The 57671-nt window shown below is 72.1% G+C and carries 51 protein-coding genes, 2 tRNA genes and 1 pseudogene (1 of these 54 running past the window's edge); 45 read left to right on the plus strand and 9 right to left on the minus strand.

The features are described from left to right. The first annotated feature begins 325 nt into the window (after nt 1-325). The 5 genes from rplU (at nt 326) to galE (ending at nt 5286) form a co-directional block, all read left to right on the plus strand. On the plus strand, nt 326-646 hold the full coding sequence (gene rplU / locus ACZ45T_RS04890) for a 50S ribosomal protein L21 (protein ID WP_056558958.1): 321 nt from the start codon (nt 326-328) through the stop codon (nt 644-646). A 13-nt stretch (nt 647-659) separates the two neighbouring features. Further along, nucleotides 660-914 (plus strand): 50S ribosomal protein L27, encoded by a 255-nt coding sequence (gene rpmA / locus ACZ45T_RS04895; protein WP_030027134.1) that lies wholly within the window; start codon nt 660-662, stop codon nt 912-914. 177 nt (nt 915-1091) lie between these two features. Continuing rightward, a complete protein-coding gene (obgE, locus tag ACZ45T_RS04900; protein WP_468437532.1) occupies nt 1092-2537 on the plus strand; it encodes a GTPase ObgE in 1446 nt (481 codons plus the stop codon). Nucleotides 2538-2607: 70 nt separating this feature from the next. Beyond that, a complete protein-coding gene (locus ACZ45T_RS04905; protein WP_468437534.1) occupies nt 2608-4224 on the plus strand; it encodes a glycosyltransferase family 2 protein in 1617 nt (538 codons plus the stop codon). A 48-nt stretch (nt 4225-4272) separates the two neighbouring features. Continuing rightward, entirely contained in the window at nt 4273-5286 is a 1014-nt protein-coding gene (gene galE / locus ACZ45T_RS04910) for a UDP-glucose 4-epimerase GalE (RefSeq protein ID WP_468437536.1), read from the plus strand. Nucleotides 5287-5404: 118 nt separating this feature from the next. Here the strand turns inward: galE and ACZ45T_RS04915 are convergent, their stop codons facing one another. Together ACZ45T_RS04915 and ACZ45T_RS04920 are read right to left on the minus strand one after the other, a co-directional pair. Further along, nucleotides 5405-6577 (minus strand): glycosyltransferase, encoded by a 1173-nt coding sequence (locus ACZ45T_RS04915; protein ID WP_468437538.1) that lies wholly within the window; start codon nt 6575-6577, stop codon nt 5405-5407. After that, nucleotides 6574-9453 (minus strand): bifunctional glycosyltransferase/CDP-glycerol:glycerophosphate glycerophosphotransferase, encoded by a 2880-nt coding sequence (locus ACZ45T_RS04920; protein ID WP_468437540.1) that lies wholly within the window; start codon nt 9451-9453, stop codon nt 6574-6576. The genes ACZ45T_RS04915 and ACZ45T_RS04920 overlap by 4 nt, the downstream gene beginning before the upstream one ends. A gap of 189 nt (nt 9454-9642) precedes the next feature. Here ACZ45T_RS04920 and ACZ45T_RS04925 point away from each other — a divergent pair, with 189 nt between their 5' ends. The 7 genes from ACZ45T_RS04925 (at nt 9643) to ACZ45T_RS04955 (ending at nt 16113) form a co-directional block, all read left to right on the plus strand. Then, nucleotides 9643-10671: a glycosyltransferase family 2 protein gene (locus tag ACZ45T_RS04925; protein ID WP_468437542.1), complete on the plus strand. Its 1029-nt coding sequence runs from the start codon at nt 9643-9645 to the stop codon at nt 10669-10671. Next, nucleotides 10671-11102 carry a GtrA family protein gene (locus ACZ45T_RS04930; RefSeq protein ID WP_468438009.1) on the plus strand — a complete coding sequence of 144 codons (432 nt, stop codon included), beginning with the start codon at nt 10671-10673 and terminating at the stop codon, nt 11100-11102. Before ACZ45T_RS04925 ends, ACZ45T_RS04930 begins: the two co-directional genes overlap by 1 nt. A gap of 74 nt (nt 11103-11176) precedes the next feature. Further along, a complete protein-coding gene (gene proB, locus ACZ45T_RS04935; protein ID WP_468437544.1) occupies nt 11177-12304 on the plus strand; it encodes a glutamate 5-kinase in 1128 nt (375 codons plus the stop codon). Nucleotides 12305-12388: 84 nt separating this feature from the next. Then, nucleotides 12389-12805, plus strand: a complete 417-nt coding sequence (locus ACZ45T_RS04940; protein ID WP_468438011.1) for a hypothetical protein — start codon at nt 12389-12391, stop codon at nt 12803-12805. 174 nt (nt 12806-12979) lie between these two features. Continuing rightward, nucleotides 12980-14263 (plus strand): glutamate-5-semialdehyde dehydrogenase, encoded by a 1284-nt coding sequence (locus ACZ45T_RS04945; RefSeq protein ID WP_468437546.1) that lies wholly within the window; start codon nt 12980-12982, stop codon nt 14261-14263. Nucleotides 14264-14340: 77 nt separating this feature from the next. Further along, complete coding sequence (locus ACZ45T_RS04950; protein ID WP_468437548.1) at nt 14341-14895, plus strand: SCO2584 family spore wall biosynthesis protein; 555 nt, start codon at nt 14341-14343, stop codon at nt 14893-14895. Nucleotides 14896-14967: 72 nt separating this feature from the next. Next, nucleotides 14968-16113: an SCO2583 family membrane protein gene (locus tag ACZ45T_RS04955; protein WP_468437550.1), complete on the plus strand. Its 1146-nt coding sequence runs from the start codon at nt 14968-14970 to the stop codon at nt 16111-16113. Here ACZ45T_RS04955 and ACZ45T_RS04960 read toward each other — a convergent pair. Then, complete coding sequence (locus ACZ45T_RS04960) at nt 16097-17179, minus strand: M48 family metallopeptidase (protein ID WP_468437552.1); 1083 nt, start codon at nt 17177-17179, stop codon at nt 16097-16099. The genes ACZ45T_RS04955 and ACZ45T_RS04960 overlap by 17 nt on opposite strands. Nucleotides 17180-17319: 140 nt before the next feature. Between ACZ45T_RS04960 and ACZ45T_RS04965 the strand changes: the two genes are divergently transcribed. The 14 genes and pseudogenes from ACZ45T_RS04965 (at nt 17320) to ACZ45T_RS05030 (ending at nt 31258) form a co-directional block, all read left to right on the plus strand. After that, nucleotides 17320-17487 carry a hypothetical protein gene (locus ACZ45T_RS04965; RefSeq protein ID WP_468437554.1) on the plus strand — a complete coding sequence of 56 codons (168 nt, stop codon included), beginning with the start codon at nt 17320-17322 and terminating at the stop codon, nt 17485-17487. 46 nt (nt 17488-17533) lie between these two features. After that, the gene (gene nadD, locus ACZ45T_RS04970; RefSeq protein ID WP_360892938.1) at nt 17534-18151 is read left to right on the plus strand and encodes a nicotinate-nucleotide adenylyltransferase; all 618 of its coding nucleotides are present in this window, start codon (nt 17534-17536) and stop codon (nt 18149-18151) included. Between the two features lie 24 nt (nt 18152-18175). Continuing rightward, nucleotides 18176-19861: a LytR C-terminal domain-containing protein gene (locus ACZ45T_RS04975; RefSeq protein ID WP_468437557.1), complete on the plus strand. Its 1686-nt coding sequence runs from the start codon at nt 18176-18178 to the stop codon at nt 19859-19861. A gap of 107 nt (nt 19862-19968) precedes the next feature. Further along, entirely contained in the window at nt 19969-20415 is a 447-nt protein-coding gene (gene rsfS / locus ACZ45T_RS04980) for a ribosome silencing factor (protein ID WP_468437559.1), read from the plus strand. Further along, on the plus strand, nt 20412-21068 hold the full coding sequence (locus tag ACZ45T_RS04985; protein ID WP_468438013.1) for a histidine phosphatase family protein: 657 nt from the start codon (nt 20412-20414) through the stop codon (nt 21066-21068). The genes rsfS and ACZ45T_RS04985 overlap by 4 nt, the downstream gene beginning before the upstream one ends. 133 nt (nt 21069-21201) lie before the next feature. Continuing rightward, nucleotides 21202-21274 (plus strand) — tRNA-Ala (locus tag ACZ45T_RS04990). 144 nt (nt 21275-21418) lie between these two features. Then, nucleotides 21419-21652, plus strand: a complete 234-nt coding sequence (locus ACZ45T_RS04995) for a hypothetical protein (RefSeq protein ID WP_008738908.1) — start codon at nt 21419-21421, stop codon at nt 21650-21652. Nucleotides 21653-21783: 131 nt separating this feature from the next. Then, a tRNA-Ala gene (locus tag ACZ45T_RS05000) sits at nt 21784-21856 on the plus strand. 247 nt (nt 21857-22103) lie between these two features. Next, the gene (gene leuS / locus ACZ45T_RS05005; protein WP_468437561.1) at nt 22104-24974 is read left to right on the plus strand and encodes a leucine--tRNA ligase; all 2871 of its coding nucleotides are present in this window, start codon (nt 22104-22106) and stop codon (nt 24972-24974) included. A gap of 130 nt (nt 24975-25104) precedes the next feature. Then, nucleotides 25105-25899 carry a hypothetical protein gene (locus ACZ45T_RS05010; RefSeq protein WP_468437563.1) on the plus strand — a complete coding sequence of 265 codons (795 nt, stop codon included), beginning with the start codon at nt 25105-25107 and terminating at the stop codon, nt 25897-25899. Nucleotides 25900-25982: 83 nt separating this feature from the next. Continuing rightward, on the plus strand, nt 25983-26828 hold the full coding sequence (locus ACZ45T_RS05015; protein WP_468437565.1) for a DegV family protein: 846 nt from the start codon (nt 25983-25985) through the stop codon (nt 26826-26828). 98 nt (nt 26829-26926) lie between these two features. After that, nucleotides 26927-27868 carry a ComEA family DNA-binding protein gene (locus ACZ45T_RS05020; protein WP_468437567.1) on the plus strand — a complete coding sequence of 314 codons (942 nt, stop codon included), beginning with the start codon at nt 26927-26929 and terminating at the stop codon, nt 27866-27868. A gap of 146 nt (nt 27869-28014) precedes the next feature. Beyond that, nucleotides 28015-30240 (plus strand): annotated as a pseudogene (locus ACZ45T_RS05025) (ComEC/Rec2 family competence protein); the annotation flags it as partial. A 136-nt stretch (nt 30241-30376) separates the two neighbouring features. Then, a complete protein-coding gene (locus ACZ45T_RS05030) occupies nt 30377-31258 on the plus strand; it encodes a YceI family protein (RefSeq protein WP_468437569.1) in 882 nt (293 codons plus the stop codon). 23 nt (nt 31259-31281) lie between these two features. Here the strand turns inward: ACZ45T_RS05030 and ACZ45T_RS05035 are convergent, their stop codons facing one another. Next, nucleotides 31282-31524 carry a hypothetical protein gene (locus tag ACZ45T_RS05035; RefSeq protein ID WP_468437571.1) on the minus strand — a complete coding sequence of 81 codons (243 nt, stop codon included), beginning with the start codon at nt 31522-31524 and terminating at the stop codon, nt 31282-31284. Nucleotides 31525-31600: 76 nt separating this feature from the next. On the opposite strand from ACZ45T_RS05035, the gene holA reads away from it, so the two are divergent. After that, nucleotides 31601-32593: a DNA polymerase III subunit delta gene (holA, locus tag ACZ45T_RS05040; protein ID WP_468437573.1), complete on the plus strand. Its 993-nt coding sequence runs from the start codon at nt 31601-31603 to the stop codon at nt 32591-32593. 170 nt (nt 32594-32763) lie between these two features. Here holA and rpsT read toward each other — a convergent pair whose 3' ends face one another. After that, a complete protein-coding gene (rpsT, locus tag ACZ45T_RS05045) occupies nt 32764-33030 on the minus strand; it encodes a 30S ribosomal protein S20 (RefSeq protein WP_030384651.1) in 267 nt (88 codons plus the stop codon). Nucleotides 33031-33227: 197 nt separating this feature from the next. Between rpsT and lepA the strand changes: the two genes are divergently transcribed. The 3 genes from lepA (at nt 33228) to hemW (ending at nt 38722) form a co-directional block, all read left to right on the plus strand. Then, complete coding sequence (gene lepA, locus ACZ45T_RS05050; protein WP_468437575.1) at nt 33228-35093, plus strand: translation elongation factor 4; 1866 nt, start codon at nt 33228-33230, stop codon at nt 35091-35093. 235 nt (nt 35094-35328) lie between these two features. Next, a complete protein-coding gene (locus ACZ45T_RS05055; RefSeq protein WP_468437577.1) occupies nt 35329-37221 on the plus strand; it encodes an AMP-dependent synthetase/ligase in 1893 nt (630 codons plus the stop codon). A 268-nt stretch (nt 37222-37489) separates the two neighbouring features. After that, nucleotides 37490-38722 carry a radical SAM family heme chaperone HemW gene (gene hemW, locus ACZ45T_RS05060; RefSeq protein WP_468437579.1) on the plus strand — a complete coding sequence of 411 codons (1233 nt, stop codon included), beginning with the start codon at nt 37490-37492 and terminating at the stop codon, nt 38720-38722. Between the two features lie 68 nt (nt 38723-38790). Here hemW and ACZ45T_RS05065 read toward each other — a convergent pair whose 3' ends face one another. Both ACZ45T_RS05065 and ACZ45T_RS05070 read right to left on the minus strand, forming a co-directional pair. Further along, the gene (locus tag ACZ45T_RS05065; RefSeq protein WP_468437581.1) at nt 38791-39600 is read right to left on the minus strand and encodes a DUF3097 domain-containing protein; all 810 of its coding nucleotides are present in this window, start codon (nt 39598-39600) and stop codon (nt 38791-38793) included. 28 nt (nt 39601-39628) lie between these two features. Continuing rightward, nucleotides 39629-40354 carry an MBL fold metallo-hydrolase gene (locus ACZ45T_RS05070; RefSeq protein ID WP_468437583.1) on the minus strand — a complete coding sequence of 242 codons (726 nt, stop codon included), beginning with the start codon at nt 40352-40354 and terminating at the stop codon, nt 39629-39631. A 156-nt stretch (nt 40355-40510) separates the two neighbouring features. Here ACZ45T_RS05070 and hrcA point away from each other — a divergent pair, with 156 nt between their 5' ends. The 12 genes from hrcA to ACZ45T_RS05130 all read left to right on the plus strand — a co-directional run bounded on the left by hrcA (nt 40511) and on the right by ACZ45T_RS05130 (nt 51102). Continuing rightward, the gene (hrcA, locus tag ACZ45T_RS05075) at nt 40511-41527 is read left to right on the plus strand and encodes a heat-inducible transcriptional repressor HrcA (protein ID WP_468437585.1); all 1017 of its coding nucleotides are present in this window, start codon (nt 40511-40513) and stop codon (nt 41525-41527) included. Beyond that, entirely contained in the window at nt 41528-42667 is a 1140-nt protein-coding gene (gene dnaJ, locus ACZ45T_RS05080) for a molecular chaperone DnaJ (RefSeq protein WP_360892983.1), read from the plus strand. Nucleotides 42668-42904: 237 nt separating this feature from the next. After that, complete coding sequence (locus tag ACZ45T_RS05085) at nt 42905-43996, plus strand: nitronate monooxygenase (protein WP_468437588.1); 1092 nt, start codon at nt 42905-42907, stop codon at nt 43994-43996. Further along, nucleotides 43993-44736 (plus strand): 16S rRNA (uracil(1498)-N(3))-methyltransferase, encoded by a 744-nt coding sequence (locus tag ACZ45T_RS05090; RefSeq protein WP_468437590.1) that lies wholly within the window; start codon nt 43993-43995, stop codon nt 44734-44736. Before ACZ45T_RS05085 ends, ACZ45T_RS05090 begins: the two co-directional genes overlap by 4 nt. Nucleotides 44737-44868: 132 nt before the next feature. Then, complete coding sequence (locus tag ACZ45T_RS05095; protein ID WP_468438015.1) at nt 44869-45228, plus strand: histidine triad nucleotide-binding protein; 360 nt, start codon at nt 44869-44871, stop codon at nt 45226-45228. 3 nt (nt 45229-45231) lie between these two features. Continuing rightward, nucleotides 45232-46137: a ribonuclease Z gene (locus tag ACZ45T_RS05100; protein WP_468437592.1), complete on the plus strand. Its 906-nt coding sequence runs from the start codon at nt 45232-45234 to the stop codon at nt 46135-46137. Between the two features lie 165 nt (nt 46138-46302). After that, complete coding sequence (locus ACZ45T_RS05105; protein ID WP_468437594.1) at nt 46303-47397, plus strand: carbohydrate kinase family protein; 1095 nt, start codon at nt 46303-46305, stop codon at nt 47395-47397. A 127-nt stretch (nt 47398-47524) separates the two neighbouring features. Next, nucleotides 47525-48562 (plus strand): PhoH family protein, encoded by a 1038-nt coding sequence (locus tag ACZ45T_RS05110; protein WP_468437596.1) that lies wholly within the window; start codon nt 47525-47527, stop codon nt 48560-48562. Between the two features lie 13 nt (nt 48563-48575). Further along, nucleotides 48576-49073 (plus strand): rRNA maturation RNase YbeY, encoded by a 498-nt coding sequence (ybeY, locus tag ACZ45T_RS05115; RefSeq protein WP_468437598.1) that lies wholly within the window; start codon nt 48576-48578, stop codon nt 49071-49073. After that, nucleotides 49070-50374, plus strand: coding sequence for a hemolysin family protein (locus ACZ45T_RS05120; RefSeq protein WP_468437601.1), 1305 nt, complete (start codon nt 49070-49072; stop codon nt 50372-50374). Before ybeY ends, ACZ45T_RS05120 begins: the two co-directional genes overlap by 4 nt. Next, nucleotides 50371-50724 carry an MmcQ/YjbR family DNA-binding protein gene (locus ACZ45T_RS05125; RefSeq protein ID WP_468437603.1) on the plus strand — a complete coding sequence of 118 codons (354 nt, stop codon included), beginning with the start codon at nt 50371-50373 and terminating at the stop codon, nt 50722-50724. The genes ACZ45T_RS05120 and ACZ45T_RS05125 overlap by 4 nt, the downstream gene beginning before the upstream one ends. Nucleotides 50725-50745: 21 nt before the next feature. Next, the gene (locus tag ACZ45T_RS05130) at nt 50746-51102 is read left to right on the plus strand and encodes a cytidine deaminase (protein WP_468437605.1); all 357 of its coding nucleotides are present in this window, start codon (nt 50746-50748) and stop codon (nt 51100-51102) included. Between the two features lie 305 nt (nt 51103-51407). Here ACZ45T_RS05130 and ACZ45T_RS05135 read toward each other — a convergent pair whose 3' ends face one another. Then, nucleotides 51408-52682 carry an MFS transporter gene (locus ACZ45T_RS05135; RefSeq protein WP_468437607.1) on the minus strand — a complete coding sequence of 425 codons (1275 nt, stop codon included), beginning with the start codon at nt 52680-52682 and terminating at the stop codon, nt 51408-51410. Nucleotides 52683-52753: 71 nt separating this feature from the next. Here ACZ45T_RS05135 and ACZ45T_RS05140 point away from each other — a divergent pair, with 71 nt between their 5' ends. The 3 genes from ACZ45T_RS05140 (at nt 52754) to era (ending at nt 57246) form a co-directional block, all read left to right on the plus strand. Beyond that, complete coding sequence (locus ACZ45T_RS05140; protein WP_468437609.1) at nt 52754-53782, plus strand: GlxA family transcriptional regulator; 1029 nt, start codon at nt 52754-52756, stop codon at nt 53780-53782. Nucleotides 53783-53890: 108 nt separating this feature from the next. After that, the gene (locus tag ACZ45T_RS05145; protein ID WP_468438017.1) at nt 53891-55192 is read left to right on the plus strand and encodes a WxL domain-containing protein; all 1302 of its coding nucleotides are present in this window, start codon (nt 53891-53893) and stop codon (nt 55190-55192) included. Nucleotides 55193-56295: 1103 nt separating this feature from the next. Then, on the plus strand, nt 56296-57246 hold the full coding sequence (gene era, locus ACZ45T_RS05150) for a GTPase Era (protein ID WP_383568546.1): 951 nt from the start codon (nt 56296-56298) through the stop codon (nt 57244-57246). 71 nt (nt 57247-57317) lie between these two features. Here era and ACZ45T_RS05155 read toward each other — a convergent pair whose 3' ends face one another. Next, a protein-coding gene (locus ACZ45T_RS05155; RefSeq protein WP_468437611.1) for a class I SAM-dependent methyltransferase crosses the window boundary here: on the minus strand, nt 57318-57671 show its 3' portion. 312 nt of this gene lie beyond the right edge of the window; 354 of the gene's 666 nt are visible here — the last part of the coding sequence; the start codon falls outside the window, past its right edge; the stop codon is at nt 57318-57320.

The following is a 57671-nucleotide window of genomic DNA, read 5'->3' on the forward strand; positions in this document are numbered from 1 at the left end:
AGAAAGAGAAGAAGGAGGAGGAAAAAACAACACCTCTCCCCTCCCCCTCCCCCCCCCCCCCCCTCCCCTCCCCCCCCCTCCTCCCCCCCCCCCCCCCCCCCCCCCCCCACGGCCGTGCGGGACCCGGTTTGACCCCCCGGAACCGGCCCCGTAACCTAGACCGTCGGCGTGTCTTAGCGCGCGCCGCGCTCCTGAGCACCTTCCTCCAGGCTCTGCCCGGAGAGGCCGCTCGTCCAATCCGGATCAGTGCGGTCCCTGTCTAAAGCGGGGCCTGCCTGAGCGGCTGGCTTCAGGAGCATCCGTCCCGAGTGAGAGAGAGATCCGCGTGTACGCCATCGTGCGCAGCGGTGGTCGCCAGCACAAGGTTGCTGTTGGTGACATCGTTGAGGTTGACAAGATTCCCACTGCCAAGGTTGGCGACACGGTCGAGCTCTCGACCCTGCTCGTTGTCGACGGCGACGCCGTGACCAGCGACCCGTGGGTCCTGGCCGGCATCAAGGTCCAGGCCGAGATCGTGGACCACCACAAGGGTGCCAAGATCGACATCCTTCGGTACAAGAACAAGACCGGCTACCGCCGTCGCCAGGGTCACCGCCAGCAGTACACGGCGATCAAGGTCACCGGTATCCCCGCGGCTGCGAAGTAAGAGGGACTGAGACATGGCACACAAGAAGGGCGCATCGTCCACCCGGAACGGGCGCGATTCCAATGCTCAGCGGCTCGGCGTGAAGCGCTTCGGCGGTCAGGTCGTTTCCGCTGGTGAGATCCTCGTCCGCCAGCGCGGCACCCACTTCCACCCGGGCTCGGGTGTCGGTCGTGGTGGCGACGACACGCTGTTCGCGCTGCAGGCCGGTGCCGTGCAGTTCGGCACGCACCGTGGCCGCAAGGTCGTCAACATCGTTCCGGCCGCCTGATCCAGCTCCGGCTGATCAAGCGTACGTAACTTCCCGAGGGCGGATCTCAGCTCTTTCCGGCGCGAGCCGGGAAGAGAGGTCCGCCCTCGGCGCGTTGTCTCATAGACACGTTTAATGGGCAGCAAGGCCTGCCACCGGATTTTCCGGACTATTCCCGCTGTATCTGGAGGAACACCCATGACCACCTTCGTGGACCGCGTCGAGCTGCACGTCGCCGCGGGTAACGGGGGCCACGGCTGCGCCTCCGTTCACCGGGAGAAGTTCAAGCCGCTCGGCGGCCCCGATGGCGGCAACGGCGGCCGTGGCGGCGACGTCATCCTCGTGGTGGAGCAGGCGATCACCACCCTGCTGGACTACCACCACAGCCCCCACCGCAAGGCCACCAACGGCAAGCCCGGCGAGGGCGGCAACCGCTCCGGCAAGGACGGCCAGGACCTGATCCTGCCCGTTCCGGACGGCACCGTCGTCCTCGACAAGGAGGGCAACGTCCTCGCCGACCTCGTCGGCCAGGGCACCACCTTCGTCGCCGCCGAGGGCGGCCGCGGCGGCCTCGGCAACGCCGCGCTGTCCTCCGCCCGCCGCAAGGCGCCCGGCTTCGCGCTCCTCGGCGTCCCCGGCACCACCGGCGACATCGTCCTGGAGCTCAAGACCGTCGCCGACGTGGCGCTGGTCGGCTTCCCGAGTGCGGGCAAGTCCTCGCTGATCTCGGTGCTGTCCTCGGCCAAGCCGAAGATCGCGGACTACCCCTTCACCACCCTGGTCCCGAACCTGGGCGTCGTCACCGCCGGCTCGACCGTCTACACGATCGCCGACGTCCCGGGCCTGATCCCGGGCGCCAGCCAGGGCAAGGGCCTCGGCCTGGAGTTCCTGCGCCACGTCGAGCGCTGCTCGATCCTCGTGCACGTCCTGGACACCGCCACCCTGGAGTCCGACCGCGACCCGATCGCCGACCTCGACCTCATCGAGGAGGAGCTCAAGCTCTACGGCGGCGGCCTGGAGAAGCGCCCGCGCCTCGTCGTCCTGAACAAGGTCGACATCCCGGACGGCCAGGAGCTCGCCGACATGGTCCGCCCGGACCTGGAGGCCCGCGGCTACAAGGTCTTCGAGGTCTCCGCGGTCGCCCGTACGGGCCTCAAGGAGCTCTCCTACTTCCTCGCCGAGGTCATCGCCAAGGCCCGCGCCCGCAAGCCGAAGGAGGAGGCGACCCGTATCGTCATCCGCCCGAAGGCCGTGGACGACTCCGGCTTCACCGTCACCTACGACGAGGTCGAGGACGTCTACAACGTGCGCGGCGAGAAGCCGGAGCGCTGGGTCCGCCAGACCGACTTCAACAACGACGAGGCCGTCGGTTACCTCGCCGACCGCCTCAACCGCCTCGGTGTCGAGGAGGCCCTCAAGAAGGCCGGCGCCCGCGCCGGTGACGGCGTCGCCATCGGCTCCGACGAGAACGCGGTCGTCTTCGACTGGGAGCCGACCATGATGGCCGGCGCCGAGATGCTGGGCCGCCGCGGCGAGGACCACCGCCTGGAGGCTCCGCGCCCGGCCACCACGCGCCGCAAGGAGAAGGACGCCAAGCGCGGGGACTCGGCGCAGCAGGAGTACGACGAATTCCGGCCGTTCTAGTCCCCTCCCGAGGGAATCGCCCCCGGAGGGTTTGAAGGCGCCTTTATGTGAGTCGCCTAGGATCCTCCGGGTGAACAGCAGCAACCTCCCCACTGTTTCCGTCGTGGTCATCGCGTACAACGACGCCGGGCTCGTGGGCGAGGCCGTCTCCTCGGCCCTCGCCCAGGGCCCGGTGGTCGCCGAGGTCATCACGGTGAACGACGCCTCCTCCGACGGCACCGCGCAGGTGCTGGACGAGCTGGCCGCCGCCCACCCCCGGGTCCGGGTCGTGCACCGCACGGAGAACAGCGGCGGGTGCGGCACTCCGCGCAACGACGGGATCGCGGCCGCGACCGCCCCGTACGTGCTCTTCCTCGACAGCGACGACATCCTGCCACCGGGCGCGGCCGACGCCCTGGTGCGCACCGCCGAGGAACACCGCGCCCCGGTCACGGTCGGCGCGGCCGTGCGGCGCGAGCTGCCCCAGCACCACGACGTGCCGTGGATGCCCGGCCTCTACACCCCGGGCGACGTGATCGAGCGGCCGGCGGACCGGCCCGAGCTCGTCCGCGACACCCTGTGCGTCAACAAGCTCTACGACCGCGCCTTCCTGGAGGAGCACGGCCTGCGCTTCCCCGACGGCCGGTTCATCTACGAGGACTTCGTCTTCACCTCCCGCGTGCTCGCCGCGGCCCCCCGCATCGCCGTGACCGGCGAGCTCGTCTACGTCTGGCACGTGCGCCGCGGCGCCGCCCAGGTGTCGATCTCCCTGGACCGCAAGGACGTCGGGAACTGGCGCGCCCGCATCGAGGCGCACCGCACGGCCGCCCGGAACCTCGCCGCGGCCTCCCCGGCGCTGGGCAGCGCCTGCCAGGTGAAGTTCCTGGAGTACGACCTGCCGATGTACCTGCGCGAGCTCGGCAAGGACCCCGAGTACCAGGCCGCCTGGTGGACCCTCACCCGCGAGTACCTCGAAACCTTCGCGGAGGCCGACGTCGAGGCCGCCGCCGCCCACGCCCGCTGGATCGTACGGGTGCTGCGCGCCACCGCGACCCCGCCCGCCGACGTGGAGCGGCTCACCCGGCTGGCGGCCGACCCGCCGCGCCTGCTGCCCCCGTACGCCGTCGGCGCCACGGGCGGGCCGGTGTGGAGCGAGGAACTCCCCGTGGAGCTGGACGGTCTGCCCGGGCTGCCGGTCACCGGGCTGCCCGTCACCGTCGACGCCGAACCGGCCGGCCGCGGCGCCGTCCGGATCCGCGTGCACGACCTGTACGGGCGCCTCGCCGAGGCCGGGCCCCGCACCGCCCAGCTGAGCTTCCTGCCCCGCGCGGGAAGCGAGACGGTGCTCGCCCAGCCCGTCGAGCTGCACCCCGACCCCAGTGGCGGCTGGAGCGCCCTGCTGCCCTTCCGCCTCGCCGACCTGGCCGTCACGGGCCGCCGCCAGGGGCTGCGCAGGATGCAGGCGTGGAACGTGCGGGTGAGCGTGCAGTGCTCCGACGGGAGCGCGGTGCTCACCTCCCTGCGACCCCGGGGCCGGCTGCTGCGCCGCCGGGCCCTGCCCAGCAGCCGGTACGGTGTTCTGCTGGCGCAGCCCTACCGGACGGGGGCCGGCGCCCTCGCGCTGCGCCTCGCGCCGGGCGCCGAGGGAGCGCTGTACCTCGTACGCAACCGCCTCCACCGGGCCCGGGCAGGCCGCGGGACGGGCTGAAGGCCTTCACTTTTCCCACTGAAGTCGGACAGGACCAAGGAGATACACATGACGTTTCTGATCACCGGCGGCGCCGGCTACATCGGCGCACACGTCGTCCGGGCGATGCTGCTCGCGGGCCAGAAGGTCGTCGTCTTCGACGACCTCTCCACGGGCGACGAGAACCGCGTGCCGGAAGGCGTCCCGCTGGTGGTCGGCTCGGTCCTGGACCGGCTGATCCTGGACGAGACCATCGCCGAGCACAAGATCACCGGCGTGGTGCACCTCGCGGGCAAGAAGCAGGTCGGCGAGTCCGTCGAGAAGCCGCTGTACTACTACCACGAGAACGTGCAGGGCCTCACGGTCCTGCTCCAGGCCGTGGCCGCCGCCGGCATCCGCAACTTCCTCTTCTCCTCCTCCGCCTCCGTCTACGGCATGCCCGACGTGGACCTGGTCACCGAGGACACCCCCTGCGCGCCGCTGAGCCCCTACGGCGAGACCAAGCTGGCCGGCGAGTGGCTGGTGCGCGCCGCGGGCAAGGCGCACGGCATCTCCACCGCCTGCCTGCGCTACTTCAACGTGGCGGGCGCCGCGACCCCCGAGCTCGCCGACACCGGCGTCTTCAACCTGGTCCCGATGGTCTTCGAGCGCTACGACGCAGGCCAGGGCGCCAAGATCTTCGGTGACGACTACCCGACGCCGGACGGCACCTGCATCCGCGACTACATCCACGTCGAGGACCTCGCGGAGGCCCACGTGGCGGCGGCCCGCAAGCTCGCCGAGTGGGGCGCGGCCGGGGAGTACAAGGACCTCACCGTCAACATCGGGCGTGGCGAGGGAGTCTCGGTCGCCGAGATGGTCGAGCTCCTGAACAAGAACACCGGGCACGATTACCCGCCGGTGATCAGCCCGCGCCGTGCCGGCGACCCGGCGAAGGTCGTGGCCTCGGCCGACAAGATCACCAGCGAGCTGGGCTGGAAGGCCCGGCACGACGTCCGCGAGATGGTCACCTCCGCCTGGGCGGGCTGGGAGGCCAACAAGGCCGCCCGCACGGACCGCCACAAGGACGTCCACAAGGCCTGATCGCCCCCGTGCACCACTGAAGCCGCCCGCCCCGGACGCGTCCGGGGCGGGCGGCTTCGTGTGTCACGCGGTGGGGCGGCCGACGCTCCAGGGCCGGCGCTCCAGGGCCGGCCCTGGGTCAGCGCTCCAGGAAGGAGAACAGCTCTTCCCACCGGTCGGTGATCTCGCTGCTGGAGTAGCGCTGCACCGAACGGAAGGCCCGGTCCCCGAGCCGGTCGCGCAGCTCACGGTCGGACATCAGCGCGTGCAGGTGCCCGGCCAGCTCCATCGTGTTGCCCAGCCGGGCCAGCAGTCCGTCCTCGCCGTGCTCGACGATCTCCCGTACGCCCGGCGCGCAGTCGAAGGCGGCCACCGGCACGCCCGCGGCCATCGCCTCCAGCAGCGTGATCGGGAACCCCTCGGCCCGCGAGGCCTGTGCGAAGACCGAGGCGCCGCGCAGCGCGCCCAGCACGTCGTCGGTGCTGCCCATCCACTCCACGGAGTCGTCCAGCCCGAGCGAGGTGCAGTGCGCCCGCAGCGTCGGCTCCTCCACGCCCGCCCCGTAGATCCGCAGGGTCCAGTCGGGGTGGTGCGGCGCGGCGTCCGCCCACGCGTCGAGCAGCAGGTCGACGCCCTTCTCGAAGGCGAGGCGGCCGACGCACGCCACGACCTTCTCCGTGCGCGGGGCGGGGGAGTCCGGCATGAAGGGCAGCGGGTTCGGCATGCTGCCCACGTTCTCCATGCCGGCCCGGATCCACAGGTCCGCGTCCTCGGGGGTCAGCACCAGCAGCCGGTCGACCTCGGGGTAGTAGCGGCGGACCCGCTCGCCGCGGGTGGACTTCTGGCTGGCCTCGAACGACTCGTGGCTCATCCCGATGACGCTGAACCCCTTGGTGTCGGCGAGCGCCACCCACTCCATCGCCCAGACCTGGGTGACGATGACGACACCGCCCGGACGGGCCGCCCGCAGCAGCCCGCTCAGCTGCTCCGCCTTGGCCCGCATCTTCGCCCGCCGGGCCGCCTGGCGGCGCCGCTCGGGCGCGTTCAGCCGGCCCTTGATCCCGCGCAGCCGGCGCGCCGACGGCGGGTGTGCGTCGTAGAGCGTGGTCATCTCGTACGGCAGGTCCTGCGGCAGCTTCTGCCGGATCTCCTCGGCGACCGGGGCGATGCCGACGATGTGCACCCGGTGGCCGCGGTCGGTGAACTGCCGGGCCATCTGGTGGGACCAGGTGGTCACGCCGCCGAGCTCGTCGACGTTGTTGGAGACGATGAAGATGTCACGGCCGCCCGGGGTGGCGGTCTGCTGGCTCACTTGCCGCTCCTGATGAAGAACTTCTCGACGATCTGGCGGGCCGCGTCCCCGCGGTCGTACTCACCGAACTCGGCGAGGAAACGCTGCCGCGCCTGGGCGTACTTGGCGTCCGCCTCCTCGAAGGCGGCGAGCGCCTGCAGGAGTTCGTCCGCGGTGGCCACCACCGGGCCCGGGGCCTTCTCCTTCAGGTCGAAGTACGTGCCGCGGATGTCCGTGGCGTACTTCTCGTAGTCGTACGCGAAGAACAGCATCGGCCGGTCCAGGACCGCGTAGTCGAACATCACGGACGAGTAGTCGGTGATCAGTCCGTCGGCGAGGGCCAGCAGCGGGGTGATGTCGTGGTGCCCGGACACGTCGACGACCCGGCCCGCGACCGACGGCGGCAGCGAGACGCTGTTGAGGTAGTGGGTCCGCACCAGCAGCGTGAAGCGGTCGCCGAGCCGGTCGGCGAACTCCTCCACGTCGAAGGGGAAGGTGAAGCCCTCCACCGTGCCGTCCGCGGCCGCCCGGAAGGTCGGCGCGTACAGCAGCACCTTCTTGTCCGGGTCGATGCCGAGCTCGGCCGCCAGGGGTCCGCGCACCCGCTCACCGCTGTCCGCCTCGGTCCGGTACGCCTCGACGAGGGCGTCGTTGCGCGGGTAGCCCGTGCGCAGCAGCACCTCGTCGCGCAGCCGGAAGCCCTTGGCGAGGGTGCGGGTGTCGTGCTCGGAGCGGATCAGGAAGTGGTCGAAGCGGTCGACGGCCGCCTGGAAGCGGGCCTGGCCGGCGCGGCCCTGCGCCTTGGTGCGGGGCTCGTGGAAGCCCATCCGCTTGAGCGCGGAGCCGTGCCAGGTCTGGATGTACGTGGTCCCCGGGCGCTTGGTCAGCGCCAGCGGGAAGCCCTGGTTGTCGACCCAGAACTCGGCCTGGGCCAGCGCCCGCAGGTAGGCCCAGCTCCAGCGCCGCACCAGGGTGGCCTCCTTGGGGAAGCCGGTGGGCTTGGCGCCCGCGTACGACCAGATCGCCTCGAACGGCGCGCCCCGGCGCACCAGCTCCTCGTAGATGGCCTTCGGGCTGTCGCTGTACTGCTTGCCCATGTGGCTCTCGAAGACGACCGTGCCCTTCTTGATCGGCAGCTTCGAGAAGACCTCGTGGTAGACCTTCACCTTCTGCTCGCCGGAGCCCATGTTCCGGCGGGCCCGCAGGGCCTTGCGCAGGCCCCGCTTGACCACGCCGGCCGCCTTGCCCTGTATGGCGCCGTTGATCAGCGTCTGGGTGCGGACGGCGGCGGCGCCCTCGGCGGTCAGGACGTAGCTGAGGTTGCCCTTCTTGGTCATCTCCGGCTCGAAGCGGTCGGAGACCAGCCGGGTCAGCCGCGGCCGCACGCGCAGGCGGGCCGCCGACTCCAGGTCGACCCCGCCGACCGAGACGCGGGTGGTGATCTTGTCGCCGCCGGCGGTCAGCTTGAGCCGGACGTCCCAGACGGCGTCGATGATGCCGAGGGGACGGACGGTGCTGCCGACGTCGGCCGTACCGGTCCACTCGATCGTGTCACCGGCGTGGCGCACGGTTGCCACCGGGAAGCTGAACGAGCGCACGCCGATCTGCCGGCGGGCCCGGAATTCGAGCGAGGCCTTCAGCTCCGCGTCGGCCGGGATCCGGCCCAGCGGGTTCACGACGGCGCCCGCGAGCGTCACCGTGCCGCGCCCGTCGTCCGCGTAGGAGGTGAGGCGGTTGCCCAGCTGGAGGGAGGCGAGCGGGGTGGTGTGGAAACCCTGCTCGGTGACGTCCAGTATCCGCCGGGCCTCGGCGCCGTCGGCGCCGTCGAGGTGCTCGGCGCACCAGTAGACGCGGCCGTCGCGCTCGGCGAGGGAGGAGGAGAGCCGGCCCTTGTTGGTCATGGCGTCGGCGGCCGGGAGCAGGTTGTCCCAGTCCTCCTTGCCCAGCAGGTAGGCGCAGATGGCCTGGAGGTAGGTGACGTTCTCGTACGCGGCCGGGTCGATGCCCGCGAGGTAGCCGTTGGCGAGGCGGGCGAACTCCTGGCGGTACTCGTCGCTCAGCAGCGGCAGGTCACGCAGGTGCAGCACCAGGTCGTGCTTGAGGAACTTGGCGTCCTTCGCGGACTTGATGTCCGTGTGGCCCTTGACCGCGAGCAGCTCGTCGACGCGGCGGTGGATCTCCATCCGGTGGACGAAGTTCGCGATCTCGTGGCGCCGGTTGCTGATCGACTTGGCCGCGGCCTTCTCGACCACGTTCCAGAAGTAGACGTGGTTGGGAATCAGGGTGATGCGGCGGGCGGCCACGTACGCCTGGGCGGAGAACAGCAGGTCCTCGTAGTGGATGCCGACCGGGAACTCCAGGCCCTGCTCCAGCAGGAACTCGCGCCGGTAGCACTTGTTCGTGGAGAGGGTGTCGTAGACCAGCAGGTCGGGGAACTCGGTGATCGACTCCAGCGTGCGCGTGCGCGAGTAGATCCAGGGGTACCACTCGGTGGTCTTCCCCCACCGGTTGTCGAGGTGCACGCGTACGCACATGCCCGAGACCAGGTCGGAGCCGGTCCGCTCGGCGGCCTCCAGCATGTTCCGGCAGGCGTTGCGCTCCAGGACGTCGTCGCTGTCCAGGAACATGACGTACGTGCCGGTGGCCTGCTTGATGCCGTGGTTGCGCGGTGCGCCGCAGCCACCGCTGTTCTCCGGCAGCTGGAAGGCGCGCACTCTTCCCGGATGCGCTGACTCCAGTTCCTGGGCGACCGCGTAGGAGCGGTCCTTGCTGCAGTCGTCGACGATCACGACTTCCACACCGTGCAGGGTCTGGTCCAAAACCGACTGGACTGCTGTCGACAGACGCTCTGCGTCGTTGTAGACGATGACGACCACGGAGACGTCGGGCACGTGCACCTCGATCCCTTCGTTTCGTTTCGTTTCGTTCAGCTCATTCCGCTTATCTCGTCCACGCTACCGTGTGCCGCCCTCGGCTCAGGGCAGGCCGACCCTCGGCCCACCCCCGCCGTGCATACTTCTAAGGAAGAGGTGAATGGCGGGTCCGGTCGCCCACAATCACCCGTTCGGAGCCAGCAGGAAGTGTTCATGACGAAGCTGTCCGTAGTTGTCCCTTGCTACAACGAAGAAGCCGTCATCGACAGCTTCGACGTCGAGATCCGCAGGGTCCTGGACGCCCTCCCCGTCGAGTACGAGGTCTGTTACGTCGACGACGGCAGCCGGGACGGCACCCTCGACAAGCTCCGGAAGATCGCCGCGGAGTACGGCGAGCAGACCCGGTACGTCTCCTTCAGCCGCAACTTCGGCAAGGAGGCCGGCATGCTCGCGGGCCTGCGCGAGGCCACCGGCGACGCCGTAGTGATCATGGACGCGGACCTCCAGCACCCGCCGGAGCTCATCGCGACCATGCTGGAGCACTACCGGCAGGGCCACGACCAGATCATCGCCCGCCGCACCCGCGAGGGCGACAAGAAGCTCCGCTCCGCGCTCAGCCGCCTGTACTACCGGGGCGTCAACCGCTGGATCGACGTCGAACTCACCGACGGCGTAGGCGACTTCCGCATGCTGTCGCGCCCGGCCGTCGACGCCCTGCTGTCGCTGCCGGAGTACAACCGCTTCTCCAAGGGCCTGTTCTCCTGGATCGGCTTCGACACCGTCCACTTCGACTACCAGAACGCGCAGCGCGAGGCCGGCGAGACGAAGTGGAAGTTCGGCTCCCTGCTGAACTACGGCATGGACGGCCTGATCTCCTTCAACAACCGGCCGCTGCGCATCGGGATCTGGTTCGGCGTGTCGCTGGTCGCGCTGACCGGCCTGTACGCACTGTGGATCACGATCACGGCGATCACCAACGGCGTCGAGTCCCCGGGATACGTCACCCTCGTGGCGATCATCACCGGCCTGGGCGGCGTCCAGCTGATCATGCTCGGGCTCATCGGCGAGTACATCGGCCGCATCTACTACGAGACCAAGCGCCGGCCGCACTTCCTGGTGCAGGAATCGCACGGCGCGCCGCCGGCCGCGCACAACCCGCAGGGCTCCCGGACCGGAGGGACCGCACGGACCGCGCAGACCGCACGGGCAGCGGAGCCGACGATCGCGGAGCGCAGCGCGTGATGGGCAGGAAGGACCAGCTCGGCCAGATCTTCCGCTTCGCCCTCGTGGGCGGGGTCAACACCGGCACCTTCTTCGGCATCTACCTCCTCCTGCACCCGTGGATGCCGTACTTCGCCGCGTACTCCCTCGCCTTCGTGCTGGCGATGGTCGGCTCGTTCTTCATGAACACCTACTTCACCTACCGGACCCGGCCGACCTGGAAGAAGTTCCTCCTCTTCCCGCTGACGAACGTCACCAACTACGTCATCCAGTCGGCCGGCCTCTACGCCCTGGTGACCTGGGCCGGGATGGACACCCGGATCGCCCCGCTGGTCGCGGCGATCGTGGCCATCCCGTTCACCTTCCTGCTCTCCCGCAAGATCCTCGTCCCGGGCGCCGCCCGGGATCGGGAGCCGGAACCGGAGCCGGCCGGGAGCTCGTCCACGGTCTGAAACCCCCGAGCGGCCCCTCCGGGCCACCCCGTAGATTGAGGTGGCAGATTCCGGCAAGGGGCAAGGGGACAGACGTGTCAGCGGCTAGGCAAGGTGTCGTGGACGCCCGCAGGATCGTGGTCAAGGTCGGCTCCTCCTCCCTGACCACCGCGGCCGGGGGACTCGACGCCGACCGGGTGGACGCGCTGGTCGACGTCCTGGCCAAGGCGCGCAGCGGCGGCGAGAAGGAGATCGTCCTCGTCTCCAGCGGAGCCATCGCCGCCGGACTCTCCCCCCTCGGCCTGCGCCGCCGCCCCAAGGACCTGGCCCGCCAGCAGGCCGCCGCCAGCGTCGGGCAGGGACTGCTCGTCGCCCGCTACACCGCCTCCTTCGCCCGGTACGGCGTCCGCGTCGGCCAGGTGCTGCTCACCACCGACGACACCAGCCGGCGCGCGCACTACCGCAACGCCTACCGGACCCTGGACCAGCTCCTCGCCATGGGAGCCCTCCCGGTCGTCAACGAGAACGACACCGTCGCCACGGACGAGATCCGCTTCGGCGACAACGACCGCCTGGCGGCCCTCGTCGCCCACCTGGTCCGCGCGGACCTCCTCGTCCTCCTCTCCGACGTGGACGGCCTCTACGACGGCGACCCGTCCCAGCCCGGCACCACCCGCATCGACGAGGTCCACGGGCCCGAGGACATCGCACACGTCTCCATCGGCAGCGTCGGCAAGGCGGGCGTGGGCACCGGAGGCATGGTCACCAAGGTCGAGGCGGCACGGATCGCCGCCGCGGCGGGCATCCCCGTCGTCCTCACCTCCGCGAGCCAGGCCGCCGACGCCCTGGCGGGGCGGGGGACCGGCACGCTGTTCCACTCCACCGGGCGCCGCTCGGCGGACCGGCTGCTCTGGCTCCAGCACGCGTCGACCCCGCAGGGCCACCTCGTCCTGGACGACGGCGCCGTCCGCGCGGTGACCCAGCGCGGCAGCTCCCTGCTGCCCGCCGGCATCGCGGCGGTCGAGGGCGACTTCGTCGCCGGGGACCCGGTGGAACTGCGCTCCGCGGACGGCCGGGCCATCGCCCGGGGCCTGGTCAACTTCGACGCCAAGGAGCTCCCGCAGCTCCTCGGCCGCTCCACTCGCGAGCTCGCACGGGAACTCGGACCCGCGTACGAGCGCGAGGTCGTCCACCGGGACGATCTGGTCCTGCTGCAGGGCTGAGGTTCGGTAAAACCGCAGCGCGGCGGCCCTGGGACTGGTCAACTGTGAAGGCGGACAGACGCACGCGGCGGAGACAGGAGGCGGCTGGTGAGACGAGCGCTGACCAGCGTCGGCACAGGGGACGGTGACGGCGGCGGGGGCGGGGACGAGCAGGATCACTCCTCACGCCTCTGGCACGTGACCCTGAGCGTCTCCGGCAAGCCGGCCCCGCTGTCCGACGTCCGGCGCGGGCTGGAACAACTGGCCCACGACCACCCCTTCCTGCTGACGAGCCGGTACGCCGACGACCACGCCGAGATCCGCTACTGGGAAGAGGCCCGCGACCTCCACGACGCGGCGGCCGTCGCCCTGCGCCTGTGGGGCGAACACCGCTCCTCGGCGAAGCTCCCGCCCTGGGAGATCGTCGGCCTGGAGGTCATCGACCGCGCCACCTACCACCAACGGGTCGCAGAAGGCTACGGCCCACCCCCGGCCCACCCGGTGGGCGTCCACCCGTACTGACGGCTCCTTCAACCCGGCCGGGCGCACATCCAGCCCCACCGGCGTTTGAGGCGCGGGGTCTGGGGCGGAGCCCCAGGCCCTTCCAGCCCGTCCGGCCCCGCGCAGCGGTAGTGGCGCCGTCTCGCGGGGTGAAACCCCATCGGCGGGGTATCGGCAGGGGATTACCCTGGCGGCATGACCTCGCTCGATGCCGCCATCGCCACCTCACCCGTCCTGGCCACCGCGCAGCGGTCCCGCACGGCCGCCGCCACGCTCGCCCCACTCCCGCGGTCCGCCAAGGACACCGCCCTGCTGGCGATCGCGGACGCGCTGGAGGCCCGTACGGCCGAGATCATCGCGGCCAACGCCGTGGACACGGACAAGGCCCGCGCCGCCGGTACCAGCGAGACCGTCATCGACCGCCTGACCCTCACCGCGGACCGTGTCGCCGCCATCGCCTCCGACGTGCGCGACGTCGCAGCCCTGCCCGACCCCGTCGGCGAGGTCGTCCGCGGCAACACCCTGCCCAACGGCATCGACATCCGGCAGATCCGCGTCCCGCTCGGCGTCGTCGGCATCATCTACGAGGCCCGCCCCAACGTCACCGTGGACGCCGCCGCCCTCTGCCTCAAGTCGGGCAACGCGGTCCTCCTGCGCGGCAGCTCCTCCGCGTACTCCTCGAACACCGCGCTCGTCGCCATCCTGCGCGACGCCGTCGAGAGCGCCGGCCTGCCCGCCGACGCGATCCAGCTCGTCCCCGGCGAGTCCCGCGACTCCGTCCGCGAGCTGATGCGCGCCCGCGGCCTGGTCGACGTGCTCATCCCGCGCGGCGGCGCCTCCCTCATCAAGACCGTGGTCGAGGAGTCCACCGTTCCGGTCATCGAGACCGGTACCGGCAACTGCCACGTCTACGTCGACGCCCAGGCCGATCTGGACATGGCCGTGGACATCCTCATCAACTCCAAGGCCCAGCGGCCCTCCGTCTGCAACTCCGCCGAGACCCTCCTCGTCCACCGCGACATCGCCGACGCCTTCCTGCCGCGCGCCCTCGACGCGCTCGCCGACGCCGGCGTCACCGTGCACGGCGACGCCCGGGTCCTCGCCGCCGCCGAAGGCACCAAGGTCACCGCGCTGCCCGCCACCGACGAGGACTGGGCCGCCGAGTACCTCTCCTACGACATCGCGGCCGGCGTCGTGGACTCCCTCGACGACGCCGTCACCCACATCCGCCGCTGGACCTCCGGTCACACCGAGGCGATCGTGACCACCTCGCAGGCCGCCGCGCGCCGCTTCACCCAGCTGGTCGACTCGACCACGGTTGCCGTGAATGCATCCACTCGGTTCACCGACGGTGGCCAGTTCGGCTTCGGCGCCGAGATCGGCATCTCCACCCAGAAGCTGCACGCCCGGGGCCCCATGGGCCTTCCCGAGCTCACCTCCACCAAGTACATCGTCACCGGCGACGGTCACATCCGGTAGCCACTCCTTGAACACGGTGTGGCCGGAATTCGGCGCACACCCTGCCCAAAGGCGCCCCCCAGGTCTAGGCTGGTCCTGTGCCGGACGACGTGGGGGGCAAGCCGTTCCCGGACGACGGGGAGCCCGACGACGACCGCGGAGGCGCGGATCAGGACTTCGCCTCCGTGGTGTTCGACGAGGCCTTCGTCCGGAACGCCGAGATTCATGAACCGAGCGCCGCCGAGCGCCAGCGGGCGGCCGACCGGGCCCGTGCGGAGGCCGAAGCGGCCCGCGCCGTCGCCGGCGGCTGGACGGGCGACGACGACTACGACAACTACGGCTACGGCCACCCCGACGGGTACGACGCCGACGACCACGGCTGGGACCACGACCGCAGCTACGGCTACCCCGACGGCCCGTACGGGGCCTACGGCGGCAGCCTGCGCCCCTACCGCGGCCGCTCGCCCTGGCTGCGCCCGGTCGCCTGGGTGCTCGCCTTCGTGATGGGCCTCGGCATGGTCGCGCTCGCCTTCAGCGCCGTCTACCGCAGCGCCTCGGGCGAGGCGGAACCCGCCCCGGCGCCCGCCAGCACCCCGCTGCGCGAAGTCACCGGCGTCGGCGCGTTTACGTACCCCTCCGACCGCCAACCCTGAAGGTACGACCCCACTCGCATACGTACGCCCGAGCTGGGGGCTTCTCTGAAGCGGGGACAGCGGGGAGAAGCGATGGCCGTTCCAGGAGACCCACCCAACGGCACCCCCGAGGGCATCGGCGGGGGCGACGACGAATTCAGGTCGGACGAGTACCGATCGGTCGTGTTCGACGAGGACTTCGTCCGGGCTGCCCGGCTCCAGGAGTTCTCGGCACAAGAACGCATGGGCGAGCACGCCCGGGCCGTACGCAGCCGCTCCATGTGGTCGAGCGGCGGCTCCCTGTCCGGAACCGGCACGCCCGGCCGGGGCGCCCGCCAGGGCATGCTGCTCGTGCTGCTCATCGCCACGGCCTTCGCCGCCGCCGTCTACCTCGGGCTGCGCAACCCCTACGTGCCCCCGCCCGGGGGACCCGCCGAGGCACTCAGCAGCACGGTGGTCCCGCTCGCGCCGGCCACCGCCGTGCCCGGCGGGCGACCGGCCGAGCTGTACGCGAAGAGCCCCGCCGCCGACTACCGCGTCGGGGCGGCCGGGATCACCCTGCCCGCGGTGCGCCGCACGCACCACTTCACCGACGTCCAGGTCGTCACCGCGCTGTCCATCGCCAAGGACTACCTGGTGCAGTCCTCGCTGGACCCCGACATCCTGTCGGGCGCCGGCTCCCGGCCGGTGCGGGTCCTGCTCGACCCCGACCAGCTGGCGCAGTTCGACCGCAGCATGACCTCGCCCTCCGGCGACGGCCGGCACGCGGCCACCGGCTGGCTGGTCCGCTTCGACCCGGCCACCGCCGTCGTGGCCGACTCCCGGGTGCGGGTGAGCGGAACCCTCGCTTTCGAGGAGGTGGCCCCGGAGGTGCTGGAGGTGACCACCGACCACACCTTCGTCTACGCCGTACGCCCGGCCACCGGAGTCCCGGCCGCGGCCGACGGCGCCTCGCTCTTCACCGTCCGGCGCGAGCTGCGGATCCGCTTCGACCGGGAGGACCTGGGAGCCCGGCGCCTGGAGCTGGCCTCGGCCTATGTGATGGCCGGACCGCAGGACTGCTCCGCCGACCCTGCCGCGGGCTTCCGCCCGCTCCTGGCCGGTGCGGCCCCGACCACGGTGGGTCCGGCCGCGAGCGACCCGTACGTCAGCGGCCACCCGCGGCGCACGGCCGGGCTGTGCGGCGTACTGGCGCAGCCCGCGACCCCCGCGGCCACTCCCGTCAGCCCTGGTCCGTAGCCCCGCCCTTGCCCTCGGACCCGGCACCCGCGCCGGAGCCGGATCCCGTGCCGGTGAACTTGTCGCGGAGCTTTCCGCCCAGGTCGCCCGCGCCACCGGCGATGTCGCCGACCAGCTTCATCAGCGGATCCTTGCTGGTGCGCACCGAGTCGGCGTAGTGCGCGGCGGACTGCCGGAAGGAGTCGGTCACCGAGGTGTCCTTGTCCTCGTCCCGCCGCGGGTAGTGGCCGTCCATGATCCGCTGGAAGTCGCGGTTCTCCGACCACTTCTTCAGCTCGGCCGCGCGCACCGTGGTGAAGGGGTGCGTCCGGGGCAGCACATTCATGATCTTCAGCACGGAGTCGCGCAGATCGCCGCTCGCGTCGTACTCCTCGGCCTGGGCCAGGAAGGCGTCCACATTCATCTCGTGGAGGTGGTTGCCGCCCGCGATCTTCATCAGCCCCCGCATCGAGGCCTGCACGTCCTGCCCCACCAGGAGCCCGGCCCGGTCGGCCGAAAGCTCCGACTTGCGGAACCACTCCCGCAGGGCGGTCACGATCGCCATGATCGCCACATTGCCCAGCGGGATCCACGCGACCTTCAGCGCCAGATTCGTCAGGAACAGCAGGATCGTGCGGTACACGGAGTGCCCCGACAGGGCGTGGCCCACCTCGTGGCCCACCACCGCCCGCATCTCCTCCTCGTCGAGCAGCTCGACCAGGCCCGTGGTCACCACGATGATCGGCTCGTCCAGCCCGATGCACAGGGCATTGGGCTTCGGGTCCTGCTGCACGTACATCTGCGGGACCTTCTCCAGGTCCAGGATGTAACAGGCGTCGCGGAGCATCGCGTGGAGGTGCGGGAACTGCGTCTCGCCCACCCGCACCGAGTCCGACAGGAACAGCAGGCGCAGGCTCCGCTCCGGCAGCAGCCCGCTCAGGGCCTTGAACACCGTGTCGAAGCCGCTCAGCTTGCGCAGGGCCACGAGGGCGGAGCGGTCCGCCGGATGCTCGTAGGCCCGAGAGGAGATACCGGGGAACCTCCTGCGGTCCCGTGCCGGTGCCTTCTCGAATCCCGTCGCCGTCATTGCGCCCTCCCCTGGATAGACCTGACCGACCTTGCGTCTATCCTCTCCAACGCCTGAGTCGGCGCGAGCGTGCCCCAGGCCCCCGCATACGATGTGAGCGAAGTCTCCGCCCGCTCCCCGACTCGATAGGTACCTGCCTGATGAGCCTCTCCTCCACCGCCCACAACCTGGTCGTCCTCGCCTCGGAGGGGGCCGAGCAGCACGGCGGCAACCACGACAGCCTCAACCCCTACCTGACCGGCGGCGGGGCCTTCGTCATCCTCCTGCTGCTGCTCTGGGTGACCACGCGCCTGAACCGCGACCGCTGAGCCCGACGAGACCGCAGCGTTCGCCGGGCCAGTAGGCTCTGCGCTCATGGGAGAGCAGGAGATGCCTACCGGTCCGGTCAAGCGCCGGCTCGGCGTGATGGGCGGGACATTCGACCCGATCCACCACGGACACCTGGTGGCCGCCAGCGAGGTGGCCGCTCTTTTCCACCTCGACGAGGTGGTGTTCGTGCCGACCGGCGAGCCGTGGCAGAAGTCGCAGCGGGCGGTCTCGCCCGCCGAGGACCGCTACCTGATGACGGTCATCGCCACGGCCTCGAACCCTCAGTTCTCGGTGAGCCGCATCGACATCGACCGCGGCGGGCCGACGTACACGATCGACACCCTGCGGGACCTGAAGGCGCTGAACGATGACGCCGATCTGTTCTTCATCACGGGTGCCGACGCGCTCGCACAGATCCTGACCTGGCGAAACGCCGACGAGCTCTTCTCGCTCGCCCATTTCATCGGTGTCACGCGGCCGGGCCACGTGCTCACCGACGACGGGCTGCCCAAGGGCGGCGTCTCCCTGGTCGAGGTGCCCGCGCTGGCGATTTCGTCCACGGACTGCCGTGCGAGGGTCGCCCAGGGGGATCCTGTCTGGTACTTGGTGCCCGACGGCGTGGTGCGCTACATCGACAAGCGTGAGCTGTACCGGGGAGCCTGAGCTTCCGGAGAGAGGGGCCCCGCGGTGAACGACCGACAGGATCCGTACGACCCGTATGCCGCCCAGGAGCAGCAGCTCATCGGCTACGACGCGTACGGGCGGCCGGTGTACGGCCAGGCGCCCGCCCAGCCCGCCCAGCCCGCTGCGCACTACGAGCAGCAGCAGTACGGCTACGACTACCAGGGCTATGCCCAGCAGCCGCAGCAGCAGCCGTACTACCCGCCGCAGCCGGCCGCCCAGGAGTACGGGCAGCAGCAGTACCCGCAGGCACCGGCCTACGGGTACGACACGCAGCAGACCCAGCAGTGGATCCCGCAGCAGACCGCCCCGGAGCCCGCGGCACCCGAGGCACCCCCGGCGCCCCCGGCCCGGCCCGCGCCCGCCGAGCGGCCGGCCGCCCACGTCCCCGAGCCGCGCCGCCCCGAGGGCGAGCCCGAGGCGGGGCGGGACTACCGCACCGAGATGTTCGCCTTCATCGACCAGCCGGACGAGGAGTCCGAGGACGTCATCGACTGGCTCAAGTTCACCGAGAGCCGGACCGAGCGCCGCGAGGAGGCCCGCCGCCGCGGCCGCAACCGGGTGGTGGCGCTGATCGTCGTCCTCGCTCTGTTCGTCGTCGGCGGCCTCGGCTACCTCTGGTACGCGGGCAAGCTGCCGTTCCTCGACGGCCCCGGCGAGAAGAAGAACGCCGCGAGCGCCGACCCGGCGGCGCAGAAGCGGGACATGATCGTCGTCCACGTGCACAACACCAAGAAGGGCGGCACCTCCTCGGCGCTGCTCGTCGACAACGTCACCACCAAGCAGGGCGCGACCGTCCTGCTGCCCAACGCCCTCGGCGTCACCAACCAGGACGGGACCGCCACGGCACTGGGCAAGGCCGTCGAGGAGGGCGGCCTCGGCACCCGCGAAGCCCTCGACTCGGTCCTCGGCACCCACATCGGCGGCACCTGGCGCCTGGACACCCCCTTCCTGGAGAACCTGGTCGAGCTGGTCGGCGGCATCGAGGTCGACACCGACGCCGCGGTGCCGGCGGACGACGCGGCCAAGGCCCCGGCCGTGGCGCAGGGCCCGAAGCAGAGCCTGAGCGGCCCGATGGCCGTCGCGTACGCCACGTACCGCGGCCAGGGCGAACCGGAGGCCAAGCAGCTGGAGCGCACGGGCAAGGTGCTCCAGGCGGTCCTGCGCAAGGTTCCGGGCGATGCGAAGGCGGCGGCCGTGATGGTCGAGAGCATCGGCCAGATCCTCGACCCGGCCCTGAACGCGCAGACCCTCGGGGCCCTGCTGTCCCGGCTCGGCGAGCACGCCAAGGTGGGCGCGTACCGCACCGACCTCCTCACGGTGAAGCCGGACGGCACGCTCACGGACGAGGCCAACAAGAGCGTCGTCAAGGAGGTGCTGGGCGGTTCGGGCGCGCAGGCGCAGCCCGGCGCCGCCCCGCGCGTCGGACTCAAGGACGCCACCGGCGACGACAAGACGCAGGTCGCGGCGAAGGCGGCGCTGATGAACGGCGGCTACACCTTCGTGGACGGCGGCAAGGCCGACAAGACCGCGGCCGCCTCGCAGATCACCTACCAGGACGACGCGCAGCGCGACCGCGCGATCGAGGTCGCCAAGACGCTGGGGCTGCCCGAGACGGTCGTGAAGAAGGCCGAGAACGCCGTGAACGCGGAGGTCGTGGTGATCCTGGGCAAGGACTACAAGGCGTCCTGACGGGCTCCGAGAGGTGCATTCGCCCGCGCGGGCCGTTCCGCGCGGGCGGTGTCGGCGGTACATGAGACCCTTGTATGGATCTGCCCGCCAACCCGAAAGCATGGCCAGTGACCGCCACGGACCGCTCCATCGAGCTCATCACCGCCGCCGCCCAGGCTGCGGCCGACCGGCTCGCGCACGACATCATCGCGTACGACGTCAGCGACGTGCTGTCGATCACCGACGCCTTCCTGCTCGCCTCCGCGCCCAACGACCGCCAGGTCAAGTCGATCGTCGACGAGATCGAGGAGCGCCTGCTCAAGGAGCTCGGCGCCAAGCCGGTGCGCCGCGAGGGCGACCGCGACGCCCGCTGGATCCTGCTCGACTACATCGACATCGTCGTCCACGTCCAGCACAGCGAGGAGCGTGTCTTCTACGCGCTGGAGCGCCTGTGGAAGGACTGCCCCGAGATCGAGCTCCCCGAGGACGCCAAGCTCACCATCGGCAAGGCCGAGGAGCACGCCAAGCTGCGCGAGGCGGCGGGCGACGACGATCTGGACGGTGATCTGTTCTGAGCGCCACCACCACGGGCAAGTCCGGTAGGAAGATCGTCCTCTGGCGGCACGGCCAGACCTCGTGGAACCTGGAGCGACGCTTCCAGGGCTCCACGGACATCGAGCTGACCGAGGCGGGTGTGGTGCAGGCGCGCCGCTCCGCGCGGTTGCTCGCCTCGCTGAAGCCGGACGCCATCGTGGCCTCCGACCTCCGGCGCGCCTCCGCCACGGCAGCCGAGCTGGCCGCCGTCACGGGGCTGCCCGTGGCGCACGACGCGGCGCTGCGCGAGACGTACGCCGGCGAGTGGCAGGGCCTCACGCACGACGAGATCCTCGCGAAGTACGGCGAGCAGTACGCCGCGTGGAAGCGCGGCGAGCCGGTCCGCCGTGGCGGCGGTGAACTGGAGACCGAGGTCGCCGACCGCGCCGCGCCGGTGGTGCTGGAACACCTCGCCCGGCTGCCGAAGAGCGGCACCCTCGTCGTGGTCAGCCACGGCGGCACCATCCGTACGACGATCGGGCGCCTGCTGGGCCTGGACTCGTCGGACTGGGAGAGCCTGGGCGGCCTCTCCAACTGCTGCTGGTCCGTCCTCGGTGAGGGCGCGCGCGGCTGGCGTCTGATGGAGCACAACGCCGGCACGCTGCCGGAACCGGTGCTCGGCGACGACGACTGAGCAGCTCCCTGCCGCTCCCCGGCGCTCCCTGCCGGGGCCGCCACCCGGATTTCACTTTCCGGCTGGTCACAGGCTAGAGTTCTTCTTGTTCGCAGCGCAGAACACCGGAGACGGGGGGAGCGCGGCGGAGAGCGGGGCTATAGCTCAGTTGGTAGAGCGCCTGCATGGCATGCAGGAGGTCAGGAGTTCAATTCTCCTTAGCTCCACAATCAGGATCCCGTCCCCAACAGGGGGCGGGGTCCTTGTTTTTGTGCCCTTTGCGTTTGCTGACCCCGCCCGCACCGGCATGGCAGAATCGGACCGCCGGAGGGGGAGATCACGGCCCCGACGCGGGAGGGAGTCGCTGACGGATGGGTGCACACCGGCGCCGGTGCGACTGGTGCAACAACGGCACGCCGATCGTGCGGGACATGGACCCCGTCAACCCCGACTACCAGTACTGGTGCGAGGAATGCGCGCGGGCGCTGATCATAAAAGGCGACCCGATCGAGACGTACCGAGAGCTGGAAGGGGAGCCGATCTACGGGCGGCTGCTCGACGAGCACTGCACGCTGAAGCGGTTCTATCAGTTCGCCAGAGCGTGACAAGACGGATCAAAGCGGACATGGCCCGTGGTGGGTGGAAACCGATTTTTGGACCAGGGCCATGACCGTGTAATGTTTGGGACGTCGCCAAGGGGAACCGGCAAGGGAAACCGAAGCGGCAAGCAGAACAAGGGGCTATAGCTCAGTTGGTAGAGCGCCTGCATGGCATGCAGGAGGTCAGGAGTTCAATTCTCCTTAGCTCCACAGTGAAGAAGCGGGCCACCCGGATCGGGTGGCCCGCTTCTCGTTGTGCGGTCGTCCGAGCGGGCGCCGCGGGTGCTGCGGTACCCTGACGCCATGCGTGCCGTACGCCTTCTGCTTACCGAGCCGCGCTGATCAGTACCGACCCCACGAGACGGTCGGCCTCGGCGCGGCGCCCCCTCCTGTGCGAGGGGTTTTTTCGTTTGGGCAGGCAGAGACGGCAGAGACGATCGATGGAGCTTCAGAAATCATGAGCGAGACGAACACCCCGGCCCCCGAGGCGGCCGAGGCGCACCGCTACACGGCTGCCATGGCCGCCGACATCGAGGCACGCTGGCAGGACGTATGGGACGCGCAGGGCACGTACGAGGCCCCGAACCCGACCGGTGACCTGGCCGGGGACCCGGCGGTGGTCGCACGGCCCAAGAAGTTCATCATGGACATGTTCCCGTACCCGTCCGGTGCGGGCCTGCACGTCGGCCACCCGCTCGGGTACATCGCCACCGACGTCTTCGCCCGCCACCAGCGGATGACCGGCCACAACGTCCTGCACACCCTGGGCTTCGACGCCTTCGGCCTGCCGGCCGAGCAGTACGCCGTGCAGACCGGCACGCACCCGCGCGTGTCGACCGAGGCGAACATCGAGAACATGAAGGTCCAGCTGCGCCGGCTGGGCCTGGGCCACGACAAGCGCCGGTCCTTCGCGACGATCGACCCGGACTACTACAAGTGGACGCAGTGGATCTTCCTGCAGATCTACAACTCCTGGTACGACGCGGACGCGGGCAAGGCCCGGCCGGTCACCGAGCTGGTCGCCGCCTTCGAGGACGGCTCCCGCGAGGTTCCCGGAGGCCGTGACTGGGCCGCGCTGACCGCGGGCGAGCGGGCCGACGTACTGAACGAGTACCGGCTGGCGTACTCCTCGGACGCGCCCGTGAACTGGTGCCCCGGGCTGGGCACCGTACTGGCCAACGAGGAGGTCACCGCGGACGGCCGTTCCGAGCGCGGCAACTTCCCGGTCTTCAAGTCCCGGCTGAGCCAGTGGAACATGCGGATCACCGCGTACGCCGACCGGCTGCTGGACGACCTGGACGCGCTGGACTGGCCCGAGGCCATCAAGCTGCAGCAGCGCAACTGGATCGGCCGCAGCGAGGGCGCGCGCGTCGACTTCGCGCTGGGCGACGAGGCCATCACCGTCTTCACCACCCGTCCGGACACCCTGTTCGGCGCCACCTACATGGTGCTGGCGCCCGAGCACCCGCTGGTCGAGAAGTTCATCCCGGCCGCCTGGCCCGAGGGCACCCACGACGTGTGGACCGGCGGGCACGCCACGCCGGCGGAGGCCGTCGCGGCGTACCGCAAGCAGGCCGCCTCGAAGTCGGACGTCGAGCGGCAGGCCGAGGCCAAGGACAAGACCGGTGTCTTCACCGGCGAGTACGCGGTCAACCCGGTCAGCGGCGCCAAGGTCCCGGTCTTCATCGCCGACTACGTGCTGATGGGCTACGGCACCGGCGCGATCATGGCCGTTCCGGCCCACGACAGCCGCGACTTCGAGTTCGCGCGCGCCTTCGAGCTGCCGATGCGGTGCGTCGTGCAGCCCTCGGACGGGCGCGGGACCGACCCGGCCGAATGGGACGACGCCTTCGTCTCCTACGACGCGAAGCTGGTCAACTCGACGGGCGAGGGCATCGCGCTGGACGGCCTGGGCGTCGTCGAGGCGAAGGCCACGATCACCGCCTGGCTGGCCGAGCGCGGCATCGGCGAGGGCACGGTCAACTTCCGGCTGCGCGACTGGCTGTTCAGCCGTCAGCGCTACTGGGGCGAGCCCTTCCCGATCGTCTACGACGAGGACGGCGTCGCGCACTCGCTGCCCGAGTCGATGCTGCCGCTGGAACTGCCGGAGGTCGAGGACTACTCGCCGCGCACCTTCGAGCCGGACGACGCCACCTCCAAGCCGGAGACCCCGCTGTCCCGCAACGAGTCGTGGGTCAACGTCGAGCTGGACCTGGGCGACGGCCGCGGCACCCGCTCCTTCCGGCGCGAGACCAACACCATGCCGAACTGGGCCGGTTCCTGCTGGTACGAGCTGCGCTACCTGGACCCGAACAACGCGTCGGCGCTGGTCGACCCGGAGATCGAGCAGTACTGGATGGGCCCGCGCGAGGGCGCTCCGCACGGCGGTGTCGACCTGTACGTGGGTGGCGCCGAGCACGCGGTGCTGCACCTGCTGTACGCGCGCTTCTGGTCCAAGGTGCTGTTCGACCTGGGGCACGTCTCCTCGGCGGAGCCGTTCCACAAGCTGTTCAACCAGGGCATGATCCAGGCGTACGCCTACACCGACGCACGCGGCGTCTACGTGCCCGCGGCCGAGGTCGAGGAGCGCGACGGCGGCTACTTCCACCAGGGCCAGCCGGTCAAGCGCGAGCACGGCAAGATGGGCAAGTCCCTGAAGAACGCCGTCACGCCGGACGAGATCTGCGAGGAGTACGGCGCCGACACGCTGCGTCTGTACGAGATGGCGATGGGTCCGCTGGACGTCTCGCGTCCGTGGGACACCCGGGCCGTGGTCGGCCAGTACCGGCTGCTGCAGCGCCTGTGGCGCAACATCGTCGACGAGGAGACGGGCGCCGTCACCGTCGTGGACGGCGAGCCGGGCGAGGACACCCTGCGCGCGCTGCACAAGGCGATCGACGGGGCCGGCGCGGACCTGGCGGGGCTGCGCTTCAACACCGCCATCGCGAAGATCACCGAGCTGAACAACGCGCTGACGAAGGCCGGTCGCCCGCTGGAGCGCTCCGTCGCGGAGTCCCTGGTGCTGCTGGTCGCCCCGCTGGCCCCGCACATCGCGGAGGAGCTGTGGCACCGGCTGGGCCACAGCGAATCGGTGGTCCACCAGGACTTCCCGGTCGCGGACCCGGCGTACGTCGTGGACGAGAGCGTGACCTGCGTGGTGCAGGTCAAGGGCAAGGTCAAGGCGCGGCTGGAGGTGTCGCCGACGATCTCGGAGGCGGAGCTGGAGCAGCTGGCCGTGACCGACGAGGGTGTCGTCGCGGCGCTGGGCGGCGCGGAGATCCGCAAGGTGATCGTGCGCGCGCCGAAGCTGGTCAACATCGTCATCTGACGTCACCCGGCCTCCCATGGGGGACATCCCGTACGGGCAGGTTGGGGGTTCGAATGGAACCCCCGACCTGCCCGTGGCGTTTACGGTGGAGGGGACGGACAAACGTGCGGGGACTGGGGAAGGGACACTCATGGAGGCCGCGTTGATCATCTTCGCGCTGGTGATGTTTTTCGCCTTCCTGGGCCTGGGCGTGTATGCGACCGTCAAGGTGGTGGGGGCGGCCAAGCGCGGCGTGGACCGCACCCTCACGCAGGCCCGCCGGACGGTGGAGGACACCACCTTGAAGGCGAAGAGCTTCGGCCAGGTCGGGGTCACGGGGGCGCTGGCGCAGCTGCGGCTCGACCTGAGGACCTCGATGCGGGCCACGCAGCAGGCGCTGCACGACGGGGTCAAGGCGGACGCCTCGCTGAGGGAGTCCATCGGGCTGTTCGAGCGGCTGAGCGCACACGGGTACGAGCTGGACGACGAGCTGAAGCGGCTGGAGCAGGATCCGGACCGCAAGCGGATCGCCGACAGCCTGCCGGACCTGCGCGAACGGACGACCAAGATCATGCAGGCCGCGGACTCGCTGCGGTGGGCGGCGCGTGACCGCGCCCGCCGTTTCGCGGAGGACGACCTGTCCACGCTGTCGGCCCAGATCGAGGTCGAGTCCGGTGCGCTACGGGACTGGTCGCGCGGGTCGGTGGACGACCTGACGGCGGCGGCCGCGGCGTGGGACGCGGCGCAGGCGAGCGGGTCTGCGGCGGGGCCGGCTCAGGGGCACGGGCCCGCGGCGGGTCAGGCGCAGGCGCCGTCGCAGGCATCGGCATCGGCGTCGGCGTCGGGCGGTTGGGGCGCGGAGCCGCGGCCGGCCGCCTTGAACCCGGCCGCTCCGGCGACCCCGTACCCCTGGCAGAAGGCGCGGCGGCCGGAGAGCACGACGTAGTTTCAGCCCCGCAGGGCGGCGGGAAGGCCCCGACGAGGGGCCCAGGCTGCCGTCCTGCCCCCACTGGCGGTAACCTCCGGCTCATGTCCCGCCATGTCGCCATCGTCACCGATTCCACGGCCTACCTGCCCCGACCGGCCATGGCGCGGCACGGAATCACCGCCGTCCCGCTCACCGTGGTGCTCGGCGGCGAGGCACTCGAGGAGGGCACCGAGATCTCGGCGCGCAGCCTGGCCCTGGCCCTGCAGAAGCGCCGCTCGGTCACCACCTCGCGCCCCAGCCCGGAGGAGTTCGTCCGGGCCTACCGGGACGCGGCGGACGCCGGGGCCACCGGCATCGTCAGCCTGCACCTGTCCGCCGAGTTCTCCGGCACCTACGACGCCGCCGTGGTCGCCGCCAGGACCGCGCCCGTGCCCGTACGCGTCGTGGACACCGGCATGGTCGCGATGGCCCTCGGCTTCTGTGCGCTCGCCGCCGCCGAGGTGGCCGAGGCGGGCGGTTCCGTGGACGAGGCCGTGGCCGCCGCCGAGAAGCGGGCGGCGGACATGTCCGCGTACTTCTACGTCGACACCCTCGACTACCTCCGCCGCGGCGGCCGGATCGGGGCCGCGCAGGCCCTCCTCGGCTCGGCCCTCGCGGTGAAGCCCCTGCTGACGCTGGACGGGGGGCGGATCGAGATGCTGGAGAAGGTGCGGACGGCGTCCAAGGCCATCGCCCGCCTGGAGGAGCTGGCCGTCGAGCGCGCCGGGTCCGCGAGCGTCGACGTGGCGGTGCACCACCTGGCGGCTCCGGAGCGGGCCGAGAAGCTGGCCGAGCGGCTGCGCGAGCGCATCCCCGGACTGGTCGAGCTGCACGTCAGCGAGGTCGGTGCGGTGATCGGCGCGCACACCGGGCCGGGGCTGCTCGCGGCGGTCGTCTCACCCCGCTGATCACCGGAACGAGTGGTCGGGTTATCCACAACGGGCCCGCTGTCCACCGGAATTGAAGGCTCCGAACGGCGGTCGGGATGGGCCCCTACGGTCGTGGCATGACTCTTCGAACGCGTATGTCGCATCCGTCGGGCGCCACCAGTGGCCCGGGCCGCTCCTCTCTCTCCGACAGCCGTCTCCGGCACCGCCGTGGCCGCCGCGGCCCACGCCCTGCCGGCCGCCGGGCTCCTGATCCGGAGCCGGGCGCGGTACGGCTGAGGGCCGAAGCCCTGCTGGGCGGCAGCAGCCCGCCACCGGCCGCCGTGGAGGCCCGGGCAGAGCCGGAGGATCCGCCCCAGGAGGCGGCCGGGCTGTCCTGCGGGACCGCGCGGTGGCTGGCCGTGCGGGAGCGGCTGCCGCTGTGGGTGCAGGCCCGCTGCGGGGTGGAGCCGCGCACGGTGGCCGCCGTCGCGGTGGTGCTGGTCGCCGCGCTCGGATTCGCCGCGCAGCAGTTCTGGTCGGGCCGGCCGGCGCCGGTGACGGCCCCCGCGGTGGTCGCCCCGGGGACGGTGGCGGCAGCGGCCACGGCACAGGCCGCGGCGCCGGCCGCTCCGGCGGGTGCGGGCGCAGGTGGGGGCGTCGCGCGGATCGTCGTCGACGTCAGCGGCAAGGTCCGGGAGCCCGGTGTGCTGCGACTGCCCGCTGGTTCGCGGGTGGCGGACGCGCTGGCCGCCGCCGGAGGAGTGCGGCCGGGCACGGACACCACCGGGCTGAACCGGGCCCGGGTGCTGGTGGACGGCGAGCAGGTGCTGGTGGGCGGCCCGGCGCAGCCGCCACCGGCCGCCGGGGCCACCGGCGGACCAAGCCCCGGCCCCCTCAGTCTGGGCACGGCCACGGTCGCGCAGCTGGACGGTCTGCCGGGGGTCGGGCCGGTGCTGGCGCAGCACATCGTCGACTTCCGCACCGCACGCGGTGGCTTCCGTTCCGTGGAGGAGCTCCGCCAGGTCAACGGCATCGGTGAGCGGCGCTTCGCCGACCTGCGCACGCTGGTGCGGCCGTGAACGGCTCCGAGGGCGCGGGCCCGGTGGACCTGCGGCTCGCGGTGCCTGCCGTGGCCGCCTGGGCTGCGGCCGCCCTCGCGCTGGACGCGCCCGCCGGCCGGACCGCCGTCGGGGTGGGGCTGGGGGTGGCCTGCGCGGGGCTGCTGATGCTGGCCGCGGGCCGGCGCCCGGGGCCGCGCTGGAGGATCGCCCCGGCGGTGGCGGCCGCCCTGCTGTGCGCGGCCGCCGGGGCCGGGGTGGCGGGGCTCCAGCGGGCCGAGGCCAGGGCCGGGCCGGTCGCGGGGCTGGCGCGGGAGCATGCCCGCGTGCTCGCCGAGCTCACCGTCGGCTCCGATCCGAGGGCCGCCCGGAGCGGGAGCGGGCCGCCGGTGAGGGTGCTGGACGCGGTGGTGACCCGGGTGACCGGACCCGACGGGGCGAGCACCCGTGTGGAAACCCCGGTGCGGGTACTGGCCGGGCATCCGGGATGGGCCGGACTGCTGCCCTCCACGCGGGTGGTGGTGGTCGCTCGGCTGGCCCCGGCGCGGGGCGGGGAGCGGGCCGTGGCGCTGCTCCGCCCGGCCGTGGACACCCCGCCCCGGGTGATGGGCGGCCCGGACACCGCGCAGCGGCTCGCGGGGCGGTTGCGGGCCGGGCTGCGCGAGGCCACCGAGGGGCTCGCGCCGGATGCCAGGGCCCTGCTGCCGGGGCTGGTCGTCGGGGACACGTCCAGGGTTCCGCCCGATCTGCACGAGGCGTTCCGGGCCACCGACCTGCTGCACCTGCTGGCCGTCTCCGGGTCCAACCTGACCGTGGTGCTGTTCCTGCTCATCGGGCCCCCGGCCCGCGCGCAGCAGGCCGAGCGGAGCGGGCTGGCGCCTCGGCTCGGGCTCTCGCTGCGGGCGACCGCCCTGTGCGGGGCGGCCCTGACGCTGGGGTTCGTGGTGGTGTGCCGGCCGGAGCCGAGCGTGCTGCGGGCCGCGGCGTGCGGGGCGGTGACCCTGCTGGCCATCGCCACCGGGCGGCGCAGGTCGCTGATTCCGGCGCTGGGCGGCGCCGTGCTGCTGCTGGTGCTCTACGACCCGTGGCTGGCCCGCAGTTACGGCTTCCTGCTCTCCGTCCTGGCCACCGGGGCCCTGCTCACCCTCGCCCCCCGGTGGAGCGAAGCACTGCGGCGGCGGGGGACGGGCCCCCGGCTCGCCGAGGCGCTGGGGGCCGCCGCGGCCGCCCAGGCGGTGTGCGCGCCCGTGGTCGCCGTGCTCGCGGCCCGGGTCAGCCTGGTGGCGGTGCCGTGCAATCTGCTGGCCGAGCTGGCGGCAGGTCCGGCGACGGTGCTCGGCTTCGCGGCGCTCGCGGTGGCTCCGCTGTGGATGCCCGCCGCGCAGGTGCTCGCCTGGTGCGCCGGGGTGCCGGCCGGGTGGATCGCGGCCGTGGCCCGGGCCGGGGCGCGGTTTCCGGGGGCCGAGCTGCCCTGGCCGGGCGGGCTCACCGGGGGCGTGCTGCTGGCCGCCGTGACCGTGGCCGTCGTGGGCATCGGGGGCAGGCGGTTCAGGCGGCGGCGGTGGCTCTGCTCCGCGCTGGCGGTGCTGCTGCTCCTGGCCGTGCTGAGGCCGCCGCAGCTCACCCGTACGCTCACCGGCTGGCCCCCGCCCGACTGGAGCTATGTCCAGTGCGCGGTGGGCCAGGGGGACGCCGCCGTACTCGCCGTGGGCCCGGGCGAGGCCCTGGTGGTGGACGCCGGACCGGATCCGGGCGCGGTGGACGGCTGCCTGCGCACCCTGGGCGTGCACCGGGTGCCGATGCTCGTGCTGACGCACTTTCACGCCGACCATGTGGCAGGGCTGTCCGGGGTGCTGCGGGGCCGGTCCGTGGGGGTGATTCAGGTCACCGGACTGGAAGAGCCGCCGGGGCAGGCCGAGTTCGTCCGCCGGACTGCGGCCGCCGCCGGTGTGCCGGTGGTGCGGGCGGCGCAGGGGGAGCGGCGCCGGGCCGGCCCGCTGGAATGGCAGGTGCTGTGGCCGCCGCCGGCCGGACCGCCGCCCGAGGGTCCCAACGATGCGAGCGTCACCCTGCTGGTACGGGCCGCGGGCCTGACCCTGCTGCTGCTCGGCGACCTCGAACCACCCGCACAGCAGGCGCTCTTGAGGGAGCATCCGCATTTGGGCCCGGTGGACGTCCTGAAGGTCGCACACCACGGCTCAGCGCACCAGGACCCCGGGCTGCACGCCCGGATCCGGCCACGGTTCGCGATCGTCCCCGTCGGCGTGGCCAACCGCTACGGGCACCCCGCGCCGGGTACGCTCTCCCGGCTGCGGGCCCTGGGGGCGACCGTACTGCGCACCGACACCGACGGCTCCATCGCCGTCAGCGGAACCGGCGTGCGGCTGCGGGCATTTCCGGCCAGGAGGCGGCGGAGGCGGCTCGCCCCAACCGGGCGCGGCCATTCTGTTTGCCCCCAACCCGACAGCATGATCGAATTTGTTTTCGCCAGAACGGTCCAGGTCCACACAGCACGGGGGTGCAACAGCCATGTTCGGTCGCCGACGGGGGATAGAGACGGCCGGAGGTTCCAGCCAGCAGTCATCCGCGACACTGACGCTTCCGCCGACGGCGCGTCTGCTCAGCTGCCGGGTTCTCGACACGGTCCACCAGCCGGTACGGCAGGCCACGTTCGAGGTGACCGACCCGATCGGCCGCCGGATCGTCCGTGGCGAGACCGACCCGTACGGCGGCTTCACGGCAGCCGTCCCGGAGGGGGAGTACCGGCTCTCCGTCACCGCCGAGGGGTACGCGCCGTTCCACGGGGCGACGCTCGTGGGGGACCCGGCGCAGCCCGGTACCGCGGAGATCATCCTCGACGCGGTGGAACCGCCGCTGCTGCCGCAGCCCGGTCACTGGGAGCTCGACCCGACGCACTCGTCCATCGGCTTCACGGCGAGGCACATCGGCCTGGCCCGGATCCGCGGCCGCTTCAACACGTTCGCCGGCGCGGTGCGGATAGCCGAGCGCATGGAGGACTCCTCCATGCACGTGATCATCGATGCGGCGAGCATCGACACCGGGGTGCGGCTGCGCGACGACCACCTGAGGTCGGGAGACTTCCTGGACGCGGCCCGGCACCCCACGGTGGAGTTCTACAGCGAACGGTTCATCCACCGCAGCGGCAGCCGCTGGGCGGTGGCGGGCGCCCTCACCCTGCACGGGGTCAGCCGCTCCGTCACCCTGGACACCGAGTACCTGGGGCTGGGTACGGGCCTGGAGGGCGAGGTGCGGGCCGCCTGCCGGGCATCCGCCGAACTGCACCGCGAGGACTTCACCCTGAACTGGCAGTCGATGCTGGCGCACGGGATCGCGGCGATCGGCTCCAGCGTGGAAGTGACCCTGGACGTCCAGATCGTGCACAAGGCCTGACGGACCGCGAGGCGCCCCGGCTCCTACGGGGTCTCCAGCCAGCCTTCGTACTCGGCGGCGAGGTCGTCCAGCGAGGTGGCGTCGAGCCGTTCCTGCGGATCCTCGACGACCACCAGCCACTGGGCGTCCTCGGCGTCGTCCTCGCCGGCCAGCGCGTCGCGGACCAACTGCGGTTCCTCCGGGAGGCCGAAGCGGTCGGCGGCCTCCCGGGCCACCTCCTCGGCGGCGTCGCGGTCGGGCAGGACGAGTACATGTCGCACGTTCACCCGACCATTCTCAAGGATCGCGTGAGGGGGGTCGCGGGGCGGGGGACTGTCAGTGCGGCGTGGGATGCTGGAGGCGATGGCCACCAGGAAGAATTCCACCGACGATCCGCTTGCCCCGCTCACCCTCGCGGTGGGGCAGGAGGAGCTGCTGCTCGACCGTGCCGTACGGGAGGTGGTGGCGGCCGCCCGTGCCGCCGACGCCGACACGGACGTCCGCGACCTCTCCTCCGAGCAGCTCCAGCCCGGCACACTGGCCGAGCTGACGAGCCCCTCGCTCTTCTCCGAGCGCAAGGTCCTGGTCGTGCGCAATGCGCAGGACCTGTCCGCGGACTCGGTCAAGGAGGTCAAGGCCTACCTCGACGCGCCCTACGAGGAGATCATCCTCGTCCTCCTCCACGCGGGCGGGGTCAAGGGCAAGGGCCTGCTGGACGCGGCGCGGAAGGCGGGCGCGCGGGAGATCGCCTGCCCGAAGATGACGAAGGCCGCGGACCGGCTGTCGTTCGTGCGGGGCGAATTCCGCACGCTGGGCCGGTCGGCGACCCCCGAGGCGTGCCAGAGCCTGGTGGACGCGATCGGCAGCGACCTGCGGGAGCTGGCGAGTGCGGCGGCGCAGCTGTGCGCGGACGTCGAGGGAACCATCGACGAGGCCGTCGTCGGCCGCTACTACACGGGCCGGGCCGAGGCCTCCAGCTTCACCGTCGCCGACCGGGCGGTCGAGGGGCGTGCGGCGGAGGCCCTGGAAGCCCTGCGCTGGTCCCTGTCCACCGGGGTGGCGCCGGTCCTGATCACCAGCGCCCTGGCCCAGGCGGTCCGCGCGATCGGCAAGCTGGCCTCCGCCCCGCGCGGAGCCCGACCGGGCGACCTCGCCCGGGACCTGGGCATGCCGCCGTGGAAGATCGACCGGGTCCGCCAGCAGATGCGGGGCTGGTCGGCCGACGGGGTCTCGGAGGCGCTGCGCGCTGTGGCCGCCGCCGATGCAGGAGTCAAGGGTGGGGGCGACGACCCCGAGTACGCCCTGGAGAAGGCGGTCGTGGCGGTGGCCCGCGCGGCCCGCCCCCAGCGCCACTGACACGCGCGAAGGCCCCGGCCACCACCCTGGGGAAGGGTGGAGGCCGGGGCCTTCGGTTACTTCTGGTTGCGCCGCACCCGCGTGGCGAACGCTTCGTGTGCGGAGCGGGGTGCCGGTCAGGAGCGGGAGAGAGGGCCCACTGGGTCCCTTCCGGCGATCACATCGAGAGCTCAGCCCTGGAGGGAGGCAACCTTGGTGGCCAGCGCCGACTTCTTGTTGGCGGCGGCGTTCTTGTGGATGACACCCTTCGAGACAGCCTTGTCGAGCGCACGCGCGGCGGCACGAGAAGCCACGGTGGCCTTCTCGACGTCACCGGCGACGACGGCCTCGCGGGCCTTGCGGATCGCGGTCTTGAGCGAGGACTTGACGGCCTTGTTGCGCAGGCGCGCCTTCTCGTTCGTCTTGTTCCGCTTGATCTGGGACTTGATGTTCGCCACGAAAGAGCCTTTTCAGGTTCAGAGTTTGATCTTCGGATTGTGCCTCGACAGCTGAGAGGGCATACGAGACACAGCTGCCCAGGCTACCAGGCACGCTTCTGGCGGCCCAAACCGAGCGCACTGCCCCGTCCATGGGACCATGGGAGGACTCAGACTCCGTTCCGAGTTCCGACTGCGACCGAGAATCAGGACACTGCGTGCCCGCGATCCCCAGCCACGTGCCCGAGCCGAGCCGTACCGACCCGGCGCTGATCCGCAATTTCTGCATCATCGCGCACATCGACCACGGCAAGTCGACCCTTGCCGACCGGATGCTCCAGCTCACCGGTGTCGTCGACCAGCGGCAGATGCGCGCCCAGTACCTCGACCGCATGGACATCGAGCGTGAGCGCGGCATCACGATCAAGTCCCAGGCGGTCCGGCTGCCCTGGGCGCCCACCACGGGCGAGGGTCAGGGCTCCACCCACATCCTCAACATGATCGACACCCCCGGGCACGTCGACTTCACCTACGAGGTCTCGCGCTCCCTCGCCGCGTGCGAGGGCACGGTCCTCCTGGTGGACGCCGCTCAGGGCATCGAGGCGCAGACCCTCGCCAACCTGTACCTGGCGATGGAGAAAGACCTCGCGATCGTCCCGGTCCTGAACAAGATCGACCTGCCGGCCGCCCAGCCGGAGAAGTTCGCCGAGGAGCTCGCGAACCTGGTCGGCTGCCAGCCCGAGGACGTCCTGCGCGTCTCGGCGAAGACCGGTCTCGGCGTGGACGCGCTGCTCGACAAGATCGTCGCCACGGTCCCGGCCCCGGTCGGCCCCAAGGACGCCCCGGCCCGCGCGATGATCTTCGACTCGGTCTACGACTCGTACCGCGGCGTCGTCACGTACGTCCGTGTGGTCGACGGCCAGCTCAACAAGCGCGAGCGCATCCGGATGATGTCCACCGGCGCCACCCACGAGCTGCTGGAGATCGGCGTCTCCTCCCCGGAGATGACCCCTGCCGACGGCATCGGCGTCGGCGAGGTGGGCTACATCATCACCGGCGTGAAGGACGTCCGTCAGTCCAAGGTCGGTGACACGATCACCAGCCTGCACAACGGCGCGACCGAGGCCCTCGGCGGCTACAAGGACCCGCGGCCCATGGTCTTCTCGGGCCTGTACCCGCTCGACGGCTCGGACTACCCGGACCTGCGCGAGGCCCTGGACAAGCTGCAGCTCAACGACGCCGCGCTCGTCTACGAGCCGGAGACCTCGGCGGCGCTCGGCTTCGGCTTCCGCGTCGGCTTCCTCGGCCTGCTCCACCTGGACGTGGTCCGCGAGCGCCTGGAGCGCGAGTTCGGCCTCGACCTGATCGCCACCGCGCCCAACGTGGTCTACCGGGTCGTCCTGGAGGACGGCAAGGAAGTCACCGTCACCAACCCGAGCGAGTTCCCCGAGGGCAAGATCTCGGACGTCTTCGAGCCGGTCGTACGGGCCACCGTGCTCGCGCCCACCGAGTTCATCGGCGCGATCATGGAGCTCTGCCAGACCCGCCGCGGCACCCTCCTCGGCATGGACTACCTCTCCGAGGACCGGGTCGAGATCCGCTACACCCTCCCGCTCGCGGAGATCGTCTTCGACTTCTTCGACCAGCTGAAGTCCAAGACGCGCGGTTACGCCTCCCTCGACTACGAGCCCACCGGCGAGCAGTCCGGCAGCCTGGTCAAGGTCGACATCCTGCTGCACGGCGACAAGGTCGACGCCTTCTCCGCCGTCACGCACAAGGACGCCGCCTACGCCTACGGTGTGCGCCTCGTCGCCAAGCTGCGCGAGCTCATCCCGCGGCAGGCCTTCGAGGTGCCGATCCAGGCCGCGATCGGCTCCCGCGTCATCGCCCGCGAGACCATCCGCGCCATCCGCAAGGACGTCCTCGCCAAGTGCTACGGCGGTGACATCTCCCGTAAGCGCAAGCTCCTGGAGAAGCAGAAGGAAGGCAAGAAGCGCATGAAGATGGTCGGCTCCGTGGAGGTCCCGCAGGAGGCCTTCATCGCCGTCCTCTCCAGCGACGAGTCCGGCGGCAAGAAGAAGTAGCCGCCCCCCGGCCGTCCGATACGAGCAGGCCTCCGCGCACCGGCGCGGGGGCCTGTTTCGTTATGAACCGGCCGCTTGCGGGCCCTTACGCACGCGCCGGGCGCGCTCTAGTCTGATCACTGCTCGACGGTTACTCGCCAGTCACTAACCGGCACGTCTCAAACCCGCCAGTCCCAAGCGCCCCGCAAGCGCCCTACGCCCACGCACTGCCGCGTGGGCCGGTCCGGAGGATGTCGTGAGCGACACACAGACCTATCTCGAGAACCGCCCGTCCAGCGTGGCGGTGCTCTTCCTTGAGCGCGTCGCAGCGACGCCCGACGACGAGGCCTACCGGTACCCGGTGCCCGCGGCGGGCGGCCAGGGCGCCACAGACGACTGGAAGTCGCTCAGCTGGGGCCAGGCGGCCGAGCGCGTCTTCGCCATCGCCGCCGGGCTGATCGCCCTCGGCCTGGAGTCGGAGCAGCGCGTCGCGCTCTCCTCCAACACCCGGGTCGACTGGATCCTCTCCGACCTCGGCGTGATGTGCGCCGGCGGCGCGGTCACCACCATCTACCCCAGCACCAATGCGGACGAGTCGGCCTTCATCCTCTCGGACTCCGAGAGCCGGGTGCTCATCGCCGAGGACGCGAAGCAGCTGGCGAAGGCGCGCGAGCGCCGCGCCGACCTGCCGCACCTCGCCCACGTCGTGGTCCTGGAGGCCGCCGACGCCGTCCCCGCCGAGGGCGACCCCGAGGGCTGGGTGCTCTCGCTGGCCGATCTGGAGGCGAGCGGCAAGGAGTACCTCGCCAAGCACCCCGAGGCGGTCAAGGAGCGGATCGCGGCGATCACCTCCGACCAGCTCGCCACCCTCATCTACACCTCCGGCACGACCGGCCGCCCCAAGGGTGTCCGGCTGCTGCACGACAACTGGTCGTACCTGGCCAAGGCCATGGTCGCCACCGGCCTGATCCACAAGGACGACGTCCAGTACCTGTGGCTGCCGCTGGCCCACGTCTTCGGCAAGGTGCTCACCTCCGGGCAGATCGAGGCCGGCCACGTGACCGCCGTCGACGGCCGGATCGACAAGATCATCGAGAACCTGCCGGTCGTGCAGCCGACCTACATGGCGGCCGTTCCGCGCATCTTCGAGAAGGTCTACAACGGCGTGGCCGCCAAGGCCCGGGCCGCCGGCGGCGCCAAGTACAAGATCTTCCAGTGGTCGGTCGGCGTCGCCCGCGAGTACGCCAAGGTCACGCAGGACAACTACCGCCGCACCGGCCGGGCGAGCGCCCCCTTCGGCCTCACCACCAAGCACAAGATCGCCGACGCGCTCGTCTACTCCAAGCTCCGCGACGCCTTCGGCGGGAAGCTGCGCGCCGCCGTCTCCGGCGCCGCCCCGCTGGCGCCCGAGATCGGCTTCTTCTTCTCCGGCGCGGGCATCCACATCCTGGAGGGCTACGGCCTGACGGAGTCCAGCGCGGCCTCCTTCGTCAACCCGGGCGAGGCCTACCGCACCGGCACGGTCGGCAAGCCGCTCCCCGGCACCGAGGTCCGCATCGCCGACGACGGCGAGATCCTGCTGCGCGGCCCCGGCATCATGGAGGGCTACCACCAGCAGCCCGACAAGACCGCCGAGGTCCTGGAGTCCGACGGCTGGCTGCACACCGGAGACATCGGCGAGCTCTCGGCCGACGGCTACCTGCGCATCACCGACCGCAAGAAGGACCTGATCAAGACCTCGGGCGGCAAGTACGTCGCCCCGGCGGAGATCGAGGGCCAGTTCAAGGCGATCTGCCCGTACGTGTCGACCATCGTCGTGCACGGCGCCGACCGGAACTTCTGCTCGGCCCTGATCGCGCTCGACCAGCCGTCGATCCTGGTCTGGGCGGCCGAGAACGGGCTGGAGGGCAAGACGTACGGGCAGGTGCTGGCCGCGCCGGAGACCGTGCGGCTCATCGAGACGTACGTGCAGACCCTCAACGAGGGCCTGCAGAGGTGGCAGACGATCAAGAAGTTTCGGCTGCTGCCGCGCGACCTCGACGTGGAGCACGGCGACCTCACGCCGAGCCTGAAGCTGAAGCGTCCGGTGGTCGAGCGTGAGTTCAAGCACCTGATCGAGGAGATGTACGAGGGCAGCCGCGAGGCCTGACGCCTGCCGCGGGCTCGGCGGGGCGGGGCGGGGCGGCTGGGGCCGCGCCCCGCGGACCCCGCCCCTGCCGGGCTGTGCCTCGCTGCGGCGCCGCTGCCGGGGGCGCTGCCCCCGGACCCCCGCGCCTCAAACGCCGGCGGGGCTGAAAGATCGGGGCTCCGCCCCGGACCCCGCGCCTCAAGCGCCGGCGGGGCTGGATGTGCGGGGCGGGGTTGGATGTGCGGGCGGGGCCGCCGGCGGGGCTGGATTCGTGCGGGACAATGGGGGCATGCCTTCCGCACTGCCCGACGGTGAACCCATGCCCCAAGACGGCTCGCTGCCGTCGCACGCCCTGGTGGGTGCCGGGGAGCGGCCGCTCGGGTTCTACCTGCACGTCCCGTACTGCGCCACGCGCTGCGGGTACTGCGACTTCAACACGTACACGGCCACCGAGCTGCGGGGCACCGGCGGCGTGCTCGCCTCCCGGGAGAACTACGCCGACACCCTGATCGACGAGGTCCGCCTCGCCCGGAAGGTGCTCGGCGACGACCCCAGGGCCGTCCGTACCGTCTTCGTGGGCGGCGGCACGCCGACGCTGCTGCCCGCCGGGGACCTCGTACGGATGCTCGCGGCGATCCGGGACGAGTTCGGCCTGGCCGAGGACGCCGAGATCACCACCGAGGCCAACCCGGAGTCCGTCGATCCGACGTACCTGGCCGAACTGCGCGCCGGCGGCTTCAACCGGATCTCCTTCGGCATGCAGAGCGCGAAGCAGCACGTCCTGAAGGTGCTCGACCGCACGCACACGCCGGGACGGCCGGAGGCGTGCGTCGCCGAGGCGCGCGAGGCCGGCTTCGAGCACGTCAACCTGGACCTGATCTACGGGACCCCGGGGGAGTCGGACGAGGACTGGCGGGCGTCGCTCTCGGCGGCGCTGGGCGCCGGGCCGGACCACATCAGCGCCTACGCGCTGATCGTGGAGGAGGGGACGCAGCTGGCGCGGCGGATCCGCCGGGGCGAGGTCCCGATGACGGACGACGACGTCCACGCCGACCGGTACCTGATCGCGGACTCGGTGATGGCCGAGGCCGGGTACTCCTGGTACGAGGTCTCGAACTGGGCCACCTCGGAGGCCGGGCGCTGCCTGCACAACGAGCTGTACTGGCGCGGCGCCGACTGGTGGGGCGCCGGGCCGGGAGCGCACTCGCACGTGGGCGGGGTCAGGTGGTGGAACGTCAAGCACCCGGGCGCCTATGCGGCGGCCCTGGCCGAGGGCCGCTCCCCGGGCGCGGGGCGCGAGCTCCTGTCCGAGGAGGACCGGCGGGTCGAGCGGATCCTGCTGGAGCTGCGCCTCGTGGACGGGGTCCCGCTGTCGCTGCTCGCCCCCGCGGGGCTCGCCGCGTCCCGCAAGGCCCTCACGGACGGCCTGCTGGAGGCCGGGCCGTACGAGGCCGGGCGGGCCGTGCTGACCCTGAAGGGGCGGCTGCTGGCCGACGCGGTGGTCCGGGACCTGGTGGACTGACCACTCGGCGGGGTGAATCCGTCCTGGACATCAAGCCGGACACCGGCGGATCGGCACCCTCCCGAAGTTCAGGCGGCGCCGCCGACCGTGACGAAGTCGATGAGCTCCTCGACGCGGCCCAGCAGGGTCGGCTCCAGGTCCTTGTACGAGGTCACCCGAGACAGGATGTGCTGCCAGGCGGCCCCGGTGTTCTCCGGCCAGCCCAGGGCCCGGCAGACGCCCGTCTTCCAGTCCTGGCCGCGCGGGACCACCGGCCACGCGGCGATGCCCAGCGCGGACGGTTTCACCGCCTGCCAGACGTCCACGTACGGGTGGCCCGCGATCAGGACGTCCGGCGAGGTCACCGACGCCGCGATACGGGACTCCTTCGAGCCCGGCACCAGGTGGTCCACCAGGATCCCCAGGCGGGCGTCCGGCGCGGGGGCGAACTCCGCCACGATGGCCGGGAGGTCGTCGATGCCCTCCAGGTACTCCACCACCACGCCCTCGATGCGCAGGTCGTCACCCCAGACCCGCTCCACCAGCTCGGCGTCGTGCCGGCCCTCGACGTAGATCCGGCCCTTCCGGGCGACCCGGGCCCGGGCGCCCGGGACGGCGATCGACCCGGACGCCGTACGGGAGGGCGCGGCCGGGCCCCGGGACGGGCGGACCAGGGTGACGACGGCGCCCTCCAGCAGGAAGCCCCGCGGTTCCATCGGGAACACCCGCCGCTTGCCGAAGCGGTCCTCCAGGGTCACCGTGCCCGCCTCGCAGGCCACCACCGCGCCGCAGAAGTCCGTACCCGCGACCTCGACCACCAGGTCCGGTTCGGCCGGCACCTCCGGCACGGCCTTGGGTCGCTTCCACTGCGGGGTCAGGTCGGGGGAGTACTCGCGCATCCGGCCGACAGTAGGAGAGCCGCGGGCGTCATGCTCCCGACACGCCGAAACGGGCCGCCAGTGTGGCGCGTTGCGCACGGACGAAGTCCGCGGAGACCACCGCTCCGTGACCCGGCACGTACAGCGCGTCGTCCCCGCCCAGCGACAGCAGCCGGTCCAGGGCGGCGGGCCACTGCCGGGGCGCCGCGTCCGGGCCCGCCAAGGGCTCGCCGGACTCCTCCACCAGGTCCCCGCAGAACACCACCTCGCGCTCGCCCGGCACGAAGACGGCCAGATCGTGACCGGTGTGCCCGGGCCCCACGTTGGCCAGCAGCACCTGCACCCCGCCGAGCTCCAGCGTCCACTCGCCCGACACCGCATGTCCCGGCAGCACCAGCAGGTCCACCGCCTCGGCGGCCTCGTGCTCCGCCAGCCCGTGCCGCACCGCGTCCCCGCGCAGCTCCTCGCGGCCCGTCGACAGCAGCGCGGCCAGCCCGACCGCCCCGAACACCTCGGCACCGGAGAAGGCGGCCCCGCCCAGGACGTGATCGAAATGGCCGTGCGTGAATGCGATATGGGTCACGCGCCGGCCCGTCAGCCGCTCCGCCTCGGCCCGCACCTGCGCGCCCTCCCGGACGCACGAACCGGGATCGACGAGGAGCACCGACTCGTCCCCCACCACCAGTCCCACCGTGCAGTCCCACACCGGGAGCCGTCTGCGTCCGACCCGTCCGGCCAGCCGTTCCCAGCCCGCCTCTTCCCAATGCACGTCCATACGGCGACGCTACCCTGGCGGGCCTCCCTTGCCAGGGGCTCACCACCCGCCCGTACACTGAGCGGGGGATCTCTGGCACTCGAACGTCCAGAGTGCCAACGAACACGGCAGTACACGGCAGAACACGGCAACGGACCACAGCTGGAGGTGTGCGCGATGCTCAGCGAACGCAGACTCGAAGTGCTGCGCGCCATCGTCCAGGACTACGTCGGGACGGAGGAGCCCGTCGGCTCCAAGGCGCTCACCGAACGCCACCGGCTCGGCGTCTCGCCCGCCACCGTGCGCAACGACATGGCCGTGCTGGAGGAGGAGGGCTACATCGCCCAGCCCCACACCAGCGCCGGCCGGATCCCCACCGACAAGGGCTACCGCCTCTTCGTCGACAAGCTGGCGGGGGTCAAACCGCTGTCGACGCCCGAGCGCCGGGCCATCCAGAACTTCCTCGACGGCGCCGTCGACCTCGACGACGTCGTCGGCCGTACGGTGCGGCTGCTCGCGCAGCTCACCCGGCAGGTCGCCGTCGTCCAGTACCCGAGCCTGACCCGGTCGACCGTCCGGCACGTGGAGCTGCTCTCGCTCGCTCCCGCGCGCCTGATGCTCGTACTGATCACGGACACCGGTCGCGTCGAACAGCGGCTGATCGACTGCCCGAGCCCCTTCAGCGAGACCTCGCTGGCCGACCTGCGGGCCCGGCTCAACAGCCGGGTCGTCGGCCGGCGCTTCACCGATGTGCCCCCGCTCGTCCAGGACCTCCCCGAATCCTTCGAGGCCGAGGACCGCGGCACCGTCTCCACGGTGCTGACGACCCTCCTCGAAACCCTGGTCGAGGAAGCAGAGGAGCGGCTGATGATCGGCGGTACCGCCAATCTCACCCGCTTCGGACACGATTTTCCCCTGACGATCAGGCCGGTGCTCGAAGCGCTGGAGGAGCAGGTCGTGCTTCTCAAGCTGCTGGGCGAGGCCAACGAGTCGGGAATGGCCGTACGGATCGGGCATGAGAATGCCTACGAGGGACTGAACTCCACGTCCGTCGTCTCCGTCGGTTACGGTTCGGGCGGCGAAACAGTCGCCAAACTCGGCGTGGTCGGACCGACCCGCATGGACTACCCCGGAACGATGGGAGCGGTACGCGCAGTGGCACGTTACGTCGGACAGATCCTGGCGGAGTCGTAAGTGGCCACGGACTACTACGCCGTTCTCGGCGTGCGCCGCGACGCATCGCAGGACGAGATCAAGAAGGCCTTCCGGCGCCTCGCGCGTGAACTCCACCCGGATGTGAATCCGGACCCGAAGACGCAGGAGCGCTTCAAGGAGATCAACGCGGCCTACGAGGTGCTCTCGGACGCCCAGAAGAAGCAGGTCTACGACCTCGGCGGCGACCCGCTGTCCGCCTCCGGCGGTGGCGGCGGTGCGGGCGGCTTCGGAGCCGGCGGCTTCGGCAACTTCTCCGACATCATGGACGCCTTCTTCGGCCAGTCCTCGCAGCGCGGCCCGCGCTCGCGGACCCGCCGCGGCCAGGACGCCATGATCCGCCTCGACCTGGAGCTGGACGAGGCGGCCTTCGGGACCACCAAGGACATCCAGGTCGACACGGCCATCGTCTGCACCACCTGCTCCGGCGAGGGCGCTGCCCCCGGTACCTCGGCGCAGACGTGTGACATGTGCCGCGGCCGCGGTGAGGTCTCGCAGGTCACCCGGTCCTTCCTGGGCCAGGTCATGACCTCGCGCCCCTGCCCGCAGTGCCAGGGCTTCGGCACCGTCGTCCCGACCCCGTGCCCCGAGTGCGCGGGCGACGGCCGGGTCCGTTCCCGCCGCAGCCTCACGGTCAAGATCCCGGCCGGTGTCGAGAACGGCACCCGCATCCAGCTCGCGGGCGAGGGCGAGGTCGGCCCCGGCGGCGGCCCCGCCGGCGACCTGTACGTGGAGATCCACGAGCTGCCGCACCCGACGTTCCAGCGGCGCGGGGACGACCTGCACTGCACGGTGACCATCCCGATGACGGCGGCCGCGCTGGGCACCAAGTGCCCGCTGGAGACGCTGGACGGGCTGGAGGAGATCGACATCCGGCCAGGCACCCAGTCCGGCCAGGCGATCCCGCTGCACGGGCGCGGCGTGACCCACCTGCGCGGTGGCGGGCGCGGCGACCTCATCGTCCACGTCGAGGTCACCACCCCGAGCAAGCTGGACGCCCAGCAGGAGGACCTGCTGCGCCAGCTGGCGAAGCTGCGCGGCGAGGAGCGGCCCACCGGCCAGTTCGCGCCGGGTCAGCAGGGGCTGTTCAGCCGCCTGAAGGACGCGTTCAACGGCCGCTGACCGGCCTGCGACCACAGCCACGAGCCCGGCCGGGGGATTCCCCGGCCGGGCTCGCTGCGTCGGCCCCGACGTCGGCCCCGACGTCGGCCCCGACGTCGGCCCGGTGCCGGCCCGGTGCCGGCCCGATGCCGTTCCGATGGCGGCCGGACACGGGCCGACTGCCGTGTCGGTAAGCGGACTATGCCAGGCGAATGCCATGATTCGGTCCCCTGAGCGGGACATGGCACGATGCAGTCCATGTCCACGGCACCGAACGGTCTCTCCCCCCACCCGATCGTGCAGGCTCCCATGGCGGGCGGCGGCTCCGGCCCGCAGCTCGCCGCTGCCGTGTGCGAGGCGGGCGGACTGGGCTTCCTGGCCGGCGGCTACAAGACCGCCGACGGGATGTACCAGGAGATCAAGCAGGTGCGGGCGCTCACCCGGCGCCGTTTCGGCGTCAACCTCTTCATGCCGCAGACCGGTTACGTGGACCCGGCCGCCGTCGAGGCGTACCGCGGGCAGCTGGCCGGGGAGGCGAGCTGGTACGGGATCTCCCTCGCCGAGGAGGAGATCATCGGCACCAGCGACGACGGCTACGACGCCAAGCTGGCCATCCTCCTCGAAGACCCGGTCCCGGTCGTCTCGTTCACCTTCGGCTGTCCCGCGTCCGCGACCCTCGCCGCCCTGCGCAAGGCCGGTACGTACACCGTCGTCACGGTGACCTCCGACGACGAGGCCCGTACCGTCCAGCAGGCGGGCGCCGACGCCGTCTGCGTCCAGGGGGTCGAGGCCGGCGGCCACCAGGGCACCCACCGCGACGACCCCCAGGCCGACGGCACGGCCGCCGTGGGGCTCCTCGCGCTGGTGGCCCAGGTACGGGAAGCCGTGGCCCTCCCGATCATCGCCGCGGGCGGCCTCATGCGGGGCTCGCAGATCGCGGCGCTGCTGGCGGCGGGCGCGGAGGCGGCGCAGCTCGGGACGGCCTTCCTGGCCTGCCCGGAGTCGGGCGCCGCCCCCGAGCACAAGCAGGCGCTGACGGACCCGCTGTTCGTCCGCACCGAGCTGACCCGGGCCTTCTCCGGGCGGCCGGCGCGGGGGCTGGTGAACCGCTTCATGCGCGAGCACGGGCCGTACGCCCCGGCCGCGTACCCGCAGGTCCACCACCTGACCTCGGGGCTGCGCAAGGCGGCCGCCGCGGCCGGCGACCCGCAGGGCATGGCCCTGTGGGCGGGCCAGGGGCACCGGCTGGCGCGGACGCTGCCGGCGGGGGAGCTGGTGGAGGTGCTGGCGGCCGAACTGGCCGAGGCGCAGAGCACGTTGAAGGCAAGACAGATGAGGAGTGCGTCATGACCGCCCCGGTGTTCGTGGTCGAAGAGGTCCCGGCGGGACCGGAGTTCGTCCTGGACGGTCCGGAGGGCCGGCACGCGGTGTCCGTGAAACGGCTGAACCCGGGCGAGGCGGTGGTCCTCACGGACGGCCGCGGCGGCTGGGCCGAGGCCGTCGTGAAGGCCGCGGAGGGCAAGGACCGGCTCGTCGTGGCCGTCTCCTCGGCCGGGCAGGAACCGCAGCCGCCGGTCCGCATCACGGTGGTCCAGGCCCTTCCCAAGGGGGACCGCGGCGAGCTGGCCGTCGAGACGATGACCGAGACGGGCGTGGACGCGATCGTGCCCTGGCAGGCCTCGCGCTGCATCACGCAGTGGCGCGGCGACCGGGGGGCCAAGTCCCTGGCCAAGTGGCGGGCCACGGCCCGGGAGGCGGGCAAGCAGTCCCGCCGGGTGCGTTTCCCGGAGGTGGCCGAGGCCATGTCCACCAAGCAGGTGGCGGCGCTGCTGGCCGGCGCCGACCTGGCGATGGTGCTCCACGAGGACCGCGACACCCCCTCCGGGGCGCTGGCCACGGCGGACCTCCCCGCCTCGGGTTCCGTGGTCCTGGTGGTCGGCCCGGAGGGGGGCGTCTCACCGGAGGAGCTGGCGGCCTTCGCCGAAGTGGGGGCCCACCCCTACCGCCTGGGCCGCTCCGTCCTGCGGACCTCCACGGCCGGCACCGCGGCCACGGCGGTCCTGCTGGCCCGCACCGGGCGCTGGTCCTGACCGGGCGGCCGGCCCGGGCGGCAGGCCCCGAACGATCCGCACCGAGTGCTCGGCCCTGAGCGGACGCGGCCCCCGAGCGGCGCCGGGCTGGATACGATGCCCGGACCGATCACCGTCACGGAAGGCGAAGCAATGGCCGGGGAACCGCAGGCCGACTGCCTGTTCTGCAAGATCGTCGAGGGCCAGATCCCCGCGACCGTGGTCCGGGAGACCGAGACCACGGTCGCCTTCCGGGACATCAACCCGCAGGCGCCCACGCACGTGCTCGTCATCCCCAAGGTGCACTACCCCGACGCCGCCTCCCTGGCCGCCGCCGAGCCCGGCGTCGTCGCCGACATACTGACCGAGGCCGGGCGGATCGCCGCCGACGAGAAGATCGACGACCACGGCTACCGGGTCATCTTCAACACCGGCGCCGGCGCCGGCCAGACCGTCTTCCACGCCCACCTGCACGTCCTCGGCGGCCGCGGCCTCCAGTGGCCCCCCGGTTAGACCGTGTCCGTACGCGAGTTCGTGGTGCTGGGCACCGCCAGCCAGGTGCCCACCCGCCACCGCAATCACAACGGCTACCTGCTGCGCTGGGACGGCGAGGGCATCCTCTTCGACCCGGGCGAGGGCACCCAGCGCCAGATGCTGCGCGCCGGGGTGGCCGCGCACGACATCAACCGGATCTGCGTCACCCACTTCCACGGTGACCACAGCCTCGGCCTCGCCGGAGTGATCCAGCGGATCAACCTCGACCAGGTCCCGCACCCCGTCACCGCGCACTACCCGGCCTCCGGGCAGAAGTTCTTCGACCGGCTGCGGTACGCCACGGCCTACCGGGAGACCGTGCCGCTGCGCGAGGAACCGGTGGCCGGGGACGGGCCGCTGGCGCGCGGGGCCTCGTACGTCCTGGAGGCCCGGCGGCTCTCGCACCCGGTGGAGTCCTTCGGCTACCGGATCACCGAGCCCGACGGGCGCCGCATGGTGCCCGAGCTGCTCGCGCAGTACGGGATCAAGGGGCCGGACGTGGGCCGGATCCAGCGCGAGGGCCAGCTCGACGGGGTCACGCTGGACGAGGTCAGCGAGCCCAGGCCCGGGCAGCGGTTCGCGTTCGTCATGGACACCCGGCTCTGCGCCGGCGTGGACGAGCTCGCCGAGGGCTGCGACATGCTGGTGATCGAGTCGACCTTCCTCGACGAGGACGAGCGGCTCGCCACCGACCACGGGCACCTCACCGCGGGCCAGGCGGCGCGCGTGGCGCGGGACGCGGGTGTGCGGCACCTCGTGCTGACGCACTTCTCGCAGCGCTACACCGACCCGGCCGAGTTCGAGCGCCAGGCCCGCGCGGCGGGCTACGAGGGCGAGCTCACGGTGGCCGCGGACCTGGTGCGCGTACCGCTGCCGAAGCGGGGCTGAAGCCGGACGGCGGCGCCGCGGCCGGGGGCGCGGCCCCCGGCCCCCGCGCCTCGCGCGCCGTCGAAGCTGAACGGGTGGGTGATCTGCGCCACACTGGGTTTTGGTTCTGTCCCGGGCGGGCAGGGCTGGCAGCTTTCCGCCGGAAAACTCATCGGGGAGTACACCGTGACCAGTAGGGACGACGACAGTCGCGCAGCCGCAGTGGACCCGCTCGGTCCGCTGCGCGATCCCCAGGAACCGGGCTGCGACGTCTTCCTCACCGGCACGGTCTTCCTCGACATCATCTTCACGGGCCTGGACTCCGCGCCGGTACGCGGTACGGAGTCCTGGGCGCGGGGCATGGGCTCCAGCCCCGGCGGCGTCGCCAACATGGCCACCGCTCTGGCCCGGCTCGGCCTGCGCACCTCGCTGGCCGCGGCCTTCGGGGACGACCACTACGGCGAGTACTGCTGGGACGCCCTCGAACAGGGCGAGGGAATCGACCTGTCCATGTCGCGGACCATCCCCGGCTGGCACAGCCCCGTCACCGTCTCGATGGCCTACGAGGGCGAGCGCACGATGGTCTCGCACGGCCACGAGGCCCCGCCCCCCGCGGGCCCCGGGCCCTTCCCGCAGTGCCCGCCCAGAGCCCGTGCGGCCGTGGCCTCGCTGGGGCCCGGCCGCGGCGAGGAGTGGATCGGCGAGGCCGCCCGGCGCGGCTCGCGCGTCTTCGCGGACGTGGGCTGGGACGAGAGCGGGCGGTGGGACCTGGGGGCCCTGGCCGACCTGGAGCACTGCGAGGCCTTCCTGCCGAACGCGGGCGAGGCCATGCGGTACACGCGGACCGACTGCCCGCGGGCGGCGGCCCGGGCGCTGGCGGAGAAGGTGCCGATCGCGGTGGTGACGATGGGCGCGGAGGGCTCGTACGCCGTCGACGGGCGCACGGGGGAGACGGCGCAGGTCCCGGGGATCACCGTGGACGAGCTGGACCCGACGGGCGCGGGGGACGTGTACGTGGCGGGCTTCGTCACCGGCACCCTGGCGGGCTGGCCGCTGGCGGACCGGCTGGCCTTCGCCGGGCTGACGGCGGCCCTGTCGGTCCAGGAGTTCGGCGGCTCTCTGTCGGCCCCCGGCTGGCCCGAGGTGGCCCACTGGTGGCGGGCCGTCCCGGAGGCGCTGCGCGGCCGCTACGGCTTCCTGGACGACCTGATCCCGCCGGGCTCCTCCCCGGCCGCGCGGCGCCGGGCGGTGCCGACGATCGGCTTCCGGCACTCCGCGTAGCCGCCGGTTCCCCGGCGGCGAAAACCTCTCGGGGAAGCCGCCGCGGAGACGTAGGCTTGGTAATCCGGAGGTCGTCGAACGGCGCGGCCCCTCAGCGGGAGGTATGTGCAGGCCACAGTGCCGGCCCATGACTCAGACACCCACAGCCCACATCCCGGCGCCGGGGCAGGCGCGAGCCCACTTCACCGTTCCGGCCACGCACCCGATGGTGAGCGTGCTCGGATCGGGTGACGCCCTGTTGCGCGTGATCGAGAAGGCCTTCCCGAAGGCCGACATCCATGTTCGGGGCAATCAGGTCAGCGCGATCGGTGCGGCTGCGGAAGTCGCCCTGATCCAGCGCCTGTTCGACGAGATGATGCTGGTGCTCCGCACCGGGCAGCCGATGACGGAGGACGCAGTGGAACGCTCGATCGCCATGCTCAAGTCGAGCGAGAACGGCAACGGCCCGGACGAGACGCCCGCCGAGGTGCTCACCCAGAACATCCTCTCCAGCCGCGGCCGGACCATCCGACCCAAGACCCTCAACCAGAAGCGGTACGTCGACGCGATCGACAAGAACACGATCGTCTTCGGCATCGGCCCCGCCGGTACCGGAAAGACCTACCTGGCCATGGCCAAGGCGGTCCAGGCCCTGCAGTCCAAGCAGGTCGGCCGGATCATCCTGACCCGGCCCGCCGTCGAGGCGGGGGAGCGGCTCGGCTTCCTGCCGGGCACCCTCTTCGACAAGATCGACCCGTACCTGCGCCCGCTCTACGACGCGCTGCACGACATGATCGACCCGGACTCGATCCCGCGCCTGATGGCCGCGGGCACGATCGAGGTGGCCCCGCTGGCCTACATGCGAGGCCGCACGCTCAACGACGCCTTCGTCGTCCTCGACGAGGCGCAGAACACCACGGCCGAGCAGATGAAGATGTTCCTGACCCGGCTCGGCTTCGACTCGAAGATCGTCGTCACCGGTGACGTCACGCAGATCGACCTGCCGGGTGGTGCCAAGAGCGGTCTGCGTCAGGTCCAGGAGATCCTCGAAGGGGTGCCGGACATCCACTTCTCGCGGCTCACGTCCGAGGATGTCGTCCGCCACAAGCTGGTCGGCCGTATCGTCGACGCGTACGAGAAGTACGACGACAGCCAGCCGGCCGGGAACGGCCACCAGCGGAAGTAGAGCTCAGCGCACCATGTCGATCGACGTCAACAACGAGTCCGGAACCGAGGTCGACGAGCAGGCGATCCTCGACATCGCCCGCTACGCGCTCACCCGGATGCGGATCCACCCGCTCTCGGAGCTCTCCGTCATCGTCGTCGACGAGGCGGCGATGGAGCAGCTCCACATCCAGTGGATGGACCTGCCCGGCCCCACCGACGTCATGTCCTTCCCGATGGACGAGCTCCGTCCGCCGATGAAGGACGACGAGGAGCCCCCGCAGGGGCTCCTCGGCGACATCGTGCTCTGCCCCGAGGTCGCCAAGAAGCAGGGGGAGGACGCCCCCACGCAGCACTCCATGGACGAGGAGCTCCAGCTCCTGACCGTCCACGGGGTGCTGCACCTGCTCGGCTACGACCACGAGGAGCCGGACGAGAAGGCCGAGATGTTCGGCCTCCAGGCGGCCATCGTCGACGGCTGGCGCGGTGAGCGCGGCATGACCGGCCCGTCCCCGGCGCCGACCGTCTCGTGAACGCCCCCCAGCTGATCACCGGGGCCGTGCTGCTGGTGGTCGTGGCCTGGTTCGCGGCGTGCGCCGAGTCCGGGATCGCCCGCATCTCGAGCTTCCGCGCCGAGCAGGCCGTACGGGAGGGCCGGCGCGGCAGCGAGAAGCTCGCCCAGGTCGCCGGCGACCCCACCCGCTACCTCAACGTGGCCCTGCTGGTCCGCGTCACCTGCGAGATGGCGGCGGGGGTGCTCGTCACCTACGTCTGCCTCGACGAGTTCGGCGAGAACTGGACCGCGCTGTTCGTGGCGATCGCCGTCATGGTGCTGGTGTCCTTCGTCGCCGTGGGCGTCTCCCCGCGCACGATCGGCCGCCAGCACCCGCTGAACACCGCGACGGCGGCCGCGTACGTCCTCGTACCGCTCGCCAGGGTCATGGGGCCGATCCCGCAGCTGCTGATCCTCATCGGCAACGCGCTCACGCCCGGGAAGGGCTTCCGCAAGGGGCCGTTCGCCTCCGAGGCCGAGCTGCGCGCGATGGTGGACCTCGCGGAGAAGGAATCGCTCATCGAGGACGACGAGCGGCGGATGGTCCACCAGGTCTTCGAGCTCGGGGACACGCTGGTGCGCGAGGTGATGGTGCCGCGCACCGATCTGGTCTGCATCGAGCGGTACAAGACGATCCGTCAGGCGACCACGCTCGCCCTGCGGTCCGGTTTCTCGCGCATCCCGGTGACCGGGGAGAACGAGGACGACATCGTCGGGATCGTGTACCTGAAGGACCTGGTCCGCAAGACCCACATCAGCCGGGAGTCCGAGGCCGACCTGGTGTCGACGGCGATACGGCCGGCCGTCTTCGTGCCGGACACGAAGAACGCGGGCGATCTGCTGCGCGAGATGCAGCAGGTGCGCAACCACGTGGCCGTCGTCATCGACGAGTACGGCGGCACGGCCGGCATCGTCACCATCGAGGACATCCTGGAAGAGATCGTCGGCGAGATCACCGACGAGTACGACCGGGAGCTCCCGCCGGTCGAGGACCTGGGCGAGGACCGCTACCGGGTCACGGCGCGGCTGGACATCACCGATCTCGGCGAGCTGTTCAAGGTCGAGGCCTTCGACGACGAGGACGTGGAGACGGTCGGCGGGCTGCTGGCGAAGGCGCTGGGCCGGGTGCCGATCGCGGGTGCCTCGACGGTGGTGGACCTGCCCGACGGCCGGCCGCTGAGGCTGACGGCCGAGTCCCCGGCGGGGCGGCGGAACAAGATCGTGACGGTGCTGGTGGAGCCGGTGGTCGAGGCCGTGGCCGAGGGCGAGGAGGGCGAATGACCCCGGAGCAGCTGCGGGAGTTCTGTCTGGGCTTCAACGCGGCGGTGGAGGAGTTCCCCTTCACGCCGGAGACCTCGGTGTTCAAGGTGCTGGGGAAGGTGTTCGCGCTCACCGCGCTGGACGCCCGGCCCCTGAAGGTCAACCTCAAGTGCGAGCCGGAGCTGGCGGTGCGGCTGCGCGCCGAGCACGAGGCGATCGCGCCCGGCTGGCACATGAACAAGCGGCACTGGAACACGGTGACGGTGGGCGGCCTGCCCGATGCCATGGTCCGGGAGCTGGTGGAGGACTCGTACGACCTGGTGGTGGCGGGTCTGCCGCGGGCGGAGCGGTTGCGGCTCGACCGGCCGTGACCTGACCATATGCTTTCGCCCATGAGCGAGAGCACGGGGATCGACCCCGAGGACATCAAGATCATCACGTTGGCGCGCAGCGCCCGGGCCCGCAACGGCGTGCCCGAAGGGGCGGCGGTGCGGGACGAGACGGGCCGCACGTACGTCGCCGGGACGGTGGAGCTCGACTCCCTGAAGCTGAGCGCGCTGCAGACCGCGGTGGCGATGGCGGTGGCGAGCGGCGCCCGGTCCCTGGAGGCCGCCGCCGTCGTCAGCGCGGCCGACGCCCCCGCGGACGCGGACCGCGCGGCCGTCCGCGACCTCGGCGGCCCGGACACCCCGGTCCTGCTGGCGGGCCCGGACGGCACCGTGAAGTCCACGACGCCCGCCGGGGTCTGACCCTCGGGGGAGCCCGCCGTGTGCCGTGCCGGCGGCTCTGTGGGCCGGTTCTGGCGGAGCCGTTGCCCTCCCGGGCCGGGCCGGGTCGGGGTGGGGCCGGTTCCGTCGGGGCCGGGCGCGCGCCGGGGCGTCTCCTCGGGCGCCGAACGTGCGAGGGGTCGGGGATTGCGGCCTTGTTGTGTTCGACGCCCTGCGGGGACGCCCCGGCACACACCCGGCCCCGTCGGAACCGGCGGCTGTCTCAGCCCGCCGGGCAAATCCAGCCTCGCCGGGCGAGATTCAGCCCCGCCGGCGATTGAGACGGCCTAGCGGCGCCGGATCACCATCGCCATCGTCGCGGCCATCGCGCACAGCGCGCCCGAGGCGTACCAGACGACGTCGTACGAGCCGGTGAGGTCCCGGACCAGGCCGCCCAGGAACGCCACCGCCGCCGCGCCGACCTGGTGCGAGGCCAGGACCCAGCCGAAGACGATCGCGCCGTCGTCCCCGTAGTGCTCGCGGCACAGCGCGATCGTCGGCGGGACGGTCGCCACCCAGTCCAGGCCGTAGAAGACGATGAAGAAGATCAGCGGCGGCCGTACCGACGGCGCCAGCAGCATCGGCAGCAGGAAGAGCGAGACCCCGCGCAGGGCGTAGTAGACCGCCAGTAGCCGCCGGGCTTCGAAGCGGTCCGTGAACCAGCCCGAGGCCACCGTGCCGACCACGTCGAACACGCCGATCACCGCCAGCAGCCCCGCCGCCGCCGTCACCGGCATGCCGTGGTCGTGGGCCGCGGGGACGAAGTGGGTCCTGACCAGACCGTTGGTCGAGGCCCCGCAGATCGCGAAGGTGCCCGCCAGCAGCCAGAACGGGCCGGTCCGGGCCGCGTCGAACAGCACCGTCACCGCACGGCGGGCCGCGCCCGGAACGGGCTCCGGCTTGGCCGCGTACGTGCCCCCGTACGGCGCGAGCCCCACGTCCGCCGGGTGGTCGCGCAGCAGCAGCCAGACGAAGGGGACGACGGCCACTGCCGCCAGCGAGACCGTCACCGCCGCCGGGCGCCAGCCGTGGTGCTCCACCAGCCAGGCCAGCAGCGGCAGGAACACCAGCTGGCCGGAGGCCCCGGCCGCCGTCAGGATGCCCGTGACCAGGCCGCGCCGGGCGGTGAACCAGCGGCCGGTCACCGTCGCCGCGAAGGCCAGGGCCATCGAGCCGCTGCCCAGGCCCACCAGCACGCCCCAGTACAGCACCAGCTGCCAGGAGGCGGTCATCCACACCGTGGCCATCGAGCCGCCGGCGATGACGAGCAGGGCCAGCGCCACGACCCGGCGGATGCCGAAACGGTCCATCAGGGCCGCGGCGAAGGGCGCGGTGAGCCCGTACAGCGCGAGGTTCACCGAGACGGCGAGGGCGATGGTGCCGCGCGACCAGTCGAACTCCGCGTGCAGCGGCTCGATGAGCAGTCCGGGCAGGGAGGCGAAGCCGGCGGCGCCGATGATCGTCACGAAGGCGACGGCCGCGACGAACCAGGCGCGGTGGACGCGTCCGGGCCGGCGCGGGGCCTGCGGGGCGGCGGTGGGGGCGGGTGCTGTCTGGGTCACGCCGACAGCTTCCGGGCCACGGGGTCCCCTACGACAGTGGCCTGAGTGTCATGCTTCGCTACGATCGGGCCATGGAGCCGAAGCCGCACCCCCACCGCGTCGTCGTCCTCGCCCTCGCCGGGCTGCTCCCCTTCGAGCTCGGCATCCCGCACCGCATCTTCGGCCGGGCCAAGGATCCGGCCGGGCGGCCGCTCTACGAGATCCTGACCTGCGGGCTCGCCCCCGGGCCGGTGCGCACCGACGCCGACTTCGCGATCCAGGTCGAGCACGGCCCGGAGCTGCTGGCCACCGCCGACACGGTGGTGGTCCCGGCCTCCTACGAGCTGGGCCCGGTCCACGAGCACGGCACGCTGACCGACGGGCTCGCCGCGGCCCTCGCGCACATCCGGCCCGGCACCCGCCTCGTCTCCATCTGCACGGGCGGCTACGTGCTGGCCGCGGCCGGGTACCTGGACGGCCGCCCCGCCACCACCCACTGGGCCTCCGCCGAGCACTTCCAACGGCTCTTCCCGGCCGTACGGGTCGACGCCGGGGTCCTCTACACCGACGACGGGGACGTGCTGACCTCCGCCGGGGTCGCCGCCGGCATCGACCTGTGCCTGCACATCGTGCGCCGCGACCACGGCGCGACCGTCGCCAACGAGGTGGCCCGGCGGACCGTCGTACCGCCGCACCGCGACGGCGGGCAGGCGCAGTTCATCGACCGCCCGGTGCCTGAGCCGCAGCTCGCCACCACCACGGCGGCCCGCGCGTGGGTGCTGGACCGGCTGCACGAGCCGCTCAGGCTCAGCGACATGGCCCGTCAGGAGGCCATGTCCGTACGGACCTTCACCCGCCGCTTCCGGGAGGAGTCGGGCGTCAGCCCCGGCCAGTGGATCCTCGGCCAGCGGGTGGAGCGGGCCCGGCGGCTGCTGGAGCAGACGGAGCTCTCGATCGAGCACGTGGCGCGGGAGAGCGGCTTCGGGACGGCGCAGTCGCTGCGCAAACACGTACAGGCGGCGCTGGGAGTGAGCCCGACGGCCTACCGGCGCACCTTCAGGGCCGCGGCCACCGTGTCATCTCCTGATGGGCCATCAGTCAATGCCGGGTCCGTGCATTGACTTCTCCCGCCGCCCGCTCGTGAATGGCCCCCTGTCGGCGGGACGGAACCCAGGGGGCGGGCAGTGCGAACACGGGCGCGCAGCAGAAGATGGTCGGCGGCCGTCGGCATGGCCGTGCTCGCGGCCACGACCGGCGGTGCGCTGAGCGCACCGGCGGCCGCCGAAGGGGAAACGCCGCCGCCGGGCCAGGTCGACTTCCCGACGCACTGCCTGCCGCCGCAGGAAGCCGGACTCCCGCCCGCCGACGGGCCGACCACCGCCCGGATCACCGTCGACGACCCGGCCCCACAGGTCGGCGACACCGTCACCGTGACCTACCAGGTGGTCCGGACCCCCGCCCGCAACCCGGTCGGCGGCCCGCTCCCCGCCGACACACTGACCCCGACCGGGCGGATCCTCCTCGCCGGCGCCCAGAGCGGCGAGGTCACCGTGGTCGGAGCCAAGCGCAACGACCCCGTCGAGCCCGGCGCCGCCCTCCCCGCCGTCACCATGACCGGCACCTTCACCGTCACCGCGCCCGGCGAGATCACCCTGGCCCCGGGCGCCTACACCCTGCACACCAGCCACCTGCTGGACCTCGACACCACCTGCACCGCGGCCGCCCCCACCGCCGTCCCCGTGTCCGAACGCCTGACCGCGACCGAGCTGCCCACGGCCAACCTGCGCAGCGTCTTCCTCGCCGCGGCCCACGGAAAACCGGGCGCCGAGGTCGAGGTGACCGCCGCCGGATTCCCCCCGGGCGCCGCCGTGACGGTGGCCGGGCGGGCCGGTGCCGCGGAGACCGCCGACCGGGTGTCCGCCACCGCCGACGCGCTGGGCACGGCCGTGGTCGAGCTGCCGGTCACGGACAGGGCCACCACCGCCGTCGTCGCCTACGAGGGCGCGGCCTGGTCGGCACGGCAGGGCTCCGGCCCGGCCGCGTACACGGTCATCGCGGCCACCCCGCTGCCGCTGTCCTCCGGCACCCGGAAGGTCACGGCCACCGTGGAACCGGGCGCCCTGGGCATGACCCAGACGGGCGAGGACATCACCCTGGGCGCGGTCCCGTACGGCGACGGCGGCGCCGCCTCCGGCCGGATCGGGACCGTCACCGTCACCGACGCCCGCGGCGGCCCGGCCGGCTGGTCCCTCATCGGCAAGGTCACCGACTTCCGCGGCCCGGGCGGGATCCGCATCCCGGGCGCCTCCCTGTCCTGGACCCCGTCGTGCGCGGCGGCCGCGGGCAGCGCGAGCCCCTGTACGCCGGGCAGCGCGGGCGTGGTCGGCCCGGACGGCGCGGTGCTCGCCTCGACGCCGGACGCTCCGCTGGTCGGCGGCACCTTCACGATCGACGCCACGGTGACCCTGCGGGTGCCGCCGTACACCCCGCCGGGGGCGTACACGGCGGTCCTGACGCTGACCCTGTCGTGACGGACCGCGTGTGGCGGTGGCCGCCGCTGCGCGGAGCTGGTCCCCGCCCCGCCCTTTCTCCGTTTCCTGGGGCTCCGCCCCAGACCCCGCGCCTCAAACGCCGGCGAGGCTGGATCTTCCAGCCCGTCCGGCGTTTGAGGACCGGGTCCGGGCAGAGCCCGGGGAACGGTGGAAGGGCGGGTGGGGGACAGCTCCGCGCAGCGCTGCCCCGCGCCGCGGCGGCGCTGCTGGTCCTCGCCGCCGCGCTCGCCGTCGGGCCCGCCGGGACGGCCGCCGCGGACGACGGCCAGTGGTCCGTGCTGCCCGCCGCGACAGGCGTCGGCCAGCGGCCGTACTTCTACCTCGCCGCCGCCCCCGGCCAGGGCCTCGCCGACGCCGTCACCATCGCCAACCGCTCCGACCGCGCCCGCACCTTCCGGCTCTACGCCGCCGACGCCTACAACACCGCCCGCGACGGCGGCTTCGCCCTCCGCGGCTCCGACGAGCCGCGCCGGGCCGCCGCCGCGTGGGCGAAGCTCGACCGGGAGCGGGTGACCGTACCGGCCCGGGCGTCGGTCAGCGTCGGCTTCACCCTCACCGTCCCCGACCGGGCCGAACCCGGCGACCACCCCGGCGCCATCGTGGCCCTGGAGGACCGGCCCGCCGCCACGGCCGCCACCCCCTGGGGGATCGGCGTGCAGCAGGCCGTCGCCGCCAGGCTGTACCTGCGGGTCACCGGGCCCACTGCCCCCGCCCTCGCCGTCCAGGACGTACGGGTCACCCGCGCCGGCGCCGGCGCGGACATCTCCTACACGCTCCGCAACATCGGCAACGTCACCCTGCGCCCCCGCGTCACCCTCACCGCCTCCGGCGTCCTCGGTCGCCGGCTGCTCTCCCGCGAGCTCACCGGGCTGCCCGCCGAACTGCTTCCAGGTCAGGAAGTCCGGCTCGGCACCCGCTGGGAGCGTCCTCCCGCCGCGGAATGGGCCGCGCTGACGGTGCGCGCCCGGGCCGACGGAACCACAGCTCAGAGCCGTGCGGCCCATGCCGTGCACCCCTCGCTCACGACTGTGCTGGCCCTCACTGCCGTGATCTGGTCGGCGCTGGGAGCCGCATCGGGGAGAATGGCCCGTATGAGCGATCGTTCCCCCGAGTCCACCAGCCCGCACCGTGCGGGCTTCGCCTGCTTCGTCGGCCGCCCCAACGCGGGGAAGTCGACCCTCACCAACGCACTCGTGGGCACCAAGGTCGCGATCACCTCCAACCGGCCGCAGACCACCCGCCACACCGTCCGCGGCATCGTGCACCGCCCCGACGCGCAGCTCGTCCTCGTCGACACGCCCGGCCTGCACAAGCCGCGCACGCTGCTCGGCGAGCGCCTCAACGACGTCGTACGGACCACGTGGGCCGAGGTCGACGTGATCGGCTTCTGCCTGCCGGCCGACCAGAAGCTCGGCCCCGGCGACAAGTTCATCGCCAAGGAACTGGCGGGGATCAAGAAGACCCCCAAGATCGCCATCATCACCAAGACCGACCTGGTGGAGTCCAAGGCGCTGGCCGAGCAGCTGCTCGCCGTGCACCAGCTGGGCGCCGAGCTGGGCTTCGAGTGGGCCGAGATCGTCCCCGTCTCGGCGGTCGGCGACAGCCAGGTCCAGCTGCTGGCCGACCTGATCGCGCCGCTGCTGCCGGAGAGCCCGCCGCTGTACCCGGAGGGCGACCTCACCGACGAGCCCGAGATGGTCATGGTCGCGGAGCTGATCCGCGAGGCCGCGCTGGAAGGCGTACGGGACGAGCTCCCGCACTCCATCGCCGTGGTCGTCGAGGAGATGATCCCGCGGGAGAACCGCCCGGCCGACCGCCCGCTGCTCGACATCCACGCCAACGTCTACATCGAGCGGCCGAGCCAGAAGGGCATCATCATCGGCCCGAAGGGCTCCCGCCTGAAGGAGGTCGGGATGAAGTCGCGCAAGCACATCGAGGCGCTGCTCGGGACCCCGGTCTTCCTCGACCTGCACGTGAAGGTCGCCAAGGACTGGCAGCGGGACCCCAAGCAGCTCCGCAAGCTCGGCTTCTGATCCGATCCCTTTGACGGGCCGCTGAGCCGGACTCCGTCCGGCCGGCGGTCCGGCCGTCCGCGCGGGGGAGGCTAGCGCAGCCGCCGCACCTTCAGCACGTTGTCCGGACGGGTCCCGGGCCGGCCGTCAGGGCCGGTCAGGGCCTGTACGTGGTCCTCCGCCAGGAGGACCTCCCAGGCGCCCTCCGGCAGCTCCAGCTGGGTGAGGACCTCGTCCGGGGTCGGGAAGCCGATCTCCGCGTGCCTGTCCGGGTCCCACGACGGCCCGCCCGCGTGGCCGACCACCAGCAGGATCCCGCCGGGGGCCACGGCAGCGGCGGCCGAGCGCAGGACGCGGTCGCGCGGGAATTCCCCGTAGTTGTGCAGGAAGCACGCCGAGACCAGGTCGAACTCCCCGTCGGGGAAGGACTCCGTGAAGTCGTGCCG

Source organism: Streptomyces sp. NPDC030995 (assembly GCF_055571215.1).

Coding starts and splice junctions, on each gene's coding strand:
- rpmA (WP_030027134.1), top strand. CDS start 660: ATGGCACACAAGAAGGGCGCATCGTCCACCCGGAACGGGCGCGATTCC.
- obgE (WP_468437532.1), top strand. CDS start 1,092: ATGACCACCTTCGTGGACCGCGTCGAGCTGCACGTCGCCGCGGGTAAC.
- galE (WP_468437536.1), top strand. CDS start 4,273: ATGACGTTTCTGATCACCGGCGGCGCCGGCTACATCGGCGCACACGTC.
- ACZ45T_RS04925 (WP_468437542.1), top strand. CDS start 9,643: ATGACGAAGCTGTCCGTAGTTGTCCCTTGCTACAACGAAGAAGCCGTC.
- ACZ45T_RS04930 (WP_468438009.1), top strand. CDS start 10,671: ATGGGCAGGAAGGACCAGCTCGGCCAGATCTTCCGCTTCGCCCTCGTG.
- ACZ45T_RS04945 (WP_468437546.1), top strand. CDS start 12,980: ATGACCTCGCTCGATGCCGCCATCGCCACCTCACCCGTCCTGGCCACC.
- ACZ45T_RS04955 (WP_468437550.1), top strand. CDS start 14,968: ATGGCCGTTCCAGGAGACCCACCCAACGGCACCCCCGAGGGCATCGGC.
- ACZ45T_RS04960 (WP_468437552.1), bottom strand. CDS start 17,179: ATGACGGCGACGGGATTCGAGAAGGCACCGGCACGGGACCGCAGGAGG.
- ACZ45T_RS04965 (WP_468437554.1), top strand. CDS start 17,320: ATGAGCCTCTCCTCCACCGCCCACAACCTGGTCGTCCTCGCCTCGGAG.
- nadD (WP_360892938.1), top strand. CDS start 17,534: ATGGGAGAGCAGGAGATGCCTACCGGTCCGGTCAAGCGCCGGCTCGGC.
- ACZ45T_RS04995 (WP_008738908.1), top strand. CDS start 21,419: ATGGGTGCACACCGGCGCCGGTGCGACTGGTGCAACAACGGCACGCCG.
- leuS (WP_468437561.1), top strand. CDS start 22,104: ATGAGCGAGACGAACACCCCGGCCCCCGAGGCGGCCGAGGCGCACCGC.
- ACZ45T_RS05010 (WP_468437563.1), top strand. CDS start 25,105: ATGGAGGCCGCGTTGATCATCTTCGCGCTGGTGATGTTTTTCGCCTTC.
- ACZ45T_RS05015 (WP_468437565.1), top strand. CDS start 25,983: ATGTCCCGCCATGTCGCCATCGTCACCGATTCCACGGCCTACCTGCCC.
- ACZ45T_RS05020 (WP_468437567.1), top strand. CDS start 26,927: ATGACTCTTCGAACGCGTATGTCGCATCCGTCGGGCGCCACCAGTGGC.
- ACZ45T_RS05030 (WP_468437569.1), top strand. CDS start 30,377: ATGTTCGGTCGCCGACGGGGGATAGAGACGGCCGGAGGTTCCAGCCAG.
- holA (WP_468437573.1), top strand. CDS start 31,601: ATGGCCACCAGGAAGAATTCCACCGACGATCCGCTTGCCCCGCTCACC.
- hemW (WP_468437579.1), top strand. CDS start 37,490: ATGCCTTCCGCACTGCCCGACGGTGAACCCATGCCCCAAGACGGCTCG.
- ACZ45T_RS05065 (WP_468437581.1), bottom strand. CDS start 39,600: ATGCGCGAGTACTCCCCCGACCTGACCCCGCAGTGGAAGCGACCCAAG.
- ACZ45T_RS05070 (WP_468437583.1), bottom strand. CDS start 40,354: ATGGACGTGCATTGGGAAGAGGCGGGCTGGGAACGGCTGGCCGGACGG.
- hrcA (WP_468437585.1), top strand. CDS start 40,511: ATGCTCAGCGAACGCAGACTCGAAGTGCTGCGCGCCATCGTCCAGGAC.
- ACZ45T_RS05085 (WP_468437588.1), top strand. CDS start 42,905: ATGTCCACGGCACCGAACGGTCTCTCCCCCCACCCGATCGTGCAGGCT.
- ACZ45T_RS05090 (WP_468437590.1), top strand. CDS start 43,993: ATGACCGCCCCGGTGTTCGTGGTCGAAGAGGTCCCGGCGGGACCGGAG.
- ACZ45T_RS05095 (WP_468438015.1), top strand. CDS start 44,869: ATGGCCGGGGAACCGCAGGCCGACTGCCTGTTCTGCAAGATCGTCGAG.
- ACZ45T_RS05110 (WP_468437596.1), top strand. CDS start 47,525: ATGACTCAGACACCCACAGCCCACATCCCGGCGCCGGGGCAGGCGCGA.
- ybeY (WP_468437598.1), top strand. CDS start 48,576: ATGTCGATCGACGTCAACAACGAGTCCGGAACCGAGGTCGACGAGCAG.
- ACZ45T_RS05125 (WP_468437603.1), top strand. CDS start 50,371: ATGACCCCGGAGCAGCTGCGGGAGTTCTGTCTGGGCTTCAACGCGGCG.
- ACZ45T_RS05130 (WP_468437605.1), top strand. CDS start 50,746: ATGAGCGAGAGCACGGGGATCGACCCCGAGGACATCAAGATCATCACG.
- ACZ45T_RS05140 (WP_468437609.1), top strand. CDS start 52,754: ATGGAGCCGAAGCCGCACCCCCACCGCGTCGTCGTCCTCGCCCTCGCC.
- ACZ45T_RS05145 (WP_468438017.1), top strand. CDS start 53,891: ATGGCCGTGCTCGCGGCCACGACCGGCGGTGCGCTGAGCGCACCGGCG.
- era (WP_383568546.1), top strand. CDS start 56,296: ATGGCCCGTATGAGCGATCGTTCCCCCGAGTCCACCAGCCCGCACCGT.